Genomic DNA, 57,671 nt, shown 5'->3' on the forward strand with positions numbered 1-57,671 from the left:
TCAATAGACTTAAACAGCTCGATAAGTTCATCGTCGGTTAAGTCTCGCCATTCGCCTAACGGCAGGCCTGCAAGGCTGACGTTCATGATACGCGTGCGCTCGAGCTTGGTGACCTCATAGCCAAAATGTTCACACATACGGCGAATTTGGCGGTTCAAGCCCTGAACTAAAGTGATACGAAACACAAAGGGCGCTTCTTTTTTCACTTTGCACTTCTTTGTCACCGTACCGAGAATCGGTACGCCTGCGCCCATGCCACGAATAAATTCATCGGTTACCGGTTTATTCACGGTGACCAGATACTCTTTTTCATGGTCATTACCGGCGCGCAGAATTTTATTGACCAGATCGCCGTGGTTGGTGAGGAAAATGATGCCCTGTGAATCCTTGTCTAAGCGACCAATGGGGAAAACGCGGGTGCTATGGTTGACGTAATCAACGATATTATCTTTCTCACCGTTCTCCGTGGTGCTCACAATGCCGACAGGTTTATTGAGCGCAATGAGCACCAAATCGTCGGCGTCACGGGGTTCAATCAACTGGCCATTCACTTTCACTACGTCACCAGCGAAAACCTGATCGCCAATTCCGGCACGTTTACCGTTAATAAATACATGCCCTTGCTCAATGTAGCGATCGGCGTCGCGTCGTGAGCAAATGCCACTTTCACTGATGTATTTGTTCAGACGAGTCGATGAGTTGGTCAGCATGGTTCCCTCCGTAAAACCCCGTTATGCTCCAAGCTGTATGTAGCGCTTGAAATTATTAGGGGATAAAAAGCGGAATATACATGAGTTGAGTCCTGATACGAACAGTGATTTATCACTTCCTGAGATATTGTGTGTTGCATTGGTCACAGTCGCCATCTAGATACGCAATTACAGCGGAAAAAATAAGCGCATGGGCGTTTTTTTAGACTAAAAAATTGCCAATTTTACAAAAAGTTACTCTTTTTGGTATTATATCCACAGCGGCCACGAGGCCGCTTTTTGTTTTTATAGCGGTCTGCCCATTTCTCTATGCTGGGTAAGATCAGAGCAAAAGCCATTTTAGTGATGCATATCGCAACCTGAAAATTGTTTACACATGAACTGGTACGCTGAGTTAAAATTTTGTTAAACATTAGATATTGTTCTGTTGTTTCTCATGGCTAACGGTTCAGGTGTGCGATGCAAACGATGCTTAAACAAGATAACAATAATTACGGGAGAACGACCTTGGAAAAGGTTTGGCTGAAACGGTATCCGGCAGATGTTCCTGCGGAAATCGATCCTGATCAATACACCTCTCTGGTGGAGATGTTCGAGCAGTCGGTGGCGCGTTTTGCTGACCAGCCTGCGTTCATCAACATGGGGCAGGTGATGACCTTCCGTAAGCTTGAAGAGCGCAGCCGTGCATTTGCGGCCTATTTGCAAAATGAGTTAGGGCTGAAGAAGGGCGACCGCGTTGCGTTGATGATGCCTAATCTGTTGCAATATCCCATTGCGCTGTTTGGCGTGCTTCGTGCGGGAATGGTTGTGGTTAACGTTAACCCGCTTTACACCCCGCGAGAATTAGAACATCAGCTGAATGACAGCGGTGCGAGCGCGATTGTGATCGTCTCGAACTTTGCGCATACGCTGGAGAAAGTCGTTTTCAATACGCAGGTGAAGCATGTCATTTTGACCCGTATGGGCGACCAGCTATCGGCGGCAAAAGGGACGTTGGTTAACTTCGTGGTGAAATATATTAAGCGTCTGGTGCCTAAATATAACTTACCCGATGCGATTTCTTTCCGCTCGGCGTTACAACGTGGGCGGCGTCAACAGTACATCAAACCGGATATCACCAATAATGACCTCGCATTTTTGCAATACACCGGCGGTACTACCGGCGTTGCGAAAGGCGCGATGCTGACGCATCGAAATATGCAGGCTAATCTAATCCAATCGCGTGCGGCATATGGTCCATTGCTGAATGAAGGCCATGAGCTGGTGGTGACGGCGCTGCCGCTGTACCACATTTTTGCTTTAACCGTGAACTGTCTGCTGTTTATTGAGATGGGTGGCTGCAACCTGATGATCACCAACCCGCGTGATATTCCCGGCATGGTGAAAGAGCTCAACCGCTATCCATTTACAGCGTTAACAGGCGTCAACACGCTGTTTAATGCGCTGCTGAATAACGAAGATTTTCGTGAATTGGATTTCTCAACGCTGCGTTTGTCAGTCGGCGGTGGGATGTCGGTTCAGCGTTCGGTAGCCGAAAAATGGGAAAAACTCACCGGGCGTCATTTGCTGGAAGGATACGGATTGACGGAGTGCGCGCCATTGGTTTCAGGCAATCCCTACGACTTGAAGCATTACAGCGGCAGTATCGGTCTTCCGGTTCCTTCTACCGACGTGCGTTTGGTCGATGATAATGGCAATGAGGTCCCGCGCGGTGAGGCAGGAGAGCTACAGGTGAAAGGGCCTCAGGTTATGCTTGGTTACTGGCAGCGCCCTGAGGCGACCGACGAAATCCTTAAAGACGGTTGGCTATCGACCGGCGATGTTGTCACCATTGATGATGAGGGCTTCATGCGCATTGTCGATCGCAAAAAAGATATGATATTAGTATCTGGTTTCAATGTTTATCCGAATGAAATCGAAGAAGTCGTCTCAATGCATGATAAAGTGCTTGAGTGCGCAGCGATCGGAGTTCCGAGCGAGGCTTCAGGCGAGATGGTTAAAATCTGCGTTGTGAAGAAAGATCCCTCTCTCACTCGCGATGAGCTGATTGCACACTGTCGTAAACATCTTACCGGCTATAAAGTTCCGAAGAAGGTTGAGTTTTACGATGAGTTGCCAAAGTCTAACGTAGGGAAAATCCTACGCAGAAAATTGCGTGAGGAGCAAGCGGCCTCACAGGAAAGCGCCGCATAGCTTCTCATTATTCTGAGCCGATACTTTGACGCCGGTTGTTACCGGCGTCGTTGTTTGTACCGACTAACTCAGCTGACGTTGTGATGACGTCAGAAATATGAAAATGAGAATGATGTTTTGAATTATCAGCTGATTACCACCAGTAGCGAACTTAAGCAGGTTTGCGAGCAGGCAAGCCGCCACACTTATATTGCGCTAGACACCGAATTTGTTCGTACCCGCACTTACTATCCTCAGTTAGGCCTGATTCAGCTTTTTGATGGCGAAACGCTGTCGCTGATCGACCCGTTGCCAATTACCGACTGGCAGCCCTTTGTTGAACTGCTGAAAAATCCAGACGTCACAAAGTTACTGCATGCGGGCAGCGAAGATCTGGAAGTTTTTATTCATGATTTTCAGACGCTGCCAACGCCTATGATCGATACGCAGATTTTGGCTGCTTTTACGGGGCGTCCACTTTCATGTGGTTTTGCTGCGATGGTGAATGAGTATTTGCAGGTTGAATTGGATAAAAGCGAGTCGCGCACTGACTGGCTGGCACGCCCGCTGACCGAGCGTCAATGTGAATACGCTGCCGCTGATGTGTTCTATCTGTTGCCGCTAGCGCATAAGCTTATTGCAGAAGTGGCTGAGGCTGGCTGGACTGATGCCGCAAACGATGAGTGCTTGGCGCTATGTCGTCGTCGACAGGAAGTGGTCAATCCAGCTTTAGCCTATCGCGATATTACGAATGCTTGGCAGCTGAGAACGCGTCAGTTGGCGTGTTTACAGAAACTGGCGGAGTGGCGAATCAATCAAGCCAGACAGCGTGACATGGCGGTTAATTTTGTGGTGCGCGAGGAAAACTTGTGGCAGGTCGCACGCTATTTGCCGACCTCGCAAGGGGAATTGGGCGAACTGGGGCTCAGTGGCCCAGAGATCCGTTTCCATGGCAAAACGCTGGTGGCGATGGTTGCTGAGTCAGCCAATATCCCTGAGTCTGAATGGCCACAGCCGGTAGAACGCTTGGTCGATCACAGCGGTTATAAGCATGCGTTCAAAGAGTTAAAAACCGCAGTGCAAAGCGCGGCGGAACGTAGCGGATTAACGGCAGAGCTGATTGCTTCGCGTAGACAAATAAACGCACTGTTAAGCTGGCACTGGAAGCTGAAAGACGAGCAACCTGACTTACTCCAGGGCTGGAGAGCGAATTTGCTGGGTGAGCAGGTTAGGGCCATTTTGGCGACCCTGTGATCGTCTTAGCCATCGCACAATAAAAATAAAGACAGCTATTAGCTGTCTTTATTTTTTCGAACATATCAGAAAATGAATCAATAATATAAAAACAAAACTTATAGAAAGTAGTCTATGTGAATATTCTTAATATCCATTGGTGCATTAATTAATATTAGGAATAATCTTGATAATAGCTATTTTTGAGATAATGACTTATTAAAAAGGTCTGTTTATATATACAGGCGTTCCCTTATATTTCTATAAGAGAACGTCAGAATGATAAAATCATTTAGCTGCTTCTTCTGCTTCAGGCAAGGTCACATTAAGCTCTAATACCGAAATATCATCGCCTTTTTGTTCGAACTGTACCGTCAGCATTTCTGGATCTATCTGCACGTATTTGCAGATTACCGCCAAGATATCTCGTTTTAACTGGGGTAAGTACTGTGGCTCACTATCGCCGCGGCGTCGCTCCGCAACAATAATTTGCAGCCGTTCCTTGGCTATATTGGCTGTCGGCTTTTTGCGCGACAGGAAGAAATCAAGTAATGCCATGTTTTATCCCCCGAACAGGCGTTTCAGGAAGCCTTTTTTCTCTTCTTCAACAAATCGGAATGCACGTTCTTCGCCCAGTAAGCGATCGACCATGTCTTGGTAAGCCTGACCGGCGTCGGACTCTTTATCCAGTATAACAGGTTCGCCTTGGTTTGATGCGCGCAGTACGGATGGGCTTTCTGGGATCACGCCAACCAGCGGGATGCGCAGAATATCCAGCACATCTTCCATGCTCAGCATGTCACCACGGCTCACGCGGCCTGGGTTGTAGCGAGTCAGCAGCAGATGCTCTTTGATTGGATCTTCGCCTTTTTCAGCACGGCGAGATTTTGACGCCAAAATGCCGAGGATGCGGTCAGAGTCACGTACAGACGATACTTCTGGGTTAGTAGTAATGATGGCTTCATCAGCGAAATACAGCGCCATTAGCGCGCCGGTTTCGATACCCGCTGGTGAGTCACAGACGATGAAGTCAAAGTCCATTTCGCCGAGATCGTTTAAGACTTTTTCAACGCCTTCGTGCGTTAGTGCGTCTTTATCGCGAGTTTGTGAGGCCGGAAGGATGTAGAGGTTTTCTGTACGCTTATCTTTGATTAACGCCTGATTAAGAGTGGCATCACCTTGAATCACGTTAACAAAATCATACACCACACGACGCTCACAGCTCATGATCAGGTCAAGATTACGCAGACCGATATCAAAGTCGATAACAACGGTCTTTTTACCTTTTTGGGCCAAACCGGTAGCGATGGCTGCGCTAGATGTGGTTTTACCAACGCCCCCTTTACCGGATGTAACAACAATAATGCGTGCCATGTATATGGGTTCCTTGTCGAAGGGCCTAGAATAGAGGTTGTATAGTTAAGGCACTGTCGCTCAAATTGAGTCTGGCAGCCTGCCCATAAAAAGCTTCAGGGATTTGATCGCTCAACCAGTACTGACCGGCGATAGACACCAGTTCAGCCGCAAGGTGAGCACAAAAAATCTGACTGGATGTATCTCCGCTGGCTCCGGCAAGGGCGCGTCCGCGCATCATGCCATAAATATGAATATTGCCATCGGCGATCACTTCGGCACCCGCGCTGACGCTGCTGGTGACAATCAAATCACAGTCTCGTGCATATATTTGCTGTCCAGACCGAACCGGCGTACTCACAATACGGGTTTTAACCGGTGCGGGTGGCTCGGGTAACGCGGCGGGCGCACTTTTCTTAATACCTTTCCCTTCACTTAGCAAAGGCAAGCCTGCACGCGTTACAGCACGTTTAAGCCCTTCATCGGTGCAACCACTTACGCCAATGACATGCAGCCCAGCTTCGGTAATGGCCTGTTGTAATTTCTGCCAGCTTGCGCCTTCAGGGACGTTAGCAATATTAATAACAACAGGGGCATTTTTCAAAAAAGCGGGCGCTTGCTCGACTTTTTCGATTAATGCCTCACGTATTACCTCCGGTTGCGAATTATGCAAATGAACAACCGAAAGGGTAAAACTGCTGCCTTTTAGTTCTATTGGCGATTGTGACATCTATCCTGACTCAGTTTCAGCAACTTTAAATCCCCGGAATAACCACACAGGGGGTAATATTCCGATGTACATTAAGCATGTTATAGTCAGTGCTATATCTAGGCAAGTCGCCGTCTGAATTAATTAGAGTGAAAAAATGATTTGTACCATTTACAGAAGTTCAAAACGCGATCAGACCTATCTTTATGTCGAAAAAAGAGACGATTTCTCATCGGTGCCTGAAGAACTGATGAAAAGTTTTGGCTAGCCACAATTAGCCATGATGATCGATTTAGACAGTAAAAAGAAATTGGCCTCTGCCGATATTGAAAAAGTCAAAAACGCTTTAAAAGAGCAAGGGTATTATTTACAGCTGCCACCGCCGCCAGAAAGTTTGCTAAAGATGCATTTCGAGCAAACTAAAAAATCTTCGGATGAATGAATAGTGTGATGCTATTCACATAAATATAGAGCGCCGAGCTATCTCGGCGCAAATCCATTGAAGTGTTGATGATTGCGGCTGTAGTTTCATACTTAGTTTCATACCGAGTTTTTATATCTAGTTCTAGAAGAAGGGCAGGAAGCTAAGCCACCGTTGGCGGCTCGATTCTCGCTTCAGATTATGTATGCCCCTTGGAATAACGTGGCGATAGCATCGCGTTGTGTATAACCACAGGAGAAGTCTATGTATCAACATCGTGATTGGCAGGGCGCATTGCTAGAGCTTCCTGTCAGTAAAGTGGTTTGCGTTGGCAGTAACTACGGCGATCACATCAAAGAAATGGGCGGTATGCAGGCACCAGAACCGGTGTTATTTATCAAACCTGAAACGTCTCTTTGTGATATTCGCCAGCCTGTTGCTATCCCGAAAGATTTTGGCTCGGTTCATCATGAGATTGAGCTGGCGATTCTGATTGGTACACCGCTGAAACAGGCAAATGAAGATCGTGTGGCTCGCGCTATCGCAGGCTATGGTGTAGCGCTTGATCTTACGCTGCGTGATATTCAGGCTGAATGCAAAAAAGCAGGGCGCCCTTGGGAAAAAGCGAAAGCCTTTGATGGCTCCTGCCCAATTTCTGGCTTTATTCCTGAATCTGAATTTGGCGACCCACAAAATGCGGAACTCAGCTTAAGCATCAACGGCGCTGTTCGCCAGCAAGGCAATACGCGTGACATGATTACGCCCATTCTGCCGTTGATAAGCTATATGAGCCGTTACTTTACTCTGCGTGCGGGTGACATAATTTTGACCGGAACGCCGCAGGGCGTTGGGCCTTTAGTCTCGGGTGATATGCTAACGTTGTCTATCAATGGTAACTCATTGAGTACGCGCATTATCTAACCCGCAATGTCCTTACTAAGCACAGTTTTAGTAAGGACAAAACTTGCATCTCATCGTCAAAGCGTCTATATAGTGCAGCCCAACTGTAATTATCGGACACACAAGCATGACAACTCTCCCTTTCTGGCAAGAAAAGACATTAGCTGAAATGAGCAATGATGAATGGGAATCACTTTGTGATGGTTGTGGGCAGTGCTGTTTGCACAAGCTTCAAGACGAAGATACCGACGAAATCTACTTCACCAACGTTGCATGTAACCTACTCAACATTAAAACGTGCCAGTGTCGTCACTACGAACGCCGTTTTGAGTATGAAGAAGACTGTATCAAGCTAACCCGCGAAAACCTTGAAACCTTCGAATGGCTTCCACCAACCTGCGCCTATCGGATGGTGCACGAAGGCAAGGACTTGCCAGAATGGCATCCTCTCAAAGTAGGCTCTAAAAAAGCGATGCACGCGGAGCGGATCTCGGTACGCTACATTGCTGTGCGAGAAAGCGAAGTCAACGATTGGGAAGATCACATTATGAATAAACCGTTCTGGGCAACCAATGGGGCTGATTCGTAATATTAAATTTGTAGATTACGAGAAAAAAGCCAGCAGCTGGTTTAATTAATAATAGAGTTTAAATATTATTAATTGCGCGAGATTTACTCAAAGATTAAGAGCCTGATAGATTTCTTCGAATTTTATTCGTTGCTAATCTTCAGGCTTTTTTACGTTAAATGTTGCCTAAGCGACTAACTTACAGATGCTGTAGTCGCTCAACCGAGAGGATGTGTAGGTCTTTTGCACTGGCGCTAAGGTATTGCGCTACGTCAATCAGCGCGGCCTCCAGAACCTCGCCATCCTCCTTACTCAATGTGGCTTGCCCATTCATGATGAAATCATGTACTTCATTGTTTGATCTGTAGATAACTTTGAATTGATGCATCATAGATTAACTTCCTGAATGTTAGACGTCATGATTCAAGATTAGAGGGCTGAGGCGAGGGATTCAAGGATGCGAGGATAAATAGGCTGGTAACTGTGACCATCCACCTGATTTACGCCTTTGTGAAGTGTATGGGATATAAAAAAAGCACCGGTTAAGGTGCTTTTGTCTATCAAGGAAGTTGTTAGCGGCCAAACAAATCGCGGCGTTTCGGTTTTACAAACTGCGCGATGAACACCAATGCGGCAACCACTATGAACGCGGCAAAGATGCCGACTAGCCACTGAGGCATCTCTAACGTTAGAAATTCCCACTGACGCACTGAACAGTCGCCTGATGCCGAGAAAATGCTTGGCGCCCATTTGTCTAATGGTAACCACGAAGGGAAGGAGACAAAGAAATCACAGGTCACAAACGGCGACGGATGCAGTTGGATCATGGTGTGCTTCCATGCCAGCATCAGGCCTTCATAGGCGCTATAAATCCATATCAGAAGCGCAACCCAACGTAGCGGTGTTTTAGGCGCGATGGCGCCAACAATGCCTGCGCCCATGATACCGAACAATGCACAGCGCTCATAAATGCATAATACACATGGCTTTAATAGCATGACATGCTGAAAATACAGTGCGACCAACTCAAATACAAATGCGGTAATGGCTAAAAGTACCCAAGCTCCGCGTCCACGAGAACAACCATTCAAAAATTGCAACATATCAGATCCATTCCATGCCACAGCTAGATGTGCGCAGTGTAAACGATATTGTCTTACCTGCCAGCTATTTGATTGAAAAACTAGTCATTGTTTAAGCATTAATGACGTTGCTAATTAACGCTCGACAATACCTCATTGACCGGCGGTAAAGACAGCCAATGCCACTGGTAAAACAGTTGAGTCACCGGTTCTAATGTGAACTGGACGCAGGCTAACCCAACAAGTGTCATTACAACGGTATAAGGCAGAGCCATCCACACCATCCGCCCATATGATAAACGGATAAGCGGGGAGAGCGCTGACGTTAATAAAAACAAGAACGCGGCTTGACCGTTTGGCGTTGCCACCGATGGCAAATTCGTACCGGTATTGATCGCAACAGCCAGCATCTCAAACTGTTTAAGTGAAATCGCGCCTGATTCCAACGCCGCTTTCGCCTCATGAATATACACTGTACCCACGAATACGTTGTCTGAAATAGACGAAAGTAGACCATTAAACAGATAAAAAAGTGTTAATTGATGTTCAGGTGAGGCCTGAAGCACAAAATGAATGACCGGTGAGAATAATTGCTGGTCGATAATAACGGCAACGACGGCAAAAAATACGGTTAACAACGCGGTGAACGGCAGTGACTCCTGAAAAGCCTTGCCGATAGCGTGTTCATCGGTAACGCCACAAAATGCCGTTGCTAGTACGATAACACTCAGGCCAATCAAACCGACCTCGGCCAGATGGAACGCCAGCGCAGCGATCAGCCAAATACCAATCAGTGCCTGAATAAACAGTTTTTGGCGTTCTTGGCGGGTGCGCTTGCGCGTAGCGTTTTGATCGTATTCACGCAGAACTTGGCGCACGCGTTTTGGCAAACGGGTGCCGTAGCCAAATACGTGAAAACGCTCAACCAAATAGCAGGTCAAGATCCCACAAACAAACACAGGTACGGTGACGGGAGCCATGCGTAATAGGAAGGAAACAAAATCCCAGTCGGCGCTTTTAGCAATGATCAGGTTTTGCGGCTCGCCGACCATGGTCATTACGCCACCGAGCGCGGTACCTACGCCTGCGTGCATCATGAGGCTACGTAAGAAAGATCGAAACTGATTTAAGATCGCGCGGCGGCCCGCGTTTTGTAAATGGCTATCATCATTTAACGCTAATGATTCATCGATGCCTGACGCGACTTTATGGTAGATACCGTAGAACCCAACGGCCACGCTGATCACCACCGCGATGACCGTCAATGCATCAAGAAACGCAGATAGAAAGGCAGAAGCAATACAAAAAGCCAGCGAGAGTGCGATTTTTGAACGGATGTTAAGCAGCAGCTTGGTAAATACAAACAGCAGTAGCTGTTTCATAAAATAGATGCCCGCTACCATGAAAATCAGCAGCAGCACGACTTCGATATTAGCGGCCACTTCGTGCTTAACTTTTTCAGCCGTGGTCATTCCTATGAGGACGGCTTCAAAAGCGAGTAGTCCGCCAGGAAGCAGGGGATAGCACTTTAGCGCCATGGCAAGGGTGAAGATGAACTCAGCAACCAGAAGCCACCCAGCCACAAACGGGCTGACAAAAAAGAATACCAGTGGATTCACCAGTAAAAAGATCAGAATGGCGATTTTGTACCAGTCTGGTGCGTTACCAAGAAAATTTTTGCTGAAAGCCTGAGAAAATGTGGTGTTCATAACAACTCTGCACCCAAAATTTGAACAAACAGATAGAATATTTTAATGCGAAGCTCTGACTATACTCTTTTTGTTCTGTGACGTAAAAGTAGACGGAAATAAAATAACTCCTTTAAAATCATTTTATTATTATGGTTTTTTATCTCGGGAATTTATGTCTGTACAGAATATGAACGTGAGCGAGGGGTTTTACCTGCGTGAATAACGCCGTTATACTGCGTTTATTGATCTAGCGAGGTATTCTGTATGAACGAAGATATTTTTGATTTTGACATTGATGCTCAACTTGAGCAGGCTGAAAAGCGTGCGCAGGAAAAAGCGAATGAAGTCCCCGTTGAGCTGAATGATGAAGCCGACTGCGAAGGCTGTAAAATCTAGCCGCGAAAGACACAAAAAAACCGCCGTTCAGGCGGTTTTTTTTATGCACATCACAATAGCCTAATAGGCTTCTCTGATATCGCCAATCACGGTTTGTGTCACCGGCAATGCAATATTGAGGTCGCCCATGGCGCTCATTGCTGGCAGGGAGATATTGAGATCGCCAACGTCAGGGGATTTTCCATCCTCTAAAGCGGAAGCTTCTACTGACTGTTGATAATGTGGTTCAGACTTAGGCTGAGGTTTCCGGAAAAAACGGGGCATACCGCTGCCGCCATAGACCGTCACCAGTAGGGCGGAAGTCGTCAACACACAGGATGCGCTAATCAAAATACCTGCAAGATCCATACTGTCCTCTGAACTCGATTGATAACGATTGTTATTTTAACTCTCATATCTATCAGCAATCCAGATCTAATTGAGTTTTATTCTTATTTGCTAATGAGGTGTTAATTGATGAAGGCGTCTTTTACATAGAAATGCAGGTGTGTAACATAATTACCGCAAAGAAATGAGGTTATTTTTGTGATGGGTGATCTATTGTTTCGCGCAATCCCGAGCATCAACGCTATATCAGCCATAGGCGATCTGGTATGATGAGCGCCATGTTATTAGTGGAATATCGTCGTTACGGAACGTCAACAATATGGTTATTAAGGCGCAGAGTCCAGCAGGGTTTGCAGAAGAGTATATCATTGAAAGCATTTGGAATAATCGCTTTGCACCTGGATCAATCTTACCGGCAGAGCGTGAGCTGTCTGAGCTCATCGGTGTCACTCGCACCACGCTGCGTGAGGTTCTACAGCGATTAGCTCGAGATGGTTGGTTAACTATTCAGCATGGTAAACCAACAAAAGTGAATAATTTCTGGGAAACCTCAGGTTTAAATATTCTGGAAACATTAGCTCGCCTCGATCACGATAGTGTTCCGCAGCTTATTGATAATCTGCTCTCCGTGCGTACCAATATCGCGTCTATCTTTATTCGTACAGCGGTGCGTCAGCATCCAGATAAAGTGCAGGAGATCTTGGCTCAGGCAGAGACTGTGGACGATCACGCAGAAGCTTTCACGGACTTGGACTACGGGATTTTCCGTGGGCTGGCCTTTGCTTCTGGCAATCCTATCTATGGTTTGATCCTTAACGGTCTGAAAGGGTTGTATACCCGCGTTGGGCGTTATTACTTCTCAAATCCAGAAGCGCGCAAATTAGCATTAACCTTTTATGCCAAGCTAAGCCAGCTGTGCCACGAGCAGAACTATGAGAAAGTCATGGAATACGTTCGTAACTATGGCAAAGACAGCGGTGCTATCTGGCATAGTATGCAGGGATCAATTCCAAGCGATTTGGCTGAAGGCCGCCGCTAGCTGATTGGGTCGCAAAAAGAATAAAACAAAGGGCGCATGATGCGCCCTTTTTGCGTACTGTAATCGGAAAAGGTCAAAGCTGATTGGGGCGAGCGGGGCAGCGCTCCAGCAGCTCGACATTGCCATCGTCATTAAGCTGTTCTAAATACACATCGAATCCCCATAACCGGTGCAGATGCTTCAACACTTCGCGGCGGCCTTTATCCAGCGGAGCTCGATTATGCGGTACATAACGCAGCGTTAACGAGCGGTCACCGCGCAGCGCGACATTCCATACCTGAATATTCGGTTCGTGGTTACTCAAATTATACTGCGCCGACAGTTGCTCACGGATGCGGCGATAGCCCTCTTCATTATGAATCGCATCGATTTCCAGATAGTTATTCCGGTCATCATCTAATACGGTGAAAAGCCTAAAATCGCGCATCAGCTTCGGTGATAAGAACTGGCTGATAAAGCTCTCATCTTTAAAATCACGCATGGCGAAATGCAGCGTATCTAGCCAATCCGTACCGGCGATGGCAGGGAACCAATGACGATCCTCTTCGGTCGGGTTTTGGCAAATTCGTTTAATATCTTGGAACATGGCAAAGCCCAGCGCATAGGGGTTAATGCCATTGTAATAAGGGCTGTTGTACGCGGGCTGATACACCACGTTGGTGTGGCTGTGCAAAAATTCCAGCATAAAACGGTCACTGACCAAATTTTCATCATAGAGATGATTCAAAATCGTGTAGTGCCAGAAGGTGGCCCAACCCTCATTCATCACCTGAGTCTGTTTTTGCGGATAAAAATACTGGCTCACTTTACGCACGATGCGCACGATCTCTCGCTGCCAAGGCTCTAGCAACGGGGCATTTTTCTCTAAGAAATAGAGAATATTTTCCTGTGGCTCGCTGGGAAAACGGACGGCTTCAACCGCGTGCTCTTCGCGCTCGCGGCGCGGCAATGTTTTCCACAGCTCGTTAACTTGGCTTTGCAGATACTCTTCGCGTGATTTCTGGCGCGCAATTTCATCTTCCATGGATATTTTTTGCGGGCGCTTGTAGCGGTCGACGCCGTAGTTCATCAGCGCATGGCATGAGTCCAGTAGGCGCTCAACCTCATCAACGCCGTAACGCTCTTCACATTGAGTAATGTAATGGCGAGCAAAGAGCAGGTAATCCACGATCGAACTCGCATCTGTCCAACTACGAAAGAGATAGTTGTTCTTAAAAAACGAGTTATGCCCATAGCAGGCATGTGCCATCACCAATGCCTGCATGGTAATGGTGTTTTCTTCCATCAAATAAGCGATGCAAGGGTTCGAGTTGATGACAATTTCATACGCTAGGCCTTGCTGACCATGCTTATACAGCTGCTCGGTTTCGATAAATTTTTTACCGAAGGACCAATGGGTATAGTTGATAGGCATACCAACGCTGGAATAGGCGTCCATCATCTGTTCGGCGGTGATCACCTCAATCTGATGCGGATAGGTGTCCAGTCGGTAGTGTTTAGCAACCCGATCGATTTGATCTAGATAATCCTGTAGCAACGGAAATGTCCAATCAGGACCATCACTTAATGTGGTGGCTTCCCGTGCCTGCTTACGAGTTGAAATAGTCATTAGCGCATCTCCCGACGAAACATGATTGTCAGTGGACTTTTTGTCAGTGGATCTGTCAGACATGCAGACCCTGTAACAAGCGTAGCTCAAGGGAGAAAAAGCGAGATGTTTTGTCGTGCTACCAATCACTTAAAGTGACAAAAACGCATTATCAGAAAGTTTTTTTGCTGGCTGAAAACCTCTCAATTGATAGTTTTTAACTCTGCAAATATCGCAAAAATTCAGCATGAAATTTTATTCATCTCGCTATTCCTAGTGACCATGTGACGAGGTCAGTCGCCACGCAGTCGCTCAGTTAATTTTGTAGATAACGAAATGAAAATCGCCACTTTATGCTGGTTTATGATTTTCAGATAGATGTATGTAGCTGTTTGATAGTCGCCAAACAATAGAAGTCACTGTGAGTCACATTTATACAACATAAAGTAAAGCTTAGCGTCCAGCAGGGCTATTTAGAATGTCATATGCTTAATACTAATGTTACAAGCGTGTAAATTAAATAATGATGTAGGCTCATATATTTCAATGGGTTAGTGATAATCACCGCAATACAGGAAAATGCGGTGCGTTACCCGAGTTCTATGAATAATCGTGATTTCATTCACACTTGCGCTAAGAAATGTTGGATGGGTTTTTATATTTAGTTGTTTTTATGTAACCAGAATATTGTGCTTTTAACCATCGGGATGTGGAGTCGTCTATGCGTGTTATCGTGCTGGGTAGTGGAGTTGTCGGCGTGGCGAGTGCTTGGTATCTGGCGCAGGCTGGCCATGATGTTGTGGTGTTAGACCGTCAAGATGGCCCTGCGCTGGAAACCAGTGCGGCAAACGCGGGGCAAATCTCTCCGGGCTATGCGGCTCCTTGGGCTGCGCCAGGCGTTCCGTTGAAAGCGATTAAATGGATGTTCCAGCGCCATGCGCCGCTGGCGATCCGTTTGGACGGCACCAGCGATCAGCTGCGCTGGATGTGGCAAATGCTGCGCAACTGCGATAGCTCTCACTATGCGCTGAATAAATCTCGCATGGTGCGTTTGTCTGAGTACAGCCGTGATTGTCTAAAAGCATTAAGGGCGGAAACCAACATCCATTATGAAGGCCGCCAAAAAGGGACGCTGCAACTGTTCCGCACCGCGCAGCAATTTGAGAATGCGGCGCGTGATATTGAAGTGCTGAAGGAGGCGGGTGTTCCTTATCGTTTGATGGAAGCGAGTGAGTTAGGCTCGGTTGAACCGGCACTCGCGCAGGTTCAGCATAAACTCACCGGTGGTTTGCAGTTACCCAATGATGAAACCGGCGACTGTCAGCTGTTTACCCAGCAATTAGCCGCCATGGCGCAGCGTGCAGGCGTAGAGTTCCGATTTAATGTGTCCATTGATCGTTTGCTGAAAGAGGGCAGCCAGATCACCGGTATTCAGTGCGGCAACGACGTTATTACCGGTGATGCTTACGTGGTGGCATTAGGTTCTTATTCTACCGCACTGCTACATGACATGCTGGCAATCCCGGTTTATCCGCTGAAAGGCTACTCGCTGACCATTCCTATCACCAACCCTGATGGCGCGCCGGTATCTACCGTACTCGATGAAACTTATAAGATTGCGATTACTCGTTTCGACCAACGCATTCGCGTAGGGGGAATGGCGGAAATCGTTGGTTTCAATACTAACCTCTTGGATGCGCGTCGTAAGACCTTGGAAATGGTGGTTCGCGATCTTTATCCAAACGGTGGGAATATCGAGCAGGCTAAATTCTGGACGGGTCTACGCCCGATGACGCCTGACGGAACACCAATGGTCGGCAAAACGCCGATTAAAAACCTGTATTTAAACACCGGACATGGAACATTAGGCTGGACGATGGCCTGTGGTTCTGGGCAGCTGCTGGCTGATATTATTTCAGGTATCACTCCGGCTATACCTTCGGAAGATCTTTCTGTTGCCCGCTACGACAAACGTTTTCATCAGCAAAGCGGCCGTAGTTTGAGCGATATCCATACCGCACATTAATAAAAAATAGCGCGTTTATGGGGGCTGTTTATGCGCTCCCAAACGCTGCGGTTCACCTGCATCTTGCTTTAATTTCACAGGAGAGGGCTATGCCTCGCCCCATACACGCTACGGTACATCTATCGGCGCTGACCCATAATTTGCGTCAGATACGTCAGCAAACTCGCGGCGCTAAAATTTGGTCAGTGGTTAAAGCTAACGCCTACGGTCACGGCCTTGGCCGAGTATGGCCAGCGTTAAAAGAAACGGATGGCTTTGCGTTGTTGGATATCGACGAAGCGATTTTGCTGCGTAAGCAGGGCTGGGAAGGGCCAATTCTGCTGCTTGAAGGATTTTTCAGGCGCAGGATTTAGCGCTTATCGATCAATATCGACTGACTACGGTGATTCACTGTGAGCATCAGTTGCAGATGTTACAGCACGCACCGCTGAGCCAACCAATCGATATCTATCTCAAAGTTAATTCGGGCATGCATCGGCTTGGTTTCATGCCTGAGGATTTGATGGCGGCTTATCATTCTGCCCGTGCGTTACCTCATGTGGGGCACGTTACTTTGATGACCCATTTTGCCAATGCTGATAATCATCTTGGCGTTGAGCCACAGCTCGCCGCGTTTAACGCCGCTTGCGCCGATATTTCAGCCCCACGCTGTTTAGCCAATTCGGCAGCCGTGCTTTGGCATCCGCATACGCATGCAGACTGGGTTCGGCCGGGCATTGTTTTATATGGCGCATCGCCAACTGGACGTTGGCAGGATATCGTCGATGCTAATTTACGGCCAGCCATGAGCTTAAACAGTGAAATCATTGCGATTCAAAATATGGCGTCAGGCGATACTATTGGATACGGCAGCCGTTATCAGGCCAATCAGCCGCAGAGAATCGGTATTGTGGCGTGCGGCTATGCCGATGGTTATCCAAGGCACGCCCCCTCAGGAACGCCGGTGTGGATAAATGGGGTACGTACTTCGTTGTTGGGTGCTGTATCGATGGATATGCTTGCGGTGGATTTAAACGAGCTACCCAATGCGCAAATTGGCACGCCCGTCGAGCTATGGGGACAACATCTGCCGGTTGACGATGTTGCTCAGTCTGCGGGAACGATTGGCTATGAACTTCTCTGTGCCGTGGCACAGAGAGTTCCGGTGATCATTCGCTGATAGTACAAGAGCCGTAATCGAATTAGGACTGATTAATCGACTTCACGCGGCCTTTAAGCTTGCTGCTCAGCAGTCGGGCGGATAAGGCCAATAAGCCACCGAGTAACATGACAATCGCCAGCGCAGGCTTCGCCGACATCGGCAATGCAATGGCGATTAATGCAATACTCGAACCGATCGCCATTTGTACAAAACCGACCAAGGCAGAAGCAATGCCCGCTTCGTCGGAATAAGGCTCCAGCGCATAGCTGGTGGCGGGCCCCATAATAAACGCTAATCCCGCACAGGCACTGGCGACGGGTAACATGTAGCTTAGCCAGTGTTGGCTTGCCGCCTCTGGCAATAAGTGCATGCCCGCCAATAAGCCCACACAGCCTAATCCCATCAGAATAGTGCCCAGCATCAAACAGAATGGGCGACCCGCTCGTTGAATCACTTTATTTGCCAACAGGCTGACCAGCAAAATCCAGAAACCATTACCGCCAAAGATAAGCGAGAAAGTGAGCGGCGAAAGCTGGCCTTCCGTCATCAAAACGGTGGGCGCAAAGGAGACATAGGTGATCGCCATTCCCATTGCGCCAGCATTCACTAAGGCAAAACGCAAAAAGCGACCGTTGCTCAGAATGCGTGCATATTGCTTCAGCGGTAAACCTTTAACCGGTTTGGTATCCGCAGGGCGAGTTTCTGGCAGCCAGATGGCCATAATGATGAAAACCACGACGGCATAGAACACCAAGAACCAGAATGGGGCGCGCCAGTTAAATAACTCTGCCAATATGCCGCCTAACAGCGGAGCCAATGCCGGCACAATGTTGAGCGTGCCGTTGAGAAAACCATAGGCTTTTGCCGCCTCGTTGCCGCTTAGACGGTCGCGAACACCGCTGAAACACACTACGCCGGTGCAGCAAACGGCACAGCCTTGAACCACTCGGGCAATGACGAAAATATCGGAGGAGGTTGAAAGCGCCGCCAAAATTGAGCCCACGATGTAGAGCGAAATGCCCACCAGCGCGATAGGACGACGACCAAATTTATCCACCAACGGGCCCGCAATAAGCTGACCCAGCCCCATCACTAATAAAAATAGGGAAATGGTGGACTGAATAACTTCGTTCTTAACCTGAAAATCAGCGGCAATTGCCGGGATAGTCGGCAGGAAAAGATCGATCCCCAAAGGACCAAACAAAACAAGCGTAAGCAGTAGCAGAATATAGTTTCGCATAATAATTTTTTAATGGTGATTGGCAGTTAAGCAGGTGTTTCTCATCCGTATTTTCGGAAACGTTCCGATATGTTTACTGATGATTTTCAAGCGCAGACGGTATCACACGTAGCGAACGGAAGATATCTGAGACATAGCGAGCCTGATGCCGCGCATCGTCCAACGGCAGATGTGGCACGCCTTCAAAAGGCCGCGTTTTTTTAGGATCAAAGCCAAGCGTGCGCGCCAGCGTGACCAAGGTACGCACATCCTGTGTGCGCCAAAAATCCCACGGGCAGACCATCTCAAGCTGATCATAGGCATGCTCCAGAATCGAACAATCGAACTCTTTACCGTTGCCCCATACGTGGACTTTATCCGTTGTGTGGATCTGAATAAAACGGCTGAACTGAGTCAGTACTTTTTTCAGGGTTTCGGTGCCGGAAAAAGCTTCCTTACGTGCCGCGTCAGACTGCTGCGCCCACCACGCGACCGTATCTGCGCTGATGGTTCGCTGTGGCTGTGGCTTTTGTGGGCTGATCTGAGCGGTAAAGCTTTCACCTAGCTCACCCGTCATCGGGTCAAAAAATACGGCCGCTACGGAGAGGATCACCGCGCTTGGCGTGGTATCCAGCGTTTCAATATCTAGCATCAGATGGTGCATAGCGTTGCCTTTAACGACAAAAAGAGTGAAAAAAAGAGATAAAAATGCCCGCGGTCACGGGCATAGTCTGAAGGGATGAGGCGCGTTATACGTTGGCGCGGAAGATAGTTTCTTCACCCCAGTACAGCTCATCTTTATCTGTTTTAGAAAAAGCCAATGGCAAGACTTCGTCGCTGCCTTCTTCCCAAATTTTTTCAGCTAACACTTCATCGTTCTTAGCTAATTCGAAAATTGCGTGTGCGATTTCGATAGATGTCTGACGTAGACGCGCCCAGTCGGCGATGTGATGTGAATCTGACATAACAGTCTCCTTAAAGACGAACGAAGTAACCTGATTCAGTATGAACTTGTTTTCGCTATTGGGTTAGTTTCGAGAGCTCAAGTGCTATAAATTTAATCACTTACCACGGTGTGTTAGCTCGAGAATCAACCGTAACTGCTTAAGGTTAACCTTATCGCAGGTGTCAGCGTCTAGCCACTGATATATACTCCAAAATTGTTTCATGGCATCAATATGAGAAAAGTATGAAGACAGGACTATGGCCAAAATGGGTTTTGCTTGCGACCTGTGTGCTGTTGCTCAGCGGGTGTGGCAGCATCATTAGCCGAACGGTGGGGAAAGGGCACGGATATCAATATTATCCAGGCGTGCAGTGGGATCTTCGCGATAGCCCTTGGCGTTATGTCACGGCGTTAGACGTGCCGTTTTCATTGATTGCCGATACGTTTATGCTGCCGTTTGATGCTAAGCATGGCCCTTATAACTGAACATGGCTGAGCAGATCACTTGATTTGCAAAAGTCGCTTACGGCGCAACAAGTTTTCATCGCCGATAAGTCGGTCGATTGCGCTTAATAGCAATGTTTTGCGTTCAAGGCTGGTTTCTTGATCGGCTGAGTGAGCTAACGAGTTAATTAACTTACCATAGACAATATCGCCTTCGCGCCCGACTAAATCGCTGACGGCCTCGCCGATAATTTTAGAAACTTCATTGCGAAATAAATTCTGGGCGACATCATCAATTAATAAGCTATTCATCAGTCAGTTCCTATACACAGGTCAAGCTACGTCAGGTATTTGAGGATGCACTTGAACAGTGCAAAAAAGTAAAACCTCAAAAGTATAGCCCTGTTTTCAGCATGCCCACGGTAAAAGAGATTGATGATATTTAGAAAAATGTTAGCAAACATTTTGATATTTTACACAATGATCGAAAATATTAGTAACTCTTATCAATGCAGGCTCTGGGCATATTACCCCAGATTCTTGTAGGTGTTTAATTCACCGAATTTTTCCTAAAATTAAGCCCTGTTTTTTATCGGTCTATTTCATTGTCATCAAAAGTATTTTTTGTGTAATAAAACTTACATCTTCATTCGGTAAAACATCTGCGCCTTCAGAAATAGGCAAGGCATAAAAAATACGTAATTGCAGATAACAATATTGATGGATGAGACAATGAAAAAAAGCGCGTTGGCAATGATGATGACATTGGCTGTTGCTTCTCTGGCAACACCTGTTTCGCAGGCAGCAGAAGTTTACAATAAAGACGGCAACAAGCTGGATATGTATGGTCGTGTGAAGGCTGAACATTATCTTTCTGACAATAATGCGGTGGATGGCGACCAGTCCTATGTGCGTTTCGGATTCAAAGGCGTTACGCAGATCACCGATATGATGCAGGGCTTTGGCCAGTGGGAATATCAAATTGCCGCCAACCGCGCAGAAAGCGATGGCGCGACAGGAACAAAAACACGTTTAGGCTTTGCGGGACTAAAATTTAGCGAGTTTGGTTCGTTCGACTATGGGCGTAACTACGGTGCGCTGTATGACGTTGAAGCGTGGACGGATATGATCCCCGAGTTCGGTGGCGACAGCTATACCAAAGCCGATAACTTCATGACGGGGCGTAGCACCGGTCTGGCAACCTATCGAAATCGTGATTTCTTTGGTCTGGTCGATGGCTTGAATTTTGCGTTGCAGTATCAAGGCAAAAATGAAAACGATCGCGACATTACCAAACAGAATGGTGATGGCTACTCGTTATCGACGACCTATGAAATCGTTGACGGCATTTCTATCGGTGGCGCGTATGCCTCTTCAGACCGCACGCGTGCGCAGCAGGCATCGGCATTTGGTCACGGCGATAAAGCCGATGCTTGGACCGGTGGCTTAAAATATGATGCTAATAACGTTTACTTAGCTGCCATGTATGCCGAAACACGCAATATGACGCCAATATCAGGTACGTCTGTGATTAATGGAGTTAATACCAGCGTGAAAGGGCTGGCTAATAAAACGCAAAACGTAGAAGTGATTGCGCAATATCAATTCGATTTTGGTCTGCGTCCGTCACTGGGATATATCCAATCCAAAGGTAAGGATATTGAGGGTGTGGGCGATGCTGATTTAGTGAAATATATCGATGTGGCGGCCACTTATTACTTCAATAAAAACATGTCGGCGTTTGTGGACTACAAAATAAACCAGCTAAACGACAACAACCCGTTGAATTTGAATACGGATGACGTAGTGGCGTTAGGGCTGGTTTATCAGTTCTAATAAATAGAGAGTCTAGAACTAACGTGTTCTTGGATTGAATAAACCCCGCATACTGAAAGCCAGCATGCGGGTTTTTTTAGTGATTGAGCGAGCTAATTTCAATCACGGATGGGGCAGAGTAGTACATCTCTTCTTGGTCGGCATCGGCCTGCTTAACAAATTTCCAGCGAATATTATGGAAAGGTGCCACGCTGCTACGGTGTGCGACGCTGATCAAGGTTGTGTCGGGCAGCATTTGGTTGATCAGTTGATAAACACGCTGTTCAGTTTCTTCATCCAGTGCGCTGGTGGCTTCATCCAGATACAGCACGTCGGGTTTTATCACCAGTGCGCGGGCAAATGACAAACGCTGTTGCTCACCAGGGGATAGTTGATGAGTCCAGTTGGCGCGAACGTCTAACGCCTGATGCAGATGATGTAAGCGACAGGCTTTTAAAACCTGCTGTAATTCTTCGTCGCTATAACCGTCTGAGCTTTGCGGATAGCACAATGCATCGCGCAGCGTACCAATGGGCAAATAACTGCGCTGAGGTAAAAACAGCACGCTGCGTTGGTCGGCAGGAGGTTGTGAAATTTCCCCATGCCCATAAGGCCACACGCCAGCAATGGCACGTAGCAGCGTCGATTTCCCACAGCCAGAAGGACCTGTGATTAAGATTTTATCTCCGCGGCGTGCGTGCAGATTGGCATGGCTGAACAGTTCGCGCCCTTGATGCAAGCTCAGGGTGAGATCGCGCGTAACTAATGAATCATCACGATCGTCACAGGTCGTGTGAGAAAGATGACTAGGATGTTGCTCAATCGCAGTTATTGCCGCGTTAAAACCCGCCAAACGGTTTACACAGGCTTTCCACGAGGCCAAATCAGTAAATGCACCAATGAACCAAGAAAGGGCTCCCTGTACCTGTCCAAACGCAGAAGCAACCTGCATCAGCGTACCGAGCTGGATGGCGTTGGCAAAATAGCGCGGTGAAGCCACCAGAATAGGGAAAATATTGGCAAACTGATCGTAAAAGGTAGAGGCCACATTCAGACGCTTCGTTAAGCGCATAATCGACCACCAGTTGCCGCGAATGTTTTCAAACTGGCCGCTGAGCTGATTTTTTTCCTGTTGTTCACCGTGATACAGCGCAATAGGATCGGCATTGTCACGGATTCGAATCAAGCCAAAACGAAAGTTTGCTTCGAAACGTTCTTGATCGAAACTTAATCCCACCAGCGGACGCCCAATCCACCAAATTAAAATTGACCCCATACCGGCATAGAGCAGGGCGAACCACACCATATAACCGGGGATAACAAACTGGTGGTCATTCAACATGAACGAGATGGAGCCGCTGACCGTCCATAATATGGCGATAAACGAAAACAGCGTCACCAGACTGGAAAGCAGGCCGAGGCTTAAAGAGAGTGTGCCGTTGGTGAGCGCGTTGAGATCCTGCGAAATACGCTGATCGGGGTTATCAATGGTCTGTTGAATTTCCGTGTGGTAATAGGCTTGATGTGAAAGCCATTTACTCATGTATTTTTCGGTCATCCAACGACGCCAGAGCATCTGCAAGCCCTGAGTCAGATAGATACGATAAATCGCGATAACGATAAAGATAACCGCCAGATAGCTAAAGCGTATTAGCTGCGCTTTGAAAACTTCGTAATTACGGTTTTGCAGCGCATCGTAGAAAACACGATTCCATTCGTTTAACAAAACATTGATATACACGCCAGCGAGCGTGAGGGCGATGATCGCAATAAGGCGAGTCCAGGCGCTGACTTTTTCTTCAGAAACCCAATAAGGTTTAATCAATTGCCACACTTCTGACCAGTGTGTTGTTCTGTGAAGAGGTTGCTGCATAAGACGGTATTCCTGATGCAATGGTGACACTGAAAGTGATAAACAAACGCGACAAAAAAACTGTTGTCTAGATTGTGACAGACAGCACAATCCCACAAATGTTCAGTTGTAAATGAAGGTGTCAGCACGAAGAGAATAAAAAACCGCCAGCGGACGGAAATCTCGCTGGCGGTTCAGGTTGTTTGCTTAGTTTTTGTTAACTTGAGCCTGAAATAGTTCTCTAAACACCGGGTAGATATCATCAGGTTCACGGATATGCTGCATCGCGAAGTTCTCAAACCGCTGTTTGAGCCCTTCGTATTCACGCCACAGCGTCTGATGCGCCCGGCGGGTAATTTCAATGTAGCTATAGTAGCGTACCTGCGGCAGCAGCTTATTGGCTAACAACTCAGAGCACAGCGGTGAGTCATCGGCCCAGTTATCACCGTCGGAAGCCTGCGCGGCATAAACGTTCCACTCTGCCGAGTTGTAACGTTCACGCACAATTTCATCCATGAGCTTAAGCGCGCTAGACACAATGGTGCCGCCCGTTTCCTGCGAGTAGAAGAATTCCTGTTCATCAACTTCTTTGGCTTGCGTATGGTGACGGATATACACCACGTCGACGTTTTTGTACGTTCTGCTCAAGAAAAGATAGAGCAGGATATAAAAACGCTTAGCCATATCCTTCGTGGCTTGATCCATTGAGCCTGACACGTCCATCAAGCAGAACATCACCGCTTGGCTGGAAGGTTCAGGGCGGCGCTCATAGTTCTTGTAACGCAGATCGAAAGTGTCAATGAATGGGACCCTATCGATCCGTTGGCGCAGATCCGCAATTTCTTTACGGATACGCTCTTCCTCCAGCAACTGTGCCGGTTCGCTGTGGCGTAGCTCTTCAAGTACGTTTTCGAGCTCATGTAGCTCACGCCGTTTCCCCGCCGTCATCGCAGTGCGGCGCGCCAGTGAATTTTGCAACGAACGCACCACGCTAATATTGGCAGGCACGCCGTTCGAGGTAAAACCCGAACGATGGGTTTTATATTCGGTCAGCTGTTTGTATTGGTTTTTGCGCAGGTTTGGCAGCGCTAAATCTTCGAACAAAAGATCGAGATATTCATCTTTCGATATCTGGAAGACAAATTCATCTTCACCTTCGCCGTCTTTACTGGCCTCACCTTGACCACTTCCGCCGCCAGCTCCGCCGCCTTGCGGACGTTCGATGCGGTCGTTTTGCACAAAGTGATCGTTGCCCGGGTGGACACGATGGCGCTCGCCGCCGCGTCCCTGATGAAACATCGGTTCACTGATGTCTTCATTGGGAATCGAAACAGACTCACCGCTTTCAACGTCGGTCACCGAACGTTTATTGATGGCGTCGGCGATAGAATGCTTTATTTGCGACTTATAGCGGCGTAAAAAGCGCTGGCGGTTAACCATGCTTTTATTTTTGCCGTTTAGTCGCCGATCAATGAAATAGGCCATATTTCCCCCAAACGACGTTACCGTCTGAAATACGCCGTAAATTCCCGTATGCCAACTCGGGTAAACCGCGTCGACGGCTGGGTCGACGCGGTTTTGGTTACGCGCATTATGATGATTTTCTTACTCGCAGATACCATTCGCACAGCAGGCGAACCTGTTTGCGGGTATAGCCTTTTTCCATCATACGGTCGACAAAATCGTCGTGTTTTTTCTGTTCATCGGTCGAGGTTTTGGCATTAAACGAAATAACCGGCAGCAGTTCCTCGGTATTCGAGAACATTTTCTTCTCGATAACGGTGCGCAGTTTTTCGTAGCTCGTCCAATTTGGGTTATGCCCGTTGTGATTAGCGCGGGCACGCAGCACGAAGTTAACGATTTCATTACGGAAATCTTTCGGGTTGCTAATGCCTGCTGGTTTTTCAATTTTCTCCAGTTCCGCATTTAAGGATTCACGATCGAATAGCTGACCGGTTTCAGGATCGCGATATTCTTGATCCTGGATCCAGAAGTCGGCATACGTGACATAGCGGTCAAAGATATTTTGTCCGTACTCAGAATAAGATTCTAAGTAGGCGGTTTGAATTTCTTTGCCGATAAACTCCACGTATTTCGGGATCAGATAGCCTTTCAGGTGCTCCAGATATTTTTCTGCAACGTCCTGAGGGAACTGTTCGCGCTCAACTTGCTGTTCCAACACATAGAATAGGTGAACCGGGTTAGCCGCTACTTCGCTATGATCGAAGTTGAAAACGCGTGACAGAATTTTGAACGCGAAACGGGTAGATAGCCCGTTCATGCCTTCATCAACGCCAGCGTAATCGCGGTATTCCTGATAGGACTTGGCTTTCGGATCGGTATCTTTCAGGCTCTCGCCGTCGTATACCCGCATTTTTGAATAGATGCTGGAGTTTTCCGGCTCTTTCAGTCGAGACAAAATAGAGAAGCGTGACAGCGTTTCCAGCGTACCCGGCGCGCACGGTGCGTGGTCCAGTTCGCTGTTGCGCAGCAGCTTGTCGTAGATTTTCATCTCTTCAGACACGCGCAGGCAATAAGGCACTTTGACGATGTAAACACGGTCAAGGAAGGCCTCATTATTTTTGTTATTACGGAACGTTACCCATTCCGATTCGTTGGAGTGCGCCAAAATGATGCCGCTGAACGGCAGGGCGGAAATCCCTTCGGTACCGTTATAGTTGCCTTCCTGCGTTGCGGTTAGCAACGGATGCAACACTTTAATTGGCGCCTTAAACATTTCCACGAACTCCATCATCCCTTGGTTTGCGCGGCACAGTGCGCCGGAATACCCATAGGCATCAGGATCGTTTTGGGCGTGATTTTCCAGTTTACGAATATCAACTTTACCCACCAGCGCAGAGATATCTTGGTTATTCTCATCGCCAGGTTCGGTTTTAGCGATGGCGATCTGTTCAAGAATAGATGGCCATACTTTGACTACTTTAAACTTGGTAATGTCCCCACCAAAATCATGCAGGCGTTTGGCTGCCCACGGCGACATGATGGTGCCGAGATAGCGCGGAGGAATACCGTATTCTTTATTCAGAATATTGGCATCTTCCTGTGGATTGAACAGGCACAGTGGATGGTCGTTAACCGGGCTACGTTCACCGTTGGCGCTGAGAACATAGATAGGCACGCGCTGCATTAACGCTTTCAGACGTTCCGCCAGCGATGATTTACCACCACCGACCGGCCCCAGCAGATACAGGATTTGTTTTTTCTCTTCCAGACCTTGCGCGGCGTGTTTGAGGTACGCCACGATTTGTTCGATGGCTTCTTCCATGCCATAGAATTCTTCAAAAGCAGGGTAGCGGGCTATGACCCGGTTCGAGAACAAACGCGACATGCGTGATTCAAGCGCGGTGTCGATCATGGCAGGCTCGCCGATAGCCATAAGCAGACGCTCAGCGGCGTTCGCGTAGGCGCTACGATCCTGACGGCAGATAGCAAGGAAATCCTGCAGTGTGAACTCTTCGTCCTTGGCAGCTTCATAACGCTGGCGATAGTGGTCAAATATGTTCATAGCGATGCCCGTCCTGATAAAATGGTTGGGAACAAAAAAAGTAACAGTCTTCATTTTGGGGGTTAAAATTTTGAAACTGTTACCATATTGTTATGAGCGGCTTTCATCAGTTGGTCAAGTTACCGGCAGGTAAGATTGGTATAAAATTTATCGGCATTATGAAAAGCATTTAGATATAAATGCTGAGGAGGAGTGGTGTAAAAGCGATAAATCTACTCTTTGTGCTAAAAAGTATCTGACGCTGCCAATATTTTCGCCGAATTCGCTACAACAAATATTTATTAAAGGCATTTGTACAACGACAGATGTTGACGCTGAAGGGTAAAAAATAGTTATGTTTCGGTGCAGCCTGTTTGACAGATGTAAAGATTCCGAAACTGCCTGATAAATTGTAAAAAATCGACTTAAAACAAGTTTTTGGTCTACAATCAGCGCGTTGTTTATAGACTATTTAGTTAGGGACAAAACATAAACGTGAAAACTTTAAAATTAACTACGCTAGGGCTGCTCGTGTTGGCTGCTACAAGTGCCGCTCAGGCCGGAACGTGGTCTTTGGGGGCTTCTGCGTTAGTCAGCCCAGACCCTTATCGCGGTAATAACGATCGCGTATATCCTGTTCCGATCATTAACTATGAAGGTGATGATTTTTACTTCCGCAGCCTGACCGCCGGCTATTACCTGTGGAAAGATGAGCAGAACCAACTGAGCGTGATGGCTTTTTATAACCCATTACACTTCAAGGCAAGCGATAGCGACGATCGCCACATGAAGCAGTTAAGCAACCGTCACTCCACCGTGATGGCAGGTGTTGCTTACACTCACAAAGAAGACTGGGGCTCCATTCGTACCTCATTCGCCGGTGATATTTTGGATAACAGCAACGGTTTGATCGCCGATGCCGCTTATTTGTTCCCAATTACAGCCGGAGACTGGTCATTTACACCGGGCGCGGGTGTGACGTGGAACAGCTCTAACCAAAATGATTATTACTTTGGCGTGAGCGGTAGCGAATCAAACCGCAGTGGTTACAAACGCTATACCGCAAGCGATAGCTGGAATCCGTATGTTGAGTTAACGGCTCGCTACCAGATTAATAGCAACTGGAATGCGTTCTTCACCGGGCGTTATATCCGCCTGAGCGATGAAGTGAAAGATAGCCCAATGATTGATAAGAGCTACACTGGCTTGCTGTGGACGGGTGTGACTTACACCTTCTAAGCATTGGCTGAGTTGTTGAAAATGAGGGACGCATAAGCGTCCCTTTTTTATACGCTTAAATTAGCGCTAAGCGGCAACGTGGAGATTAGCGCAGAGGGCGCGCGCGCAGCGTCACGGAAAGTCGTGACGGGGCATTCGCGGAGGCTTTCATTGGGCTTGTGACATGCGCGGTTTCAACACAAACCATGGTTTTGTAACCATCGTTAGGCATATCGGCCATGCTCACAGAAAGCTCAGACCACGGGTTCCATGCCACGACATCAGTATTGTTATGGTGATGCACCTCAATCACGCGCTGTAAGGCTTTGTCCGTGATGACGCTAAATGGTTCAGGCTTGGTATAGATACGGTCTGTGCGCGTTGCAAAGGTCAAATTGCCTTGCTGTTCGCCGGTGCCTGGATTGACTTTATCAATGTATGGCGAGCCCAAGCCACTGACGTCAATCTGGGTGATGTCGCCGATATTGAAATAGGTATGAAGTGCAGCGGCATATTCGTATTCACCGTGAGACTCCAATTCCATTTCGCATACTTCACCAAGTTTGAATCGTGCAATCAGGCAGAAGTCATGCGGCCAATGTTTTTTGCTTTCAGCGCTTTGTTCAAGAGTGAACGTTAAGATCACGCCGCTTTCATCTTCATCATGCGCGGTGAGTGTCCAAGGCAGGTTACGGGCAAAACCGTGCGCAGGCTGACCAGCAGGGCCAAACCAAGGCCAGCAGATAGGAATACCCCCGCGAATCGCTACGCTGTTTTTGAACGCGGTTTCGCTGCTCAACCACAGTACAGGTTTCTCGCCAGAAGGTTGCCATGAGAGCAAATGTGCGCCTTGCAAGGTGACAGCGGCACGAACTTTAGGATGATTAACGACGACAACAGGAAGTTCGTCGATTTGGCGTTGAGAAATGTACGGAGTGATTTGTTCTTGAACGGGCAGGGTAAAGATTTTTTCAGACAAATTTTGTTGTGACATCAGATTGGCCTTCATATGCTAGGTGCAAAAAACCAAAAAAAAGGGCGACATAAATGTCGCCCTCTCATCAACTTCTCATCGCTAAATTATTTAGAGATGTGAGCGATCAGATCCAGAACTTTGTTTGAGTAGCCAGTTTCGTTATCGTACCAAGAAACCAGTTTCACAAAGTTGTCGTTCAGCGCGATACCAGCTTTAGCATCGAATACTGAAGTGCAAACTTCGCCGTTGAAGTCAGTAGAAACTACGTCATCTTCGGTGTAACCCAGTACGCCTTTCAGCTCGCCTTCAGACGCAGCTTTCATTGCAGCACAGATTTCTTTGTAAGTTGCTTTCTTCTCGATACGAGCAGTCAGGTCAACAACAGAAACGTTAGGGGTAGGAACGCGGAACGCCATACCAGTCAGTTTGCCGTTCAGTTCTGGGATTACTTTACCTACAGCTTTAGCAGCACCGGTAGATGAAGGAATGATGTTCTGGGATGCGCCGCGGCCGCCGCGCCAGTCTTTGTGAGACGGGCCATCAACGGTTTTCTGAGTTGCGGTAGTCGCATGAACGGTAGTCATCAGTGCTTCAACGATGCCGAACTTGTCGTTCAGAACTTTAGCCAGTGGAGCCAGGCAGTTAGTGGTGCAAGATGCGTTAGAAACGATATCTTGGCCAGCATAAGTCTTATCGTTAACACCCATTACGAACATTGGGGTGTTGTCTTTAGAAGGACCAGTCAGAACGACTTTCTTAGCACCAGCAGCGATGTGCTTACGTGCAGTTTCGTCAGTCAGGAACAGACCAGTTGCTTCAGCAACAACGTCAACGTTGACTTCGTTCCATTTCAGGTTAGCCGGATCACGTTCTGCGGTAACACGGATTGTTTTGCCGTTAACGACCAGGTGGCCATCTTTAACTTCAACAGTGCCGTTGAAACGACCGTGAGTAGAGTCGTACTTCAGCATGTAAGCCATATACTCAGCGTCTAACAGGTCGTTGATTGCAACGATTTCGATGTCAGAACGTTCTTGAGCAGCACGGAAAACAATACGGCCGATACGGCCAAAACCGTTGATACCTACTTTGATAGTCATATATTCCACCAGCTATTGGTTAGTGAATAAAAGGTTGCTTGTAAAATTACAAAAACCTTATAAAGCGTCAAGCGGAATCGTGTCAATTATTGCTGTAAATCAAAGCGAAGCCTTGGCTGAGCACATATCACACGCTTCCATTTAACACTCTGTTTCGGATTATACATGGGGGCAGTCATCTGAGTCTCAAGCCATCTCGACTTTCATTTGTGATACTCATCACAAAAATGAGGCTGCCGCCGATTCGCTAAACAGTTTAGACCAAATTTGGCTGAACCGTTGTTAACTGTTTGTTATAATTAATCGCCAAAAAAAGTGATCAATGATAACCAAAAACAACTCTTCGAGAACGCACAAATGGCTAAAGACGATTTCTCTGCACAACACCCGAATGACTTAACTGAAATGCAACGCTACGTCACACAACAGCGGGGCACTGAGCCGCCTTTTAGCGGTAAACTGTTACACAATAAACAAGAAGGCATTTATCACTGCCTGTGTTGTAACAGTCCACTGTTCTACTCAAACAGCAAATACGATTCTGGCTGCGGCTGGCCTAGCTTCTACCAGCCCGTTAGCGCGGAGGCTATCCGCTACCTTGAAGACAATTCACACGGCATGCAGCGTACTGAAATTCGCTGCGCTCACTGTGATGCGCATCTTGGCCATGTTTTCCCTGATGGACCACAGCCTACCGGTGACCGCTATTGCGTGAACTCTGCATCGCTTAGCTTCACCGATGAAGACTCCGGTAAACAGACTCAGGGCTAACAACAAATTCTTTTCTATGTGCTTATTATAGCGCAGAAGAAACGATTCAGCAAAGTGCATCTTAAGCGAGGTTTAAAATGGAACTTGATGATTTGCTATCGGCGATGACGCCAGAAATTTATCAACGCTTGGTAACCGCGGTTGAACTCGGAAAATGGCCGGACGGCGTGAGTTTGACTCCAGAGCAAAAAGAAAACAGTCTGCAAATGGTGATGCTGTGGCAGTCGCGCCATAACACCGATCCTCAGCACATGAGCATCAACATGCAGGGGCAAATTGAAATGAAAAGTAAGCAGGACTTTAAGAAAGGCTTTGAGCGCGATGCCATTATTCGCATAAAGCCTGAAGCATAACTATTTATTCAGGTTATTCAGGCGGCATTTTTCAGGTGACAGAGTGTGGTGGCTTGAGAGCGATAGGGCGGAAGCGTTGGTTGTCATCCGCCCTGTGCAAGAGAATAAAGGTTTTAGAATCTAACGTCGCTTAATGTCATCAATGTTGCGCCAAGCGTTTGCATCTGCTGGAGTGCAATTTTGCTGTCTTCAGGCTTGATATTGACGCCGCGGCACCCGTCGGTAATTACCACCACGCGATACCCCAGATGCAGCGCATCCATCACGGAGTATTTTACGCAGTAATCCGTAGCTAGCCCCATCATGTAGAGCGTGTCGATTTGATGTCTTTGCAGCCAGTGATGCAACTCGGTTGAGGCTCTGCGACCATTGTCAAAAAAAGCGCTGTAGCTATCGATAGAGGCATCGGTGCCTTTATGCACGATGTGATCGAAATGGGCGGCATTCAGCAATGGATGAAACTCAGCCCCCTCAGAACCTTGAACGCAGTGATCGGGCCACCAAATTTGTTCTAAGCCTGCCAGCTCACCCATCTCACCAATTTTTCCCCCAGACTGGCTGGCAAAACTACCGTGCTGCGCGGGATGCCAATCCTGAGTCGCAATAACAGGCACGCTATTTTGTTGTGCTTGTTTAATTGCATTCAAAGCGATAGGAATTACCCGATCGCCTTCGGAGACTGCCAGTGCGCCCTGCGGGCAAAAGTCATTCTGTAAATCAATAAGCAATAATGCGGCTGACATTGGCAGTTCCTTCTTTTATCTTTCTTAGTCGGTGATGCTCAGCTCTCCGCGAAGATCCTGTTTCATCAGTTCGCGAATTTGCTCAGGGCTGAGATTTTGGCACAACAGATAGTGCAGTTTTGTTAGCGCCGCTTCAACCGTCATGTCGAAACCGCTGATTACGCCCGCATGAGCCAGCGCATTTCCCGTGGCGTAACCTTCCATATTAACGCGGCCTGAAATGCATTGGGTCAGGTTAACCACCACGATCCCACGATCTGAGGCTTCCTGCAATTCTGCCAGCAAATCGGCTTTTTGCGGAGCGTTACCCACGCCGTAAGAGCGCAGGATCAGTGCCTTGACCGGCTGGCGCAAAAAGTTACGCACTACGTCAGCTGAAATGCCGGGATAAATCGTCACCACACCAATCGGCTGCGGCGTAATTTGATGAACCTTGAGCGGCGCGTTATGCAACTGAGTCATCAGTGGCGCAATACGGCGGATATTAATTCCTACCTCAAGCAACATCGGGTAGTTAGGCGATGCAAAAGCATCAAACCCGTCAGCGTGCGCTTTGGTCGTGCGGTTGCCACGAAACAGCTTGTTGTTGAAGAATAGCGAAACTTCGTTAATCGGATAGTTAGCGGCCAGATACAGCGCATTGAGCAAATTGGTTTGCCCATCTGAGCGCAGCTCCGCCAGCGGGATCTGAGAGCCGGTAACAATCACCGGCTTCGCGAGGTTTTCGAGCATAAACGACAGCGCAGAAGCGGTGAATGCCATGGTGTCGGTGCCATGCAGGATCACGAAACCATCATATTTGTCGTAGTTGGCTTCAATGTCATTCGCAATATGCTGCCAGTCTTCCGGCGTCATATCCGAGGAATCGATCAACGGCTCGTAGGCATGAAGCGTGAAGTCAGGCATTTCAGGACGATGGAACTCCGGCATCAAGGCCAACTGACGCTGCAAATGACCTGAAACAGGAATGTAGCCATTCTCTGAACGCTGCATGCCGATGGTACCGCCGGTGTAGGCTACGTAAATAGATTTTTTCTGCATGGCTTAGGATTCTGTGTGGCGAGATTTTCGCGGTGGATTAAGCGCAATGGCCTATAGATGGAGTGGATTATAGGGCTAACGCCAAATAAAAAAAGCCCACCAAGCCGATAAACCAGAATAATGGCTTAATCAATTTGGTGGGCCCGCATTTTATTTCTCTATTGTTACTTCTCTATTTTTACTTCACATCACCGCAGCTCATGCACAGCGCATAGCGGTTTTGTGGATCGTTCAAGGTGGCCATCCAGTCAGTTTTATCTTTCAGCAGCGCAGAAATACGCACCAAAGACTCTGGCAGCATGGCGCGTACCGCAGAAGGTAACGCCGCTTGTACCGAACCAGTTAACTGCCCTAACACCATCTGTCCAAAGCTTGGATCTTCAACAAACCAGTTCAGCTGGTAAGTTTTCAACTTGGCAAGCTCTGCCGCTTTGGTGACGGCGTCGTCGAAATCACCCAACTGGTCAACTAAACCATTTTTCTTCGCATCAGTACCCAACCACACACGGCCTTGAGCGATAGCATCTACCTGCTCTGGGGTTTTGTTACGCGCTTTGGCCACCAGCGTGATGAAGTTTTTATAGCCGTTCTCAATGTTGATTTGCATCATCTGCGAGAAAGCTTCAGGCAGCGCTTTGGTGACCGTGAGGTCAGCCAATGGCGAAGTCGCCACGCCGTCGGTATGAACGCCAATGCTATCGAGCGTATTTTCGAAGGTGTTAATCACACCGAAAATACCGATAGAACCGGTTAATGTGCTTGGGCTCGCGACGATGTAGTTAGCCGGTGTGGAGATCCAGTAACCGCCAGAAGCGGCGAGTCCACCCATGGAAACCACCACTGGTTTGCCCGCAGCGCGTGCAGCAGCGAGTTCAGAACGAATAACTTCGGAGGCAGAAACGCTACCGCCAGGACTGTTTACGCGTAGAACAATGGCTTTAATTTTCGGATTTAAACGCGCATCGCGGATCTGGTTCGCAGTGGTGTCGCCACCGACGTTACCTGGCGTTGCTTCGCCATCCATAATGGCACCATCGGCGAAGATAACGGCGATTTCACTCCCGCTTTTCTTCTCAGCCGGTGGGGTATAGTCATACATGCTGATAGCGCTGAAATCTTTGGTGGTTTTATTCCAGCCAAAGGCTTTGGTAAACAGATTTTCAACGTCTGAACGTGAAGCTAACCCATCAACCAGTTTATTATCGAGCGCATATTTGGCGGTATCGCCACCCGCAGCCTGTAGACCTTTCAATACGCCTTCCGCGCCAGGGAACAGCTGTTCAGCGGTGATCTGACGGTTTGCGGCAACGGTTGCGACGTAGTTGTTCCACATACCGCTAAGCCACTCGTTATCCGCATCGCGTGCCGCTGGTGACATATCGTCGCGGATCATCGGCTCAACCGCAGATTTATATGTTCCAACGCGGAAAATGTGCGTGCTGACCTTAAGCTTATCGAGCAAGGTTTTGTAGTAAAGGTTATTGGTCGCCATACCGTGCAGATCGACCACGCCCTGCGGTGACAGATAGATTTTGTTGGCATAGCTCGCCAAATAATACTGGGCTTGGCTATAGCTATCGGCAGTGGCAAAAATCGGCTTACCGCTGTCGCGGAATTCACGCAGCGCTTTACCCATATATTGCAGCGAAGGCTGATCTGCACCGGCAAAATCATTGAGGGACAGCACCATGCCGGTGATATTTGGGTCGGTCTTGGCCTGACGGATCATATCGACCACGTCAAACAGTGAGTTTTCCTGTAGGCGATTGCTACTTGCGCCCAGCAACTCTCTGCCTATCTGGCTAAATTTGTTGCTGATGGCAGGGTTATCGACCACAACGCCGGTCAGATTAACCAGCAGGGCGCCTTTAACCGGTTCAACAGGTTTGGTTTGCATCTGGAAGTAAATTCCCACACAAACCAAAATCAGTAGGATCAGGAATACGTTCAAAATAAACTCGCGGATAAAATTCAGTATCCGCCAAGTCCATCGAAATACGCCTGAAATGCATCTCCACAAAAAGTGCATGTGCTCTCCATATAAAATTGGGTTGTCTTATGTCTTGCTTATGACCGTATTTTTTTAAGAATATCAGTTTTTAAAAACATCAGCATTTTGCGATTCTCGCACTATGCCAGAGTTAGAGTTGCTGCGCCGTATTTTAGTGTAACAACCATAAATGGTTCTTATTACTTTTGCTTTTTACATGATAACTGCTGATAGCGCGGCTCATGATGCAAAAACGATAATGTCTAGGTTAACAAATCGTGATAATGTTGATAACAATTATCAATTAGAAAACAGCATAATTTCGGAGATCGTTATGGATGCGCTGGAAATATTATTACAACGCCGTTCGGCTTCACGTTTGACCGCACCAGCACCAACCGGTGATGCGTTAGAAGCCATTTATCAAGCGGGCTTACGTGCGCCAGACCATGGAACCTTGCAGCCGTGGCGCTTTATCACCGTTGAAGGTGAAGGTCAGGAGCGTTTGAGCGCGTTATTGCATGGCATTGCCGTGGAAGAACAGCTAGATGAAAAGGGCATTGAGAAAGCAAAAAATGCACCATTCCGTGCGCCGTTGATTATTACCGTTGTAGCCCACTGCAATACGGAAACCAAGGTCCCACATTGGGAGCAGGTGGCTTCAGCATGTTGTGCCGTTATGGCCATGCAAATGGCGGCGCAGGCACAAGGATTTAACGGTATTTGGCGTACCGGAAAGTGGACGAGCGATGAGAAAGTTCGTGAGGCCTTTGGCTGTCGCGAGCAAGATGAAATCGTTGGATTCCTGTATCTCGGAACGCCACAGCTGAAGTCTCCGCGTGTAGCACCGCTCGACAGCAGCCAGTTCGTCAGCGCCTTTTAAGCGCTAGCCATTTTCACTCTGCCGCGTAGCGAAAGGCTTGCCGCAGAGTGAAAGTTATCTTGCGATAGCCACCAAAAATCTTAAGCAGAAAACTATTTTGCTGGTTTACTGCGCAATCACGCGATTTATTCCACAGATCTTTCCGGTATTTCCTTCACTCCCTTACTAAGTTCGGCTTCAAGCGCTAACATAGCACCCATAAATTAGATGGAAAGGAGTAGATATGACTGCGCCAGCCATTCGTTTGACTCAGTACAGCCATGGGGCGGGATGTGGATGTAAGATCTCCCCTAAAGTGTTAGAAACTATTCTGCACAGCGAACACGCTAAATTTGTTGATCCGAACCTGTTGGTTGGTAACGAAACGCGTGACGATGCCGCCGTTTATGACATCGGTAACGGGGTCGGGATCATCAGTACCACCGATTTCTTTATGCCGATCGTTGACGATCCCTTTGATTTTGGCCGTATAGCCGCCACCAACGCGATTAGTGATATCTATGCGATGGGCGGAAAACCGATTATGGCGATTGCGATCCTCGGTTGGCCGGTAGATAAGCTTGCACCAGAAATCGCCCAGCAGGTGATTGAGGGCGGGCGTTTTGTTTGCCAACAGGCCGGTATTTCGCTGGCGGGTGGTCATTCCATTGACGCGCCGGAGCCGATTTTTGGCTTAGCCGTCACCGGTATGGTGAGCACCGATCGCGTGAAGAAAAACAGCGCGGCTCAGGCAGGCTGTAAGCTCTATCTGACCAAACCGCTCGGTATCGGCGTATTAACCACCGCTGAGAAAAAAAGCAAGCTGCGTCCAGAACATCAGGGCGTTGCCACTGAGACAATGTGTCAGCTCAATAAGCCGGGCGCAGACTTCGCCGACATTGCAGGCGTTACGGCGATGACCGATGTAACGGGCTTCGGCCTGCTGGGGCATCTGAGCGAAATTTGCCAAGGTTCAGGTTTACAAGCCACCATCTGGTTTGATCAAATACCGAAACTGCCTGATGTCGAAAGCTACATCAATGAAGGTTGCGTGCCGGGCGGTACAGGTCGTAACTTTGAAAGCTACGGTCATCTGGTGGGGGAAATGACGGATTTGCAGCGCAAATTACTGTGCGATCCGCAAACCTCCGGCGGCTTATTGTTGGCAGTGTTACCCGAAGGAGAAGCTCAGATCCAAGACGTAGCCAATCGCTTTGGACTGACGCTAACGGCCATCGGTGAGCTCCATCCGCGCCAGCCAGAACAGCCTCTGATTGAGGTGCAGTAATGGTTTTGCCGCTCAATCCACGCGTTAACTCGCGAGCCAACGGCGTGGATTACCACCGTATTTTGGTTGATGATATCCCCTTAATTGACGTTCGTGCCCCCGTTGAGTTCGCTCAGGGGGCATTTCCCTGCGCGCAAAATCTGCCGCTTATGTTAGACAGCGAGCGCGAAGCCGTTGGCATCTGTTACAAACAGCATGGACAAGATGCCGCGATTAAACTGGGTAATGAACTGGTTTATGGCGCGGTGCGTGATGCCCGCCTTGCCGCATGGCGCGAACAATGTGCTCGTCACCCCGAAGGCTATATTTATTGTTTTCGCGGTGGGTTACGTTCACATATTGTTCAGCAGTGGCTGCATGAAAGCGGGGTAGACTATCCTCTTATTGAGGGTGGTTATAAAGCACTGCGCACCTTTGCGATGAAAGCCACCGAGCAAGCATCATTGCTGCCAATGGTGCTTATTGGTGGCAATACCGGCAGTGGTAAAACCCGTATGCTGCGAGAACTGGCGGCGGGTATCGATTTAGAAGGTGTTGCCCACCATCGTGGCTCATCGTTTGGCCGCACTTTGGTCAAGCAAAGCAGCCAGATCGATTTTGAAAACCGTCTAGCCGTGGATTTACTCAAGAAACAAGATCAAGGCATACGCCATTGGTTTCTTGAAGATGAAGGGCGAATTATTGGCTCAAATCATCTGCCGATCTGTTTTTATGATCAAATGCAAAAAGCGCCGGTTGCGGTGGTGGACGATCCTTTCGAAACACGCATCGTCCGATTGCAGGAAGAGTACATTGACCTGATGCGCGTTGAGTTTGAACGTGCCTACGGACGAGAATTAGGTTGGAATAATTACGTTGAATACTTGCATCACGGCCTGTTTGCGATCCGCAAGCGCTTGGGTATGGAACGTTATACTAAACTTAAACTCTATCTAGAGCAGGCGCTTATTCAGCAAAGTGAAACGCGTATCAGCGATGGGCATCTCGCGTGGCTGGTGCCGCTGTTGCAAGAATATTATGACCCGATGTACCGCTATCAACTGGAAAAGAAAGCGGAGCGTATTGTCTTCCGAGGCAATTATTCGGAAGTTAAGGACTATTTATTGGCGACCAGCCAGACTTACGGTGACTGATGCGTCTGTTTATTGCGGAAAAACCAAGCCTGGCACGCGCGATTGCCGATGTGCTGCCAAAACCTCATCGACGTGGTGACGGGTATATCTCTTGTGGTTCAGGTGACACTGTCACGTGGTGTATTGGTCATTTGCTTGAACAAGCAGAGCCAGATGCTTATGACACGCGCTATGCGCGCTGGAACTTAGCCGATCTGCCGATTGTGCCGGAAAAATGGCAACTCAAGCCTAAGCCTTCTGTTGCCAAACAGCTCAACGTGATTAAACGATTGCTGGGTGATGCCCAGCAAGTTATTCACGCAGGAGACCCCGATCGCGAAGGACAGTTGCTGGTGGATGAGGTTTTAGATTACCTAGAACTGGCGCCAGAAAAACGTCAAACCGTACAGCGCTGTCTGATCAATGACTTAAACCCACAGGCGGTAGAGCGTGCGGTTTCGCGGTTGCGTGATAACCGTGAATTTATCCCGCTGTGCGTATCCGCGCTGGCTCGTTCGCGCGCAGATTGGCTATACGGCATCAACATGACTCGTGCTTACACCATTTTAGGCCGCAATGCGGGCTATAACGGCGTGCTGTCGGTAGGTCGTGTGCAAACGCCGGTATTAGGCTTGGTGGTGCGTCGTGACGAAGAGATTGAAAATTTCGTCAGTAAGGACTTCTACGAAGTTAAAGCCCACATCGTAACGCCTGCCGAAGAGCGTTTTACAGCAATGTGGATACCGAGTGAATCGTGCGAGCCTCATCAGGATGAAGAGGGGCGTTTGCTGAATAAGGCGCTGGCTGAGCACGTCATCAAACGGATTGAAGGTCAGCCAGCCATTGTCACCGGTTATAATGATAAACGGGAATCAGAAACCGCGCCGCTGCCGTTCTCGCTTTCAGCGCTACAAATTGAAGCCGCTAAGCGTTTTAACCTAAGTGCTCAGCAGGTGCTGGATCTTTGCCAGCGGCTGTATGAAACCCATAAACTGATTACCTATCCTCGATCGGATAGCCGCTATTTGCCTGAAGAGCATTTTGCCGGGCGACATGCCGTAATGAACGCAATTGCTTCTCATGTTCCCGAACTACAGCAGGTTGCCGCCGTTGATCCCGACAGACGCAATCGTTGCTGGGATGATAAAAAGGTTGATGCTCACCATGCGATTATCCCGACCGCGCGTGCTGGTAATATCAATTTAAGCGACGATGAACGCAAAATTTACACGTTGGTAGCGCGTCAGTATCTGATGCAGTTTTGTCCGGATGCCATGTACCGTAAATGCGTTATCGATTTGGATATTGCCAACGGTAAGTTTGTTGCCAAAGCGCGCTTCCTTGCTGAAGCTGGCTGGCGAGCATTGCTGGGTGCCAAAGAGCGAGATGATGAGGATGAAGGTTCTCCGCTGCCGGTTGTTGCCAAGGGTGACGAGCTGCTGTGCGAGAAAGGTGAGCTGATGGAACGCCAAACTCAGCCCCCGCGTCCGTTCACCGATGCCACGTTATTATCGGCGATGACGGGTATTGCGCGTTTTGTGCAAGATAAAGAGCTAAAGAAAATCCTACGAGCGACCGATGGTTTAGGTACTGAAGCAACGCGTGCCGGAATTATAGAATTATTGTTCCGGCGTACATTTTTGTACAAAAAGGGTCGCTATATACATTCGTCAGAAGCGGGAAGAGCGCTAATCCACTGTTTGCCTGAAATTGCTGCCCGGCCCGACATGACCGCAGATTGGGAAGCTACTCTGACTCAAATCAGTGAAAAAAACCGCCGCTATCAGGATTTTATGCAGCCGCTGGTGGGCACGTTGTATCAGTTAATCGATCAGGCGAGAAGTAATCGAAATCCTCAGGCATTTCGCGGTTTACCTCCGGCGGCTGAAAAAAGCGCCAAGCGAAAATATAAGCCAAAAGCAAAGGAGAACAAGGCATGAAAAAGATAACGATAGGATTCTGGGTATTGCCGTTGGTACTGCTCAGCGCCATGGCGATGGCAAATCGCAACAATGGCATTGATGTCGTGGTGCCAGTTTCTCCCGAAATTCTGAATAACAGCAATGGCTATAGTAATAACGACAGCAATGTGAACTGCCCACGCTGCTGTATTTATGATAATCGCAGTTATTCAGAAGGCGCGGTGGTGAAGGCCGAAGGGGTGTTATTGCAGTGTTCAGCGGATAAAAATGTATTGAGCACCAATAATCTCAGATGGGTTGTGTTGAAAAAAGATTAATGCCACTACGTTAACGAGCCGCTGCAAAAAAGCCCAAGATTATTTAGGCTGGGCAATTGAAAGTAAAAAGGCCAGCGTTTAGCACTGGCCTTTTTACTTATTTACGCCTCATCATCGTGTTGCGATAACCGCGCTAGCTTCTGTTGATAGGCGTGTAGTAGAGGAATATCCGCCGGTGCCAAATCATAAGACTCGGCTTGCTGCGGCGTTACCCATACCAATGCGGCATGTTCGTTGGCGATGAATTCACCCTCGGTATGCTGCACACGCCAAGCATGCAGATGGATAGTTTTATTCTCAAGCCTCAGCGTGCTGCTGGCGACATAATCTGCCACGCTGCATCTGACCGACAACTCTTCTGCCAACTCACGGCACAGCGCCTCAGGCTGGGTTTCTCCCATCTCAACCTTACCGCCGGGAAATTCCCACAAACCAGCTTGATCTTTATTCGCCCCTCGTTGGGCTAACAAGATTTTGCCTCGAGACTCAATTATGGCGGCAACAACATCGATCGTATTATGAGGTGCGGTCATTTCTATCACGCCAGCTTAAACTCAGCCCAAATTGGGGCATGATCAGACGGCTTTTCCATGCCGCGAATTTCGTAATCGATACCGGTGTCGATGCATTTTTCAGCGAGCGGTTGGCTTGCCAAAACTAAATCTATGCGCAGTCCGCGGTTGTCATCAAAGCCTTTCGAGCGATAGTCAAACCACGAGAACTGATCGTTGCGTCCAGGGTTGGCTTGGCGATAGGTATCAATGAGCCCCCAGTTTTTCAGGCGATCCATCCATTCACGCTCTTCTGGCAAGAATGAACATTTCCCAGTACGTAACCAGCGCTTACGGTTTTCTTCGCCGATACCAATATCATCATCGGTTGGGCTAATGTTTACGTCACCCATCACGATCACTTGTCCCGCAGGTGTCTGTTCAGACTCAAGATAGTTCTGCAAATCTTGATAGAACTTAGTTTTCGCTGGGAATTTGATAGGGTGGTCACGGCTTTCGCCTTGCGGGAAATAACCGTTGATCACCGTGAGCACGCCGGTCGGCGTTGCAATATCGGCCATGATGATACGACGCTGAGCATCTTCTTCATCGGTCGGAAAGCCTTTGCGTACCGCCAATGGTTTTTCCTTCGTCAGCAAAGCCACGCCGTAATGACCTTTTTGGCCATGATAGAAAATGTGATATCCCAGATGCTCTAAATCAGCCAGTGGGAACATATCATCGTGAACTTTTGTTTCTTGCAGGCCAATCACATCGGGCTGATGTTTTGCGATGATGGCTTCAAGTTGATGTGGACGGGCACGCAGTCCATTGATATTAAAAGAGATAAATTTCATAAGTGCAGGCCATATTGAAGCGTTCTGGTTAACAAAGCGTTGTTAAACAACAGTTGTGAATGAATAGTAGCAGAAAGCCTATCAATTCAAAAATCAGGGGCAGCCACTATGCCCAACGGTTCAAATTATGTGGTTGATAGTGATCGAATTCTTTCAGGATTACCGCAGGATCTTCTAAACAAACGAGCGTATCGACATACTGTTGGCGAACAAAACCCTGTTGGGCGCTGTAGCGTAGAAATTCGATAAGTTTTTGGTAATAGCCTGCAACGTCCATGAGCGCGATCGGCTTATTGTGGTAGCCGATTTGGCTCCACGTCCAGATTTCGAATAATTCTTCTAAGGTTCCTATGCCGCCGGGCAGGGCGATAAACCCATCAGGCAGTTCAGCCATGCGTGCTTTACGGGTATGCATATCGGGAACAATATCCAGCGAGGTTAGGCCGTAGTGCGCGGTTTCCGCTTCCACTAAACGCTGTGGTATGACGCCATGCACTTCGCCACCGGCTTCAAGTACCGCATTGGCTAACACGCCCATGAGCCCTTTACTGCCACCACCATAGATTAACCGACGACCTTGCTGCGCAAGTGTACGGCCGAGCCGTTTAGCTGCATCGGAATAGGCTGGATGAGTGCCTTCACTGGCGCCGCAAAAAACGCAGATATTGTTACGCATGACATACCCTAGTGCTGAAGAGAAAAGCAGTGGTATAGCGGATTGGTGTCAGGAATTCAAGGAGATGATGGAGAACAGAAAATTATATTGAAATCATAATCGAAGATTTTCCCCGTGGGGGATATGCGATTTTTGTATTTGTTTGGGATTGTGAGGCTAAGAAAGGATGGTGGTGGGGGAAGGATGACTCATCGCTGCGCTCTTCGCCCTACAGGCCCTCGCAAGCGACGTTGTTTCGCTGCGCTCAACTCGAACCTTAATCGAAGGTTCTCGACCTTCCCCATGGGGAATATGCGATTTTTGTATTTGTTTGGGATTGTGAAGCTAAGAAAGGATGGTGGTGGGGGAAGGATTCGAACCTTCGAAGTCTGAGACGGCAGATTTACAGTCTGCTCCCTTTGGCCGCTCGGGAACCCCACCAGATTTTTAATCGCTCCGTTATCACCGGAAGCGGGGCGCATAATAACAAATCGCGCCGCGCTGTAAAGCATTGGGAGGTAAAAAATATTTTGTTTGCCGTTTTTTTGCACTTAACGCCTTTTGTGTGAACAAAAAGCAGAGAAAAAACCGTCAATCAGAATATAACTGTACGATTCCCATAAACAAATACTCGCTGTGCCAGCACGCGATAGAGTGCGCGACTAAGCACATTTTTTTCAACGTCGCGCCCCGCTCGCATCATTTCATCGGCGGTATAAGTATGGTCGACGTTAATAACGTCCTGCATGATGATTGGGCCTTCATCCAGATCGTTATTAACGAAGTGCGCGGTTGCACCGATAATTTTCACACCGCGCTCATAGGCTTGGTGATAAGGGCGCGCGCCAATGAAAGCCGGAAGGAAAGAGTGGTGAATATTAATAATTTAGTTTGGGAAGTGGCTGATGAACTCAGGCGTTAATATTCGCATATATTTCGCTAACACCACGTAGTCTGGTGCATGCTTTTTAATTTCAGCCACCATGGCGGCGTCATGTTCTTCACGCGAGATGCCTTCGTGGCTGACCAACGCGAAGGGAATATCAAAACGTTCAACCAGTGATTGCAACGTCGGGTGGTTGCCAATTACCGCCGCAATCTCAACGTCTAAGCCCCCAAAGGCGCTTTTCATCAGTAGGTCGCCAAGGCAGTGTGCTTCTTTGGTGACAAGCACCACAATGCGTTGACGGCCTGATACGGTAAGCTCACGCTCAGAGCCTGAAGGCAGCGCACCATCCAGATCGGCCAGCAGCGTCTCATCGTTGAAAATACCCTCCAGCTCTGTACGCATGAAAAAACGACCGGTGAGATGGTCAACGAATTCATTATTCTGAATGATATTGAGCTGATGCTTGTAGCAAATGTTGGTGATCTTGGCGATGAGTCCCTTGGCATCTGGGCAGATGGTGCGGAGGACTTTGCGCTGAATAACGGGTTGTGACATGTGTTGGTTTCCTGTCTAGATATTTTATTATTGCCGATGACCTTATTGGCCACAGCATTTCTTATATTTTTTGCCGGAACCACATGGGCAGGGATCGTTTCTGCCGACTTGCGGTTTGGTTCCATCCACATAATACCAACGTTGATCCAAACGAATAAAGCGCGAACATTCATGAATCGAATTATTTTGATTCTCGGCATCAGAATGGTAGCGCGCGAAGAATTCAACAAAACCTTCGTCGCTGTTTTTACCACTGGCAGTTTTGACAATCGTTAACCCTAGCCACTCGGTATCCGCAAAACTTTCTTCAATCGCAGCGCGCTGTTTGTCCATTCCGCATTCTGGATGCCAGGTATTCACCAGATAATCGGCGTTACGCATCACATAGGCGGTATAGCGTGAGCGCATCAGTTGTTCGGGAGCTGCGGCTATACGTTGTCCATTAATAATAGGCTCGCAGCATTGGGCAAACATATTGCCGCTTTGACATGGGCAAGGTGAGTGGCTATCAAGCTGTGTGTGTGGTGCAGGGATCATGATGGTCGAACCTTATCGAAAGACGAATTGGGGCTATGGTATCGAATCCTTATCTCAGCCGCTATGAAGGAGTGCGGCTGAGATAATATTCTGAATCGCCCGCTAATAAATAATTGTAACGAATAGACCTTTTAGTTAAATGTGCGTAATAGCGCGCAAAACGCGTCATTCCAGAAATATCTATGCAGCACAAGGCCGCATATTGAGCCAAAATAGAAGGAGCACTAGTGAAAGGAGGTTCTTAATGGCGCTGCCACTGGAAAGTAAGCGAGTAATGATCGTTGAAGACGATCCCGTCTTTCGCTGTGTACTTGCCGGCTACCTCCAATCCCAAGGCGCTTTGGTTCAAGAAGCTGCCAATGGAATCGAGGCCTTAGGTTTTCTGGATGAGTTCACTCCAGACGCAATTCTTTGCGATCTCGCGATGCCAGAAATGGGTGGGATCGAGTTTATTAAACGATTAAGAGAACGGGGTTTTCAAACGCCGGTCGTCGTGATTTCTGCGACCGAAGAAATGGCTGACGTGGCGAATGCGATGCGTCTTGGTGTTCGTGACGTGTTGCTCAAGCCAATAACCGATCTCAGCAGATTGCAAGAAACACTTTTATCCTGCTTTTATCCCGATCTATTCGAATCTCCGGCCTTAGAAAAAGACGAGTTTATCCATGACTGGGAGCTATTAAGCCAAGATCCTGAATATGCGGCGCGTTTACTTAAACAGCTACAACCACCGGTTCAACAAACCATTTGTGGTTGTAAGGTTAATTATCGGCAGCTCACTTCGCTGAATAATTCAGGCTTGGTATTAGATATTGCTCCGTTATCCAGTAAAGATTTGGCCTTCTATTGTTTAGATGTTTCACGGGCGGGTGAAAATGGCATTCTAGCGGCGCTCATGGTGCGGGCAATTTTTAATGGATTACTCCAAGAGCAACTGGCTCACCAAGAGTTGCGTTTGCCCCAAATGTCGACCATTCTTAAACAGGTTAATCAGCTGTTGCGTCAGGCAAACTTGGAAGGGCAGTTTCCATTGCTGGCTGGGTATTATCATGTCCAGCAACAGAACCTCATTCTTGTCTCAGCCGGTTTGCATGCCAAAATTCATGCGGGCGATAATCAGAACCAGCTAAACAGCGGTGTGCCTTTAGGCACTATGGGGTCAATTCATATCAATCAGGTGAGCCAGCGCTGTAGTCATTGGCAAAGCCAAATCTGGGGAGCCGGTGGGCATCTACGTTTAATGCTAACTTCACCGCAGCACTGATTTTTTCAGTTTTATCTGCTTTTTAATTTAATTAGTTAATGAGTTGTTATTAATCTAAACGGTCAGTTGCTTGGAATATCTTCAATCGGCTTGTAATTACTTTGAATTTAATGCGCACAAATTACGAACTGGTATACTCGCGCTGGAAATTAGCATTCATATCCGCCAAGTAAAATGGATATGAACACGGAGCTAAACGATTAGAGAGGTTGTATGTCAACGTCAGTAAGAAAAATCAGAAAAGCGGTTATACCTGTAGCAGGGCTTGGAACACGTATGTTGCCAGCCACCAAAGCCATTCCAAAAGAAATGTTGCCGTTGGTTGATAAGCCACTGATTCAATATGTTGTGAATGAGTGTATTGCCGCAGGGATTAACGAGATTATTCTGGTTACACATTCTTCGAAAAACTCTATCGAAAACCATTTCGACACCAGTTTTGAATTAGAAGCCATGCTGGAAAAACGCGTCAAGCGTCAGCTTCTGGCTGAAGTGCAGTCTATTTGTCCTAAGCATGTCACCATCATGCAAGTTCGTCAGGGGTTAGCGAAAGGCTTAGGCCACGCTATCCTGTGCGCGCATCCACTGGTTGGCGATGAGCCATTTGCCGTTATCCTGCCAGACGTCATTTTGGATGAGTACACTTCTGACCTGAGCAAAGACAATTTGAGCGAAATGCTGTCTCGCTACGAAGCGACAGGCCATAGCCAGATTATGGTTGAGCCAGTGCCGATGGAAGATGTTTCTAATTACGGCGTCGCGGACTGCAGCGGCGTAGAGCTGAAAGCGGGTGAGAGCACTCCGATGAAAGCCGTCGTTGAGAAGCCTGCACGCGATAAGGCACCGTCCAACTTGTCTATTGTAGGCCGTTACGTCCTTTCTCCTGAGATTTGGCCGCTACTGTCTAAAACTCCTCCAGGCGCAGGCGAAGAAATCCAATTAACAGATGCGATTGCGATGTTAATGAAGAAAGAAACCGTTGAGGCTTATCACCTGAAAGGGTTGAGCCATGGCTGTGGGAATAAAATGGGTTACATGCAGGCGTTTGTTGAATATGGCATGCGTCACGCTTCATTAGGTAAAGAATTCACTACGTGGCTGAAGTCGTTAGATTTGAACGATTAAAAACCATTATGTGTAAAGACGTTTCGTAAAGGATGCTTCGGCATCCTTTTTTTATGCGAGTTATCTTAGCATTGTGAGATAACCCAAATATGAATCTCATCAAATAATGACTACACGTGACCCTCGGATTTAAATCTTCTCTCCCTTGCTTTTCAAGCCTTCTAAAGGGATACCATGAAAAGATCAACAGATAAGCCTTTTTTAATAATACTACCTCGGCCGAAGGGATTTATCTTGAATTAAGGCTACACGGGAACAATCCCATACCTTGTTTGTGGTATATACGTGCGAGTAAATCAAAAAAATATTAACTTTGCTGAAGATTGATTATATCAATATAGCCATAGTTACTGTTGTTTATTACTCAGATGTTTACTATCAATTTAAGGTATTTAAAATGCATGGTTATCATCTGCTACCGACCCTACACAGCGATAAGAAATTAATCTAGAAGAGGGAATTACGAAAATGACTACGGCGTGAAAGATAAGTCCTACAGCCATGTAGGAGTGCCAATGTGCATTCACAGAAGAGGATGTGTAGCGCTGACGGCGTTTTCTCATCCATATTGTTACTGCACATCGTATCTTGCTGTAGGCTCACTCGAGGCCAGCTAATCAGGTGGATTTTAAAAACCGAATTTATTTGTGTGCATAGAATGAATGGTTATACGAAAGAGTTTAGAAGCATAAGTCCATTCGCAAATTATGGATAAAAAAATAGCCTCATAAGAGGCTATTTATACAGACTGTCGTAATGTTCAGAAGAGAATTACAGCAGGAAATCGTCCAGAGATTTACCTTGCTCTTCGATAGCTTGCTTAATCACCGCAGGAGTACGGCCTTGGCCGGTCCAGGTTTTAGTTTCGCCATTTTCGTCAACATACTGGTATTTTGCAGGGCGTGCAGCGCGTTTAGCTTTACCCGCTACTTTACCTGCAGCCATGCTTTGCAGCAGTTCATTAGGATCGATACCGTCAGCAATCAGCATTTCGCGGTATTGCTGTAATTTACGAGTACGTTCTTCGATCTCAGCTTGTGCTTGACTATCTTCTTCACGACGTTCGTTTACAACAACTTCCAACTTCTCCAGCATTTCTTCCAGAGTTTCTAAAGTACATTCTCTAGCCTGAGCACGAAGAGTACGGATGTTGTTCAGAATTTTTAATGCTTCGCTCATTGTCCTAATCTCAAATTATATTGGTGGGGGGCGTCTCGATTATAATAGAGTGCCAGTTTATTTAACGCAATAGTGAATTTTGTAAGATTAGCAAAATATTTCGTAATATAAGCAAATAATGCTTCTTTAAACACTATAACGAATATAGCTACTTGTTATTCAGATTACAACATGGAGTTCAAAGCAGCTATAGCACCAAACCGAACTCTATTAAAATATAATCGTATTGACGGCGTTGTTATGTTTCAAGTCGGATATTTTTTGTTGATTAAATCTACAAATCTTTAAGCGAGGTCACACTCCACATTGCAAATATAAGGCAAAAGCTGGTGAGAATTATCGGAAAAACTAGGGAAGGTGCGAATAAGCGGGGAAATTCTTCTCGGCTGACTCAGTCATTTCATTTCTTCATGTTTGAGCCGATTTTTTCTCCCGTAAATGCCTTGAATCAGCCTATTTAGACCGTTTCTTCGCCATTTAAGGCGTTATCCCCAGTTTTTAGTGAGATCTCTCCCACTGACGTATCATTTGGTCCGCCCGAAACAGGTTGGCCAGCGTGAATAACATCGCCAGTTGGTTATCGTTTTTCAGCAACCCCTTGTATCTGGCTTTCACGAAGCCGAACTGTCGCTTGATGATGCGAAATGGGTGCTCCACCTTGGCCCGGATGCTGGCTTTCATGTATTCGATGTTGATGGCCGTTTTGTTCTTGCGTGGATGCTGTTTCAAGGTTCTTACCTTGCCGGGGCGCTCGGCGATCAGCCAGTCCACATCCACCTCGGCCAGCTCCTCGCGCTGTGGCGCCCCTTGGTAGCCGGCATCGGCTGAGACAAATTGCTCCTCTCCATGCAGCAGATTACCCAGCTGATTGAGGTCATGCTCGTTGGCCGCGGTGGTGACTAGGCTGTGGGTCAGGCCACTCTTGGCATCGACACCAATGTGGGCCTTCATGCCAAAGTGCCACTGATTGCCTTTCTTGGTCTGATGCATCTCCGGATCGCGTTGCTGCTCTTTGTTCTTGGTCGAGCTGGGTGCCTCAATGATGGTGGCATCGACCAAGGTGCCTTGAGTCATCATGACGCCTGCTTCGGCCAGCCAGCGATTGATGGTCTTGAACAATTGGCGGGCCAGTTGATGCTGCTCCAGCAGGTGGCGGAAATTCATGATGGTGGTGCGATCCGGCAAGGCGCTATCCAGGGATAACCGGGCAAACAGACGCATGGAGGCGATTTCGTACAGAGCATCTTCCATCGCGCCATCGCTCAGGTTGTACCAATGCTGCATGCAGTGAATGCGTAGCATGGTTTCCAGCGGATAAGGTCGCCGGCCATTACCAGCCTTGGGGTAAAACGGCTCGATGACTTCCACCATGTTTTGCCATGGCAGAATCTGCTCCATGCGGGACAAGAAAATCTCTTTTCTGGTCTGACGGCGCTTACTGCTGAATTCACTGTCGGCGAAGGTAAGTTGATGACTCATGATGAACCCTGTTCTATGGCTCCAGATGACAAACATGATCTCATATCAGGGACTTGTTCGCACCTTCCTTAGCAACGAATTGATATTTGCATCTATTCATGACTGTATGCAACGGGGTAGAGTATGCACAATCTCTCTACTCTGTCGTATAGGCAAAGATGAAAATAGCAATCAGCGGTACAGGCTATGTTGGGCTGTCGAACGGTGTTTTGATCTCTCAGCATCATGAGGTTGTTGCCTTAGATATTATCGAGTCAAAAGTTAATTTGTTAAATCAGAAAAAATCGCCAATTTCTGATTCTGATATCGAAAACTATCTGATCAACAAGCCTCTCAACTTCCGTGCAACCATCGATAAAAAAGATGCATATGTAGGCGCTGATTTTGTCATTATTGCAACGCCGACGGATTACGATCCTAAAACCAACTATTTCAACACCACATCGGTTGAGTCTGTCATTAAAGATGTATTGGCAATAAATCCTGCTGCGGTAATGGTGATTAAGTCAACGGTACCTGTTGGTTACACTCAGAAGATTCGTGAAGAGTTTGGTATTGATAACATTTTCTTCTCGCCTGAGTTTTTACGTGAAGGGCGGGCGCTATACGATAATCTTTACCCATCAAGAATTGTGATTGGTGAACGTTCAGAGCGGGCAGAGAAATTCGCCGCACTGCTAGTTGAAGGCGCAATCAAAGAAGATATTCAGGTGCTTTTCACTGACTCCACTGAAGCGGAGGCTATTAAGCTATTTGCCAATACCTATTTGGCTATGCGTGTGGCTTACTTTAATGAGCTGGATAGCTATGCTGAAGCGCTTGGTTTGAACACGCGTCAGATTATTGACGGGGTTTGTTTAGATCCGCGTATTGGCAATCACTATAATAATCCGTCATTTGGCTATGGTGGCTATTGCTTGCCTAAAGATACCAAGCAGCTACTCGCTAACTATTCATCGGTACCGAATAATCTCATCGGCGCCATCGTTGATGCGAACCGTACACGCAAAGATTTTATTGCCGAATCCATATTGTCGCACCAGCCTAAAACGGTAGGCATTTATCGTTTGATCATGAAGAGCGGTTCAGATAATTTCCGGGCGTCGTCGATTCAAGGGATTATGAAGCGTATTAAGGCTAAAGGCGTTGAGGTAGTGATCTATGAGCCGGTGATGGAAGAAGATAGCTTCTTTAACTCGCCAGTGATGCGCGATCTGGATGCATTTAAAGCCCGCTCTGACATTATTATCTCTAACCGCATGGACGAACAGTTGATGGATGTGGCGGATAAAGTCTATACCCGTGACCTTTTCGGTGGCGATTAATCCTTTGTGAGCACTGTAATTTCGTGAACTAAATGTAAAAGCCCGCTTGCGGGCTTTTTTTATATTTTAAACTCCCAGTTTTAGCAAACGTATGCGTACACCTTCTGAACGCTTGAAACATCTATCGCATCAATCGCTATCCCATTAACTGCAAGCTGAGTTAACATAGCTGCCACACATGTGCTGTGAGGAGAGTCCTCGCAGGTATCATCCCTTAGACAGGAGTTTCCAATGTCCAAACAACAGATCGGCGTTGTCGGTATGGCAGTGATGGGGCGCAACCTCGCGCTCAACATCGAAAGCCGCGGTTATACCGTATCCATCTTTAACCGTTCCACGGACAAGACCGACGAAGTCGTTGCTGAGAACCCGGGCAAGAATTTAGTACCTTATTACACGGTACAGGAATTCGTTGAATCCCTTGAGAAGCCTCGTCGTATCCTGTTGATGGTGAAGGCTGGTGAAGCTACCGATAAGACTATCGATTCTCTGAAGCCTTATCTGGAAAAAGGCGACATTCTGATCGATGGCGGTAATACCTTCTTCCAAGATACTATTCGTCGTAACCGTGAACTGTCTGCCGAAGGTTTTAACTTCATTGGCACCGGTGTTTCTGGTGGTGAAGAAGGTGCACTGAAAGGCCCATCTATCATGCCTGGTGGTCAGAAGCATGCCTATGAACTGGTTGCTCCTATCCTGAAGAAAATTGCAGCGGTTGCAGAAGACGGTGAAGCATGCGTAACCTACATCGGTTCTGATGGTGCTGGTCACTATGTGAAAATGGTTCACAACGGTATCGAATACGGTGATATGCAGCTGATTGCTGAAGCGTATTCTCTGCTGAAACACGGCTTGAATTTGTCTAACGATGAACTGGCAACGACCTTTACCGAATGGAATAAAGGCGAGCTGAACAGCTACCTAATCGACATCACCAAAGATATCTTCACCAAAAAAGATGAAGAAGGTAAATATCTGGTTGATGTGATCCTAGACGAAGCCGCTAATAAAGGCACCGGTAAATGGACCAGCCAGAGCTCTCTGGATTTGGGCGAACCGTTGTCGCTGATCACCGAATCAGTGTTTGCACGCTACATCTCCTCGTTGAAAGATCAGCGCGTTGCAGCATCCAAAGTACTATCTGGGCCGAAAGCTCAGGTATTTAGCGGTGATAAAGCAGAATTCGTCGAGAAAGTTCGTCGCGCACTGTACCTTGGCAAAATCGTTTCTTACGCGCAGGGCTTCTCTCAGCTGCGTGCAGCATCAGAAGAATACAGCTGGGATCTGAACTACGGTGAGATCGCTAAAATTTTCCGTGCGGGCTGCATTATTCGTGCTCAGTTCCTGCAGAAAATCACTGATGCTTATGCGCAGGATGCCTCAATTGCAAACCTGCTGCTGGCTCCGTACTTCAAGAAAGTTGCTGATGAATATCAGCAAGCACTGCGTGACGTCGTGTCCTACGCTGTACAGAACGGTATCCCAACGCCAACTTTCTCTGCGGCGATTTCCTACTACGATAGCTATCGCTCAGCAGTGCTGCCGGCTAATCTGATTCAGGCTCAGCGCGACTACTTTGGTGCGCACACCTACAAGCGCACTGATAAAGAAGGTGTATTCCACACTGAGTGGTTGCAAGACTAATATTCTGCGCATCTAAATGTAGAAACCAAGATCCGGGCTTGCCCGGATTTTTTTCGTTCAAGATCGATGCATTTGCGCGAAATTGCAGCATTTAGTCATCTTTATTCACTGTTCGAGGTGTTTTTATCATGTTGCCGAGTAGCTAAACTGGGTAATATAAGAATAGTGAGAGGCTATACCTCGAAGCCGTGAAACGGTATCTTGTTAGTCACAGCCTGATTTGAAGTTTTCTACTTAAGCAAAGGTATCAAGATGGAAAATGTGAATAAGCCGACTTTCCAAAACGTTCTGGAATTTGTGCGTATGTTCCGCCGTAAAAATAAGCTGCAGCGCGAAATCGTGGATAATGAGAAAAAAATCCGTGATAACCAGAAACGCGTATTGCTGTTAGACAATCTGAGCGAATATATCAAGCCAGGTATGAGTGTTGAAGCGATTCAGGCGATTATTGCCGATATGCGTGGCAACTACGAAGATCGTGTTGATGACTACATCATCAAGAACGCCGACCTGTCTAAAGAGCGTCGTGAGCTTTCTAAGAAGCTTAAAGCGTTAGGCGAAGGCGAAGCTAAATAAGATCCTATCTCACAGGCAGGGCATCTCGCTCTGCCTGCACTCCAAATGCTGGTAACCCCTTCAAACCACGGTCACCAAATCTTGTTCGCGTCGAAGACTCATTCTGCGTATGGGTTCTGTTAATAAAATTTCGTTCGATGAAAAGCAAAAAACCCGCTTAGTTTCCTAAGCAGGTTTCTTAAATATGGCTCCTCTGACTGGACTCGAACCAGTGACATACGGATTAACAGTCCGCCGTTCTACCGACTGAACTACAGAGGAATCGTTTGAACGAGGCGAATATTAGCGAGCTTGCCCTACCTTGTAAAGCGCAAAAACAAATATCCGAATCGTTTGTTTAGCAAATCAGCAAAATGTTGTTTTTTTAGCAGGTTGTCGCATGTTTTTTGCCAAAATTGCGGTTTAACTGCAATACCGCTGCAACGGTTGCACGGCGCTAAACACTGACGATACGCATTCGATCAATATCACGCTGTGGAGGATTGCCAAATTCTCGCTTGTACTCACGGTTGAACTGGGATGCGCTTTCGTATCCGACCTGAAACGCAGCCGTAGTACCATCAATGTTTTCAACGAGCATCAGCCGTTGAGCTTCATATAGGCGTAGGCATTTTTGGAATTGCAGAGGACTAAACGAGGTGACTTTACGAAAATGGCGGTGGAAGGTGGAAACCGACATATGCGCTAGGTTGGCGAGTTGATCAATATCCAGCGGGGCGAGAAAGTTATCTCGCAGCCAACTGACAGATTTTGCCACTCTCTGGTTATGAGAGCCTTCGGTCGCAAGAGCGCGTAAATATTCCCCCATCTCTCCAATGAGCAGGTAATAGTGGATTTCGCGTATGATCAAAGGGGCAAGCACCTCGATGTGCTGCGGCGTATTTAACAGATGAATTAGTCTCAAAAAGGCATCGGCTATCTCTGGTGTAGACGGAATGACACAAATTCCCTTATGTGAATTACATGGGTTGATTGTTCCCATATTTACCGATATCTCAGTAATTAATGGCAAGTCCAAAATAAGATCGATGCAGAGAAAAGGGGCATCAACCGCAACCTTAATATCATTAATGATGCAGGGGGCATCGATGCCAGTGACCATAATCTGGCCTTCACCATACTCCAGCCGTTCATTGCCGGTCAGTGATTCCATCTGTCCTTGCACAATAAACTCAATCACTGGCTGGTATATGCAGCTTTCATCGCGTGCAGCGCGGTCGCGTCGGATGAGCTCAAGCCCATTAATTGATGAACTCGTTTTGCCTGTAGCAGGAAGTAAATCTTGCAGTCGTTGTTTTAAGTGGCCGTAAATTGTTTTCATCACATTAGTTGCACGAAAATATTTCAAGTGTTCAGCATAAAGGCGACTGATTCGGAATACAAATGCTCTGCCTATGAGGTGAGAGAATTGGGCAATGATTTGCCTGTATCGGGCATTACATTCTCAATGCCGAACGATAGTATTTCTCTTCGTTGAAAGCGCTTGTATCAGTCGATATTGAGCCTTTATATGGGACCGGGTGCTGAGCAAACAGAAAATCAGCGAGTCACCTGCGTGCTATTATTATGAAATTAGGAACGCATGATGAAACCACAAATTACTGTTCATATGGAAGCTACCGTCGATGGTCGTTTGGTGACTACGCGTTATAGCCAGCCATTTAACGGCAAGACCACAGATGAAGTTTTAGATATCTATTTCCGCGTGGCTGAACAGGTAGGTGGGGAAGCGACTATTCTTGGCCGAGTAACTTTGCAAGAATTTCTGACATTGGGCAGTTTTGAGCATCATGGCGAAGCGCCAACGCAAAGTCATGAAAATTACAATGCTCCACGTTCAGATAAACGGATTTTCATTGTTACCGATCCAAACGGAAAAGTGATGTATGAAAAGAACTCCGACTATCATTTTATAGCTTTGCTGAATAAGCAGGTTTCTGACCGTTACCTAGCGCATCTGCGTGAATGCAATGTTTCTTGGGTTTTTGCTGGCGCTGATGGCCAAGATATGGCGAAGGCAATGGATGTGCTCGGTTGTGATTTCGGCTTTACGCATCTGCGCTTGGAAGGGGGAGGAACGATAAACGGTACTTTCCTAAAAGCAGGTCTGCTGGATGCTTTGAGTCTGCTTATTTACCCAGGCATTGATGGTCTTTCTGGCGTGTCATCTATTTTTGAATATCGTGGAAAAGCTGACGAACTCCCAGCTGCAGGTCAGGCGCTGGAGCTTAAATCAGTGGAAACCCTTCAGGATGGGATGGTGTGGATGCAATATAAGTTCCACAAGATTTAATTTGTTACGCTTATGCAAAATGAGGTTTCAAGCCTAGAAATAAAAAACGCCTCGCATTTCTTTCGAAATGCAAGGCGTTAAATTTGGCTCCTCTGACTGGACTCGAACCAGTGACATACGGATTAACAGTCCGCCGTTCTACCGACTGAACTACAGAGGAATCGTTTGAACGAGGCGAATATTAGCGATCTGTCAGAGTGCTGTAAAGTGTTAAAGTTGAAAAAAAATTTGTTTGCTTAACTTACGTTCATCTTGTTGATATTTTGACTGTTTTGAATGACTGGCGTGGTTAGGGCTTCCAATGTCCGTTTTCGGAAGCCCCTAGAACCAAAGAAGCGGTTAAGCAATAAAATACGTGATAACTAGCGAAAGAGCATAGCCGCAAGCAAGCTGAACCGCGTTACGCTTAATCAAATCATAAGGCTTGAGGCCAACTAAGCCTGAAACGGCGATAATGAAACCTGCAATTGGCGAGAAAGCACGGCCGAAACCCGCTGAGTAATACATTGAAAGCAGAACCTTTGTTGCAGATACGCCACCCGCTTTAGCCATTTCAGCTGCAAATGGTGCAAAAGCATTAAAGGTCGATGAGCTGCCTAAAATCACGATGCTGACAAAGATAAAGAATGAGAAGAATGCCACCATCATTAATTCTGTATGAGCGCCTGCCGGTAGCGAAGAGAATAAGATATTCACAAAGCCGATTTTAATCAGGCCTTCAGCCAATACCTGTGCGCATAACATTATGGATACAATAGAACTTAATGAGGTACCCATTTGTTCGAACAAGAATTTAATCTGATTTGCTGACTCTTTGATGTTACGGTTGCGGATAAATTCACAGGAAAAAGCAAGGAAAAACGAAATTAACAAAGCAGAAATAATGTCGATGTTAACATGGTAGGCTGGTGGTAAAAAATCTTGCATCAACTGTGAACCGCAGAATAATAAAACTAATGGCAGCACAGGGAAAAATGCATAGAACAATGGTTTTGGTGGCATCTCTTTGTTGTCGAATGCGTAATCTTCCTCATTATTAACGTTTTTCTTCTCTTTTTCATCCCAATATTTTTGCATGATCATGTGCAGAATACCAATGAATGGGAAGACAACAATCACCATCGGTAGTTGAACTTTCAAAAATAACGAGAATAAATCATGATTTGCAAGTTGGGATATTAAAATAGTACCGACCTCAGCTGGGCCGTAGTTAATACAGATACTGGCAATAACAGCGGCTACCGCACCTTTACTACAACCAATAGATCGCAGAATAGGATACAGCGTTGACATCAGTAGCAACGATAGTCCCGACGGGCTGGTAATGAAGATCGCTAAAATTTGAATCAGAACAAAACAGCTGCCTAATACAATATACTTTGATTTTAAAACACCTAAAGGTTTTACTGAAATTTCTACCAGTTTTTGTGATGCCCCGATTTCCTGCATATAGCGGGAAAACCCTGCAATGATCATGATAATCAGACCAAGGCCGCTCATATTTGTGGCAAAGATAGATTTCATGGAGCCGAAGATATCGATGAGCCTAGAGCCTGATGTTTCTTTGACTAAAGGAGCCCCCGGAAGCATGAAAGCGACTATCAGCAGTAGAGCAATGCCACCAATTAAGATGATAGCCTGCGGGTAGATATCATCTAAAATTCCCTTAGCAATAAGGGCGACTACTACAACAGAAACAGATAAACAAAATGCGCTAATGCCAAAACCAAAATATATTGCGGCTAATATAATAGGTATGCCTAGTGTGAGCATATATATGCTCTTGTAATTTGGTTTCTTGTAATCATTCGCCATAGTCATTTATTATTCTCCTATGAAAATCTACTGGTGCTGCGGCCAGATAAATCGAACTGTCATTTCCTATGAAAGTTTAATATTGCCTTGTTAATAAAGCCTTCAAGGTAATGTTATTTAATGATTCCTGACCGAGCACACAGGATTATCTGCAGTT

General features: G+C 47.3%; 52 protein-coding genes, 3 tRNA genes, 1 other RNA gene and 3 pseudogenes (1 of these 59 only partly in view). 25 read left to right on the forward strand and 34 right to left on the reverse strand.

Features of this window, described 5'->3' with window-relative positions:
* Window positions 1-710, reverse strand: partial view of a 23S rRNA pseudouridine(2604) synthase RluF gene (rluF, locus tag DSM2777_RS09935; protein WP_061553856.1) — the 5' portion only. The gene continues 169 nt to the left of window position 1, outside the view; only the first 710 of its 879 coding nucleotides appear in the window; the start codon lies at window positions 708-710; its stop codon lies beyond the left edge, outside the window.
* A gap of 507 nt (window positions 711-1,217) precedes the next feature.
* Here rluF and fadD point away from each other — a divergent pair.
* A complete protein-coding gene (fadD, locus tag DSM2777_RS09945; protein WP_061555373.1) occupies window positions 1,218-2,903 on the forward strand; it encodes a long-chain-fatty-acid--CoA ligase FadD in 1,686 nt (561 codons plus the stop codon).
* Between the two features lie 117 nt (window positions 2,904-3,020).
* A complete protein-coding gene (gene rnd, locus DSM2777_RS09950) occupies window positions 3,021-4,136 on the forward strand; it encodes a ribonuclease D (RefSeq protein ID WP_061553857.1) in 1,116 nt (371 codons plus the stop codon).
* Window positions 4,137-4,403: 267 nt separating this feature from the next.
* Here the strand turns inward: rnd and minE are convergent, their stop codons facing one another.
* The 3 genes from minE to minC are packed head-to-tail and all read right to left on the reverse strand — an operon-like array spanning window position 4,404 to window position 6,198.
* Window positions 4,404-4,673 (reverse strand): cell division topological specificity factor MinE, encoded by a 270-nt coding sequence (minE, locus tag DSM2777_RS09955; RefSeq protein ID WP_004090202.1) that lies wholly within the window; start codon window positions 4,671-4,673, stop codon window positions 4,404-4,406.
* A gap of 3 nt (window positions 4,674-4,676) precedes the next feature.
* Window positions 4,677-5,489 (reverse strand): septum site-determining protein MinD, encoded by an 813-nt coding sequence (minD, locus tag DSM2777_RS09960; RefSeq protein ID WP_061553858.1) that lies wholly within the window; start codon window positions 5,487-5,489, stop codon window positions 4,677-4,679.
* Window positions 5,490-5,514: 25 nt separating this feature from the next.
* The gene (gene minC, locus DSM2777_RS09965; protein WP_046457706.1) at window positions 5,515-6,198 is read right to left on the reverse strand and encodes a septum site-determining protein MinC; all 684 of its coding nucleotides are present in this window, start codon (window positions 6,196-6,198) and stop codon (window positions 5,515-5,517) included.
* Between the two features lie 136 nt (window positions 6,199-6,334).
* Here minC and DSM2777_RS09970 point away from each other — a divergent pair.
* The 3 genes and pseudogenes from DSM2777_RS09970 (at window position 6,335) to DSM2777_RS09980 (ending at window position 8,087) form a co-directional block, all read left to right on the forward strand.
* Window positions 6,335-6,619 (forward strand): annotated as a pseudogene (locus DSM2777_RS09970) (YcgL domain-containing protein).
* 243 nt (window positions 6,620-6,862) lie between these two features.
* Entirely contained in the window at window positions 6,863-7,519 is a 657-nt protein-coding gene (locus tag DSM2777_RS09975) for a fumarylacetoacetate hydrolase family protein (protein WP_061553859.1), read from the forward strand.
* Between the two features lie 106 nt (window positions 7,520-7,625).
* A complete protein-coding gene (locus DSM2777_RS09980) occupies window positions 7,626-8,087 on the forward strand; it encodes a YcgN family cysteine cluster protein (RefSeq protein ID WP_046457703.1) in 462 nt (153 codons plus the stop codon).
* Between the two features lie 178 nt (window positions 8,088-8,265).
* Here the strand turns inward: DSM2777_RS09980 and DSM2777_RS09985 are convergent, their stop codons facing one another.
* From DSM2777_RS09985 to nhaB, 3 genes are all read right to left on the reverse strand, one after another.
* Window positions 8,266-8,457, reverse strand: coding sequence for a hypothetical protein (locus DSM2777_RS09985; RefSeq protein WP_025801989.1), 192 nt, complete (start codon window positions 8,455-8,457; stop codon window positions 8,266-8,268).
* 181 nt (window positions 8,458-8,638) lie between these two features.
* Window positions 8,639-9,169: a disulfide bond formation protein DsbB gene (gene dsbB / locus DSM2777_RS09990; protein ID WP_046457702.1), complete on the reverse strand. Its 531-nt coding sequence runs from the start codon at window positions 9,167-9,169 to the stop codon at window positions 8,639-8,641.
* A 110-nt stretch (window positions 9,170-9,279) separates the two neighbouring features.
* Window positions 9,280-10,857 carry a sodium/proton antiporter NhaB gene (nhaB, locus tag DSM2777_RS09995; RefSeq protein ID WP_061553860.1) on the reverse strand — a complete coding sequence of 526 codons (1,578 nt, stop codon included), beginning with the start codon at window positions 10,855-10,857 and terminating at the stop codon, window positions 9,280-9,282.
* A 246-nt stretch (window positions 10,858-11,103) separates the two neighbouring features.
* On the opposite strand from nhaB, the gene DSM2777_RS25085 reads away from it, so the two are divergent.
* Window positions 11,104-11,235 carry a hypothetical protein gene (locus DSM2777_RS25085; protein WP_004090179.1) on the forward strand — a complete coding sequence of 44 codons (132 nt, stop codon included), beginning with the start codon at window positions 11,104-11,106 and terminating at the stop codon, window positions 11,233-11,235.
* 60 nt (window positions 11,236-11,295) lie between these two features.
* Here DSM2777_RS25085 and DSM2777_RS10000 read toward each other — a convergent pair whose 3' ends face one another.
* A complete protein-coding gene (locus DSM2777_RS10000; RefSeq protein ID WP_025801995.1) occupies window positions 11,296-11,583 on the reverse strand; it encodes a hypothetical protein in 288 nt (95 codons plus the stop codon).
* Window positions 11,584-11,881: 298 nt separating this feature from the next.
* On the opposite strand from DSM2777_RS10000, the gene fadR reads away from it, so the two are divergent.
* Window positions 11,882-12,601, forward strand: a complete 720-nt coding sequence (gene fadR, locus DSM2777_RS10005; RefSeq protein ID WP_025801997.1) for a fatty acid metabolism transcriptional regulator FadR — start codon at window positions 11,882-11,884, stop codon at window positions 12,599-12,601.
* Window positions 12,602-12,674: 73 nt separating this feature from the next.
* Here fadR and DSM2777_RS10010 read toward each other — a convergent pair whose 3' ends face one another.
* Complete coding sequence (locus DSM2777_RS10010) at window positions 12,675-14,210, reverse strand: SpoVR family protein (protein ID WP_025802000.1); 1,536 nt, start codon at window positions 14,208-14,210, stop codon at window positions 12,675-12,677.
* 700 nt (window positions 14,211-14,910) lie between these two features.
* Here DSM2777_RS10010 and DSM2777_RS10015 point away from each other — a divergent pair.
* Window positions 14,911-16,215: a D-amino acid dehydrogenase gene (locus tag DSM2777_RS10015; protein ID WP_061553861.1), complete on the forward strand. Its 1,305-nt coding sequence runs from the start codon at window positions 14,911-14,913 to the stop codon at window positions 16,213-16,215.
* Between the two features lie 89 nt (window positions 16,216-16,304).
* A pseudogene (gene dadX, locus DSM2777_RS10020) lies at window positions 16,305-17,374 on the forward strand (catabolic alanine racemase DadX).
* Between the two features lie 22 nt (window positions 17,375-17,396).
* Here dadX and DSM2777_RS10025 read toward each other — a convergent pair.
* The 3 genes from DSM2777_RS10025 to DSM2777_RS10035 form a co-directional block, all read right to left on the reverse strand.
* A complete protein-coding gene (locus tag DSM2777_RS10025) occupies window positions 17,397-18,596 on the reverse strand; it encodes a multidrug effflux MFS transporter (RefSeq protein ID WP_061553862.1) in 1,200 nt (399 codons plus the stop codon).
* Window positions 18,597-18,669: 73 nt separating this feature from the next.
* Window positions 18,670-19,239 carry a 3'-5' exonuclease gene (locus DSM2777_RS10030; RefSeq protein WP_061553863.1) on the reverse strand — a complete coding sequence of 190 codons (570 nt, stop codon included), beginning with the start codon at window positions 19,237-19,239 and terminating at the stop codon, window positions 18,670-18,672.
* 85 nt (window positions 19,240-19,324) lie between these two features.
* On the reverse strand, window positions 19,325-19,540 hold the full coding sequence (locus DSM2777_RS10035) for a YccJ family protein (RefSeq protein WP_046457696.1): 216 nt from the start codon (window positions 19,538-19,540) through the stop codon (window positions 19,325-19,327).
* A 224-nt stretch (window positions 19,541-19,764) separates the two neighbouring features.
* On the opposite strand from DSM2777_RS10035, the gene DSM2777_RS10040 reads away from it, so the two are divergent.
* Window positions 19,765-20,007, forward strand: coding sequence for a YceK/YidQ family lipoprotein (locus DSM2777_RS10040; protein ID WP_046457695.1), 243 nt, complete (start codon window positions 19,765-19,767; stop codon window positions 20,005-20,007).
* Between the two features lie 15 nt (window positions 20,008-20,022).
* Here the strand turns inward: DSM2777_RS10040 and DSM2777_RS10045 are convergent, their stop codons facing one another.
* On the reverse strand, window positions 20,023-20,277 hold the full coding sequence (locus DSM2777_RS10045) for a hypothetical protein (protein WP_046457694.1): 255 nt from the start codon (window positions 20,275-20,277) through the stop codon (window positions 20,023-20,025).
* 420 nt (window positions 20,278-20,697) lie between these two features.
* On the opposite strand from DSM2777_RS10045, the gene ompC reads away from it, so the two are divergent.
* Window positions 20,698-21,801, forward strand: coding sequence for a porin OmpC (gene ompC, locus DSM2777_RS10050; RefSeq protein ID WP_061553864.1), 1,104 nt, complete (start codon window positions 20,698-20,700; stop codon window positions 21,799-21,801).
* A 76-nt stretch (window positions 21,802-21,877) separates the two neighbouring features.
* On the opposite strand, the gene DSM2777_RS10055 is transcribed toward ompC, so the two are convergent.
* The 3 genes from DSM2777_RS10055 to DSM2777_RS10065 form a co-directional block, all read right to left on the reverse strand.
* Window positions 21,878-23,653 carry an ABC transporter ATP-binding protein/permease gene (locus DSM2777_RS10055; protein WP_046457693.1) on the reverse strand — a complete coding sequence of 592 codons (1,776 nt, stop codon included), beginning with the start codon at window positions 23,651-23,653 and terminating at the stop codon, window positions 21,878-21,880.
* Window positions 23,654-23,839: 186 nt separating this feature from the next.
* On the reverse strand, window positions 23,840-25,117 hold the full coding sequence (locus tag DSM2777_RS10060) for a YeaH/YhbH family protein (protein ID WP_061553865.1): 1,278 nt from the start codon (window positions 25,115-25,117) through the stop codon (window positions 23,840-23,842).
* A 106-nt stretch (window positions 25,118-25,223) separates the two neighbouring features.
* Complete coding sequence (locus DSM2777_RS10065) at window positions 25,224-27,158, reverse strand: PrkA family serine protein kinase (protein WP_025802022.1); 1,935 nt, start codon at window positions 27,156-27,158, stop codon at window positions 25,224-25,226.
* Window positions 27,159-27,632: 474 nt separating this feature from the next.
* Between DSM2777_RS10065 and DSM2777_RS10070 the strand changes: the two genes are divergently transcribed.
* Window positions 27,633-28,376, forward strand: coding sequence for a MipA/OmpV family protein (locus DSM2777_RS10070; RefSeq protein ID WP_046457691.1), 744 nt, complete (start codon window positions 27,633-27,635; stop codon window positions 28,374-28,376).
* An 85-nt stretch (window positions 28,377-28,461) separates the two neighbouring features.
* Here DSM2777_RS10070 and DSM2777_RS10075 read toward each other — a convergent pair whose 3' ends face one another.
* A complete protein-coding gene (locus DSM2777_RS10075) occupies window positions 28,462-29,334 on the reverse strand; it encodes a D-hexose-6-phosphate mutarotase (protein ID WP_061555374.1) in 873 nt (290 codons plus the stop codon).
* A gap of 101 nt (window positions 29,335-29,435) precedes the next feature.
* Window positions 29,436-30,431 (reverse strand): glyceraldehyde-3-phosphate dehydrogenase, encoded by a 996-nt coding sequence (gapA, locus tag DSM2777_RS10080; protein WP_038502170.1) that lies wholly within the window; start codon window positions 30,429-30,431, stop codon window positions 29,436-29,438.
* A gap of 357 nt (window positions 30,432-30,788) precedes the next feature.
* Between gapA and msrB the strand changes: the two genes are divergently transcribed.
* On the forward strand, window positions 30,789-31,202 hold the full coding sequence (gene msrB, locus DSM2777_RS10085; RefSeq protein ID WP_025802027.1) for a peptide-methionine (R)-S-oxide reductase MsrB: 414 nt from the start codon (window positions 30,789-30,791) through the stop codon (window positions 31,200-31,202).
* A 77-nt stretch (window positions 31,203-31,279) separates the two neighbouring features.
* A complete protein-coding gene (locus DSM2777_RS10090) occupies window positions 31,280-31,555 on the forward strand; it encodes a YeaC family protein (protein WP_046457690.1) in 276 nt (91 codons plus the stop codon).
* Between the two features lie 113 nt (window positions 31,556-31,668).
* Here DSM2777_RS10090 and pncA read toward each other — a convergent pair whose 3' ends face one another.
* The 3 genes from pncA to sppA all read right to left on the reverse strand — a co-directional run bounded on the left by pncA (window position 31,669) and on the right by sppA (window position 35,368).
* Window positions 31,669-32,298: a bifunctional nicotinamidase/pyrazinamidase gene (gene pncA / locus DSM2777_RS10095; RefSeq protein ID WP_061553866.1), complete on the reverse strand. Its 630-nt coding sequence runs from the start codon at window positions 32,296-32,298 to the stop codon at window positions 31,669-31,671.
* 24 nt (window positions 32,299-32,322) lie between these two features.
* Window positions 32,323-33,339 (reverse strand): asparaginase, encoded by a 1,017-nt coding sequence (gene ansA, locus DSM2777_RS10100; RefSeq protein WP_061553867.1) that lies wholly within the window; start codon window positions 33,337-33,339, stop codon window positions 32,323-32,325.
* A 178-nt stretch (window positions 33,340-33,517) separates the two neighbouring features.
* Window positions 33,518-35,368, reverse strand: coding sequence for a signal peptide peptidase SppA (gene sppA / locus DSM2777_RS10105; protein ID WP_061553868.1), 1,851 nt, complete (start codon window positions 35,366-35,368; stop codon window positions 33,518-33,520).
* 295 nt (window positions 35,369-35,663) lie between these two features.
* Between sppA and DSM2777_RS10110 the strand changes: the two genes are divergently transcribed.
* The 5 genes from DSM2777_RS10110 (at window position 35,664) to DSM2777_RS10130 (ending at window position 40,830) form a co-directional block, all read left to right on the forward strand.
* Window positions 35,664-36,212 (forward strand): NAD(P)H nitroreductase, encoded by a 549-nt coding sequence (locus DSM2777_RS10110; protein ID WP_043493056.1) that lies wholly within the window; start codon window positions 35,664-35,666, stop codon window positions 36,210-36,212.
* Window positions 36,213-36,435: 223 nt separating this feature from the next.
* The gene (gene selD / locus DSM2777_RS10115) at window positions 36,436-37,479 is read left to right on the forward strand and encodes a selenide, water dikinase SelD (RefSeq protein WP_061553869.1); all 1,044 of its coding nucleotides are present in this window, start codon (window positions 36,436-36,438) and stop codon (window positions 37,477-37,479) included.
* Window positions 37,479-38,612 carry a tRNA 2-selenouridine(34) synthase MnmH gene (gene mnmH, locus DSM2777_RS10120; RefSeq protein ID WP_061553870.1) on the forward strand — a complete coding sequence of 378 codons (1,134 nt, stop codon included), beginning with the start codon at window positions 37,479-37,481 and terminating at the stop codon, window positions 38,610-38,612. The genes selD and mnmH overlap by 1 nt, the downstream gene beginning before the upstream one ends.
* Window positions 38,612-40,531: a DNA topoisomerase III gene (locus tag DSM2777_RS10125; protein ID WP_046457683.1), complete on the forward strand. Its 1,920-nt coding sequence runs from the start codon at window positions 38,612-38,614 to the stop codon at window positions 40,529-40,531. The genes mnmH and DSM2777_RS10125 overlap by 1 nt, the downstream gene beginning before the upstream one ends.
* The gene (locus tag DSM2777_RS10130; RefSeq protein ID WP_061553871.1) at window positions 40,528-40,830 is read left to right on the forward strand and encodes a DUF1496 domain-containing protein; all 303 of its coding nucleotides are present in this window, start codon (window positions 40,528-40,530) and stop codon (window positions 40,828-40,830) included. The genes DSM2777_RS10125 and DSM2777_RS10130 overlap by 4 nt, the downstream gene beginning before the upstream one ends.
* A 101-nt stretch (window positions 40,831-40,931) precedes the next feature.
* Here DSM2777_RS10130 and DSM2777_RS10135 read toward each other — a convergent pair whose 3' ends face one another.
* The 7 genes and pseudogenes from DSM2777_RS10135 to DSM2777_RS10170 form a co-directional block, all read right to left on the reverse strand.
* Window positions 40,932-41,363 carry a pyrimidine (deoxy)nucleoside triphosphate diphosphatase gene (locus DSM2777_RS10135; protein WP_061553872.1) on the reverse strand — a complete coding sequence of 144 codons (432 nt, stop codon included), beginning with the start codon at window positions 41,361-41,363 and terminating at the stop codon, window positions 40,932-40,934.
* 5 nt (window positions 41,364-41,368) lie between these two features.
* Window positions 41,369-42,178: an exodeoxyribonuclease III gene (gene xthA / locus DSM2777_RS10140; RefSeq protein WP_061553873.1), complete on the reverse strand. Its 810-nt coding sequence runs from the start codon at window positions 42,176-42,178 to the stop codon at window positions 41,369-41,371.
* Between the two features lie 106 nt (window positions 42,179-42,284).
* A complete protein-coding gene (locus DSM2777_RS10145; RefSeq protein ID WP_061553874.1) occupies window positions 42,285-42,854 on the reverse strand; it encodes an LOG family protein in 570 nt (189 codons plus the stop codon).
* Between the two features lie 167 nt (window positions 42,855-43,021).
* Window positions 43,022-43,149, reverse strand: a non-coding RNA gene (locus DSM2777_RS10150) — RtT sRNA.
* 40 nt (window positions 43,150-43,189) lie between these two features.
* Window positions 43,190-43,274 (reverse strand) — tRNA-Tyr (locus DSM2777_RS10155).
* 154 nt (window positions 43,275-43,428) lie between these two features.
* Window positions 43,429-44,277 (reverse strand): annotated as a pseudogene (gene purU, locus DSM2777_RS10165) (formyltetrahydrofolate deformylase).
* A 42-nt stretch (window positions 44,278-44,319) separates the two neighbouring features.
* Entirely contained in the window at window positions 44,320-44,814 is a 495-nt protein-coding gene (locus DSM2777_RS10170; protein WP_061553877.1) for a YchJ family protein, read from the reverse strand.
* Between the two features lie 244 nt (window positions 44,815-45,058).
* On the opposite strand from DSM2777_RS10170, the gene rssB reads away from it, so the two are divergent.
* Window positions 45,059-46,078: a two-component system response regulator RssB gene (gene rssB, locus DSM2777_RS10175; protein WP_061553878.1), complete on the forward strand. Its 1,020-nt coding sequence runs from the start codon at window positions 45,059-45,061 to the stop codon at window positions 46,076-46,078.
* A 213-nt stretch (window positions 46,079-46,291) separates the two neighbouring features.
* A complete protein-coding gene (galU, locus tag DSM2777_RS10180) occupies window positions 46,292-47,203 on the forward strand; it encodes a UTP--glucose-1-phosphate uridylyltransferase GalU (protein WP_061553879.1) in 912 nt (303 codons plus the stop codon).
* Window positions 47,204-47,974: 771 nt separating this feature from the next.
* Here galU and hns read toward each other — a convergent pair.
* Window positions 47,975-48,382 (reverse strand): histone-like nucleoid-structuring protein H-NS, encoded by a 408-nt coding sequence (gene hns / locus DSM2777_RS10185; RefSeq protein ID WP_046459616.1) that lies wholly within the window; start codon window positions 48,380-48,382, stop codon window positions 47,975-47,977.
* 498 nt (window positions 48,383-48,880) lie between these two features.
* On the reverse strand, window positions 48,881-49,861 hold the full coding sequence (locus DSM2777_RS10190) for an IS5-like element IS5 family transposase (RefSeq protein WP_000019402.1): 981 nt from the start codon (window positions 49,859-49,861) through the stop codon (window positions 48,881-48,883).
* A gap of 158 nt (window positions 49,862-50,019) precedes the next feature.
* Between DSM2777_RS10190 and DSM2777_RS10195 the strand changes: the two genes are divergently transcribed.
* The 3 genes from DSM2777_RS10195 to tmaR all read left to right on the forward strand — a co-directional run bounded on the left by DSM2777_RS10195 (window position 50,020) and on the right by tmaR (window position 53,406).
* On the forward strand, window positions 50,020-51,186 hold the full coding sequence (locus DSM2777_RS10195) for a nucleotide sugar dehydrogenase (protein ID WP_061553880.1): 1,167 nt from the start codon (window positions 50,020-50,022) through the stop codon (window positions 51,184-51,186).
* Window positions 51,187-51,417: 231 nt separating this feature from the next.
* A complete protein-coding gene (gene gndA / locus DSM2777_RS10200; RefSeq protein WP_061553881.1) occupies window positions 51,418-52,830 on the forward strand; it encodes an NADP-dependent phosphogluconate dehydrogenase in 1,413 nt (470 codons plus the stop codon).
* A gap of 252 nt (window positions 52,831-53,082) precedes the next feature.
* The gene (gene tmaR, locus DSM2777_RS10205) at window positions 53,083-53,406 is read left to right on the forward strand and encodes a PTS system regulator TmaR (protein WP_025798203.1); all 324 of its coding nucleotides are present in this window, start codon (window positions 53,083-53,085) and stop codon (window positions 53,404-53,406) included.
* A gap of 185 nt (window positions 53,407-53,591) precedes the next feature.
* On the opposite strand, the gene DSM2777_RS10210 is transcribed toward tmaR, so the two are convergent.
* Together DSM2777_RS10210 and DSM2777_RS10215 are read right to left on the reverse strand one after the other, a co-directional pair.
* Window positions 53,592-53,667 (reverse strand) — tRNA-Asn (locus DSM2777_RS10210).
* Between the two features lie 175 nt (window positions 53,668-53,842).
* A complete protein-coding gene (locus tag DSM2777_RS10215; RefSeq protein ID WP_061553882.1) occupies window positions 53,843-54,727 on the reverse strand; it encodes an AraC family transcriptional regulator in 885 nt (294 codons plus the stop codon).
* 261 nt (window positions 54,728-54,988) lie between these two features.
* On the opposite strand from DSM2777_RS10215, the gene DSM2777_RS10220 reads away from it, so the two are divergent.
* Window positions 54,989-55,699, forward strand: a complete 711-nt coding sequence (locus tag DSM2777_RS10220) for a dihydrofolate reductase family protein (protein ID WP_082790873.1) — start codon at window positions 54,989-54,991, stop codon at window positions 55,697-55,699.
* 84 nt (window positions 55,700-55,783) lie between these two features.
* Here the strand turns inward: DSM2777_RS10220 and DSM2777_RS10225 are convergent.
* Window positions 55,784-55,859 (reverse strand) — tRNA-Asn (locus DSM2777_RS10225).
* Between the two features lie 179 nt (window positions 55,860-56,038).
* Window positions 56,039-57,520: a C4-dicarboxylate transporter DcuC gene (gene dcuC / locus DSM2777_RS10230; protein WP_061553884.1), complete on the reverse strand. Its 1,482-nt coding sequence runs from the start codon at window positions 57,518-57,520 to the stop codon at window positions 56,039-56,041.
* Window positions 57,521-57,671: the final 151 nt, after the last annotated feature.

The organism is Obesumbacterium proteus (assembly GCF_001586165.1).
GTDB classification, from domain to species: Bacteria; Pseudomonadota; Gammaproteobacteria; order Enterobacterales; family Enterobacteriaceae; genus Hafnia; species Hafnia protea.

Coding starts and splice junctions, on each gene's coding strand:
- minE (WP_004090202.1), bottom strand. CDS start 4,673: ATGGCATTACTTGATTTCTTCCTGTCGCGCAAAAAGCCGACAGCCAAT.
- minD (WP_061553858.1), bottom strand. CDS start 5,489: ATGGCACGCATTATTGTTGTTACATCCGGTAAAGGGGGCGTTGGTAAA.
- minC (WP_046457706.1), bottom strand. CDS start 6,198: ATGTCACAATCGCCAATAGAACTAAAAGGCAGCAGTTTTACCCTTTCG.
- DSM2777_RS09975 (WP_061553859.1), top strand. CDS start 6,863: ATGTATCAACATCGTGATTGGCAGGGCGCATTGCTAGAGCTTCCTGTC.
- DSM2777_RS09980 (WP_046457703.1), top strand. CDS start 7,626: ATGACAACTCTCCCTTTCTGGCAAGAAAAGACATTAGCTGAAATGAGC.
- DSM2777_RS09985 (WP_025801989.1), bottom strand. CDS start 8,457: ATGATGCATCAATTCAAAGTTATCTACAGATCAAACAATGAAGTACAT.
- dsbB (WP_046457702.1), bottom strand. CDS start 9,169: ATGTTGCAATTTTTGAATGGTTGTTCTCGTGGACGCGGAGCTTGGGTA.
- nhaB (WP_061553860.1), bottom strand. CDS start 10,857: ATGAACACCACATTTTCTCAGGCTTTCAGCAAAAATTTTCTTGGTAAC.
- DSM2777_RS25085 (WP_004090179.1), top strand. CDS start 11,104: ATGAACGAAGATATTTTTGATTTTGACATTGATGCTCAACTTGAGCAG.
- DSM2777_RS10000 (WP_025801995.1), bottom strand. CDS start 11,583: ATGGATCTTGCAGGTATTTTGATTAGCGCATCCTGTGTGTTGACGACT.
- fadR (WP_025801997.1), top strand. CDS start 11,882: ATGGTTATTAAGGCGCAGAGTCCAGCAGGGTTTGCAGAAGAGTATATC.
- DSM2777_RS10010 (WP_025802000.1), bottom strand. CDS start 14,210: ATGACTATTTCAACTCGTAAGCAGGCACGGGAAGCCACCACATTAAGT.
- DSM2777_RS10015 (WP_061553861.1), top strand. CDS start 14,911: ATGCGTGTTATCGTGCTGGGTAGTGGAGTTGTCGGCGTGGCGAGTGCT.
- DSM2777_RS10025 (WP_061553862.1), bottom strand. CDS start 18,596: ATGCGAAACTATATTCTGCTACTGCTTACGCTTGTTTTGTTTGGTCCT.
- DSM2777_RS10030 (WP_061553863.1), bottom strand. CDS start 19,239: ATGCACCATCTGATGCTAGATATTGAAACGCTGGATACCACGCCAAGC.
- DSM2777_RS10035 (WP_046457696.1), bottom strand. CDS start 19,540: ATGTCAGATTCACATCACATCGCCGACTGGGCGCGTCTACGTCAGACA.
- DSM2777_RS10040 (WP_046457695.1), top strand. CDS start 19,765: ATGAAGACAGGACTATGGCCAAAATGGGTTTTGCTTGCGACCTGTGTG.
- DSM2777_RS10045 (WP_046457694.1), bottom strand. CDS start 20,277: ATGAATAGCTTATTAATTGATGATGTCGCCCAGAATTTATTTCGCAAT.
- ompC (WP_061553864.1), top strand. CDS start 20,698: ATGAAAAAAAGCGCGTTGGCAATGATGATGACATTGGCTGTTGCTTCT.
- DSM2777_RS10055 (WP_046457693.1), bottom strand. CDS start 23,653: ATGCAGCAACCTCTTCACAGAACAACACACTGGTCAGAAGTGTGGCAA.
- DSM2777_RS10060 (WP_061553865.1), bottom strand. CDS start 25,117: ATGGCCTATTTCATTGATCGGCGACTAAACGGCAAAAATAAAAGCATG.
- DSM2777_RS10065 (WP_025802022.1), bottom strand. CDS start 27,158: ATGAACATATTTGACCACTATCGCCAGCGTTATGAAGCTGCCAAGGAC.
- gapA (WP_038502170.1), bottom strand. CDS start 30,431: ATGACTATCAAAGTAGGTATCAACGGTTTTGGCCGTATCGGCCGTATT.
- msrB (WP_025802027.1), top strand. CDS start 30,789: ATGGCTAAAGACGATTTCTCTGCACAACACCCGAATGACTTAACTGAA.
- DSM2777_RS10090 (WP_046457690.1), top strand. CDS start 31,280: ATGGAACTTGATGATTTGCTATCGGCGATGACGCCAGAAATTTATCAA.
- pncA (WP_061553866.1), bottom strand. CDS start 32,298: ATGTCAGCCGCATTATTGCTTATTGATTTACAGAATGACTTTTGCCCG.
- ansA (WP_061553867.1), bottom strand. CDS start 33,339: ATGCAGAAAAAATCTATTTACGTAGCCTACACCGGCGGTACCATCGGC.
- sppA (WP_061553868.1), bottom strand. CDS start 35,368: ATGCACTTTTTGTGGAGATGCATTTCAGGCGTATTTCGATGGACTTGG.
- DSM2777_RS10110 (WP_043493056.1), top strand. CDS start 35,664: ATGGATGCGCTGGAAATATTATTACAACGCCGTTCGGCTTCACGTTTG.
- selD (WP_061553869.1), top strand. CDS start 36,436: ATGACTGCGCCAGCCATTCGTTTGACTCAGTACAGCCATGGGGCGGGA.
- mnmH (WP_061553870.1), top strand. CDS start 37,479: ATGGTTTTGCCGCTCAATCCACGCGTTAACTCGCGAGCCAACGGCGTG.
- DSM2777_RS10125 (WP_046457683.1), top strand. CDS start 38,612: ATGCGTCTGTTTATTGCGGAAAAACCAAGCCTGGCACGCGCGATTGCC.
- DSM2777_RS10130 (WP_061553871.1), top strand. CDS start 40,528: ATGAAAAAGATAACGATAGGATTCTGGGTATTGCCGTTGGTACTGCTC.
- DSM2777_RS10135 (WP_061553872.1), bottom strand. CDS start 41,363: ATGACCGCACCTCATAATACGATCGATGTTGTTGCCGCCATAATTGAG.
- xthA (WP_061553873.1), bottom strand. CDS start 42,178: ATGAAATTTATCTCTTTTAATATCAATGGACTGCGTGCCCGTCCACAT.
- DSM2777_RS10145 (WP_061553874.1), bottom strand. CDS start 42,854: ATGCGTAACAATATCTGCGTTTTTTGCGGCGCCAGTGAAGGCACTCAT.
- DSM2777_RS10170 (WP_061553877.1), bottom strand. CDS start 44,814: ATGATCCCTGCACCACACACACAGCTTGATAGCCACTCACCTTGCCCA.
- rssB (WP_061553878.1), top strand. CDS start 45,059: ATGGCGCTGCCACTGGAAAGTAAGCGAGTAATGATCGTTGAAGACGAT.
- galU (WP_061553879.1), top strand. CDS start 46,292: ATGTCAACGTCAGTAAGAAAAATCAGAAAAGCGGTTATACCTGTAGCA.
- hns (WP_046459616.1), bottom strand. CDS start 48,382: ATGAGCGAAGCATTAAAAATTCTGAACAACATCCGTACTCTTCGTGCT.
- DSM2777_RS10190 (WP_000019402.1), bottom strand. CDS start 49,861: ATGAGTCATCAACTTACCTTCGCCGACAGTGAATTCAGCAGTAAGCGC.
- DSM2777_RS10195 (WP_061553880.1), top strand. CDS start 50,020: ATGAAAATAGCAATCAGCGGTACAGGCTATGTTGGGCTGTCGAACGGT.
- gndA (WP_061553881.1), top strand. CDS start 51,418: ATGTCCAAACAACAGATCGGCGTTGTCGGTATGGCAGTGATGGGGCGC.
- tmaR (WP_025798203.1), top strand. CDS start 53,083: ATGGAAAATGTGAATAAGCCGACTTTCCAAAACGTTCTGGAATTTGTG.
- DSM2777_RS10215 (WP_061553882.1), bottom strand. CDS start 54,727: ATGAAAACAATTTACGGCCACTTAAAACAACGACTGCAAGATTTACTT.
- DSM2777_RS10220 (WP_082790873.1), top strand. CDS start 54,989: ATGATGAAACCACAAATTACTGTTCATATGGAAGCTACCGTCGATGGT.
- dcuC (WP_061553884.1), bottom strand. CDS start 57,520: ATGACTATGGCGAATGATTACAAGAAACCAAATTACAAGAGCATATAT.